This window comes from Kitasatospora sp. NPDC042419 (genome assembly GCF_056437345.1).
This window is the reverse complement of sequence record NZ_JBWKAW010000005.1, coordinates 341,505-398,033: the sequence shown is the minus strand read 5'-3', so window position 1 is coordinate 398,033 and position 56,529 is coordinate 341,505. Positions and strand designations below refer to the sequence as shown.

The 56,529-nt window shown below is 72.7% G+C and carries 52 protein-coding genes and 1 tRNA gene (2 of these 53 running past the window's edge); 15 read left to right on the top strand and 38 right to left on the bottom strand.

What is annotated here, in order from left to right; all coding sequences use genetic code 11:
* From AC067J_RS13920 to AC067J_RS13905, 4 genes are all read left to right on the top strand, one after another.
* Positions 1–557, top strand: the 3' portion of a protein-coding gene (locus AC067J_RS13920; RefSeq protein ID WP_478298781.1) for an AIM24 family protein. 82 nt of this gene lie to the left of the window's left edge; only the last 557 of its 639 coding nucleotides appear in the window; its start codon lies off the left edge, out of view; it ends in the stop codon at positions 555–557.
* The gene (locus AC067J_RS13915; RefSeq protein WP_478298780.1) at positions 557–1,207 is read left to right on the top strand and encodes an AIM24 family protein; all 651 of its coding nucleotides are present in this window, start codon (positions 557–559) and stop codon (positions 1,205–1,207) included. Before AC067J_RS13920 ends, AC067J_RS13915 begins: the two co-directional genes overlap by 1 nt.
* Positions 1,208–1,452: 245 nt before the next feature.
* A complete protein-coding gene (locus AC067J_RS13910) occupies positions 1,453–2,265 on the top strand; it encodes an AIM24 family protein (protein ID WP_478298978.1) in 813 nt (270 codons plus the stop codon).
* 85 nt (positions 2,266–2,350) lie between these two features.
* Positions 2,351–2,875, top strand: coding sequence for a MarR family winged helix-turn-helix transcriptional regulator (locus AC067J_RS13905; RefSeq protein ID WP_478298778.1), 525 nt, complete (start codon positions 2,351–2,353; stop codon positions 2,873–2,875).
* Positions 2,876–2,966: 91 nt separating this feature from the next.
* Here the strand turns inward: AC067J_RS13905 and meaB are convergent, their stop codons facing one another.
* Positions 2,967–3,923 carry a methylmalonyl Co-A mutase-associated GTPase MeaB gene (gene meaB, locus AC067J_RS13900; protein ID WP_478298776.1) on the bottom strand — a complete coding sequence of 319 codons (957 nt, stop codon included), beginning with the start codon at positions 3,921–3,923 and terminating at the stop codon, positions 2,967–2,969.
* Between the two features lie 76 nt (positions 3,924–3,999).
* A complete protein-coding gene (locus AC067J_RS13895) occupies positions 4,000–5,193 on the bottom strand; it encodes an acetyl-CoA C-acetyltransferase (RefSeq protein ID WP_478298774.1) in 1,194 nt (397 codons plus the stop codon).
* A 260-nt stretch (positions 5,194–5,453) separates the two neighbouring features.
* On the opposite strand from AC067J_RS13895, the gene mce reads away from it, so the two are divergent.
* From mce to AC067J_RS13880, 3 genes are all read left to right on the top strand, one after another.
* Positions 5,454–5,897: a methylmalonyl-CoA epimerase gene (gene mce, locus AC067J_RS13890; RefSeq protein WP_478298772.1), complete on the top strand. Its 444-nt coding sequence runs from the start codon at positions 5,454–5,456 to the stop codon at positions 5,895–5,897.
* A gap of 546 nt (positions 5,898–6,443) precedes the next feature.
* Positions 6,444–11,027, top strand: coding sequence for a hypothetical protein (locus AC067J_RS13885; RefSeq protein ID WP_478298770.1), 4,584 nt, complete (start codon positions 6,444–6,446; stop codon positions 11,025–11,027).
* 107 nt (positions 11,028–11,134) lie between these two features.
* Complete coding sequence (locus AC067J_RS13880; RefSeq protein ID WP_327680760.1) at positions 11,135–12,064, top strand: coiled-coil domain-containing protein; 930 nt, start codon at positions 11,135–11,137, stop codon at positions 12,062–12,064.
* A gap of 115 nt (positions 12,065–12,179) precedes the next feature.
* Here AC067J_RS13880 and AC067J_RS13875 read toward each other — a convergent pair whose 3' ends face one another.
* A complete protein-coding gene (locus tag AC067J_RS13875) occupies positions 12,180–12,506 on the bottom strand; it encodes a hypothetical protein (RefSeq protein ID WP_478298768.1) in 327 nt (108 codons plus the stop codon).
* The gene (locus tag AC067J_RS13870) at positions 12,503–13,300 is read right to left on the bottom strand and encodes an alpha/beta fold hydrolase (RefSeq protein ID WP_478298766.1); all 798 of its coding nucleotides are present in this window, start codon (positions 13,298–13,300) and stop codon (positions 12,503–12,505) included. The genes AC067J_RS13875 and AC067J_RS13870 overlap by 4 nt, the downstream gene beginning before the upstream one ends.
* Before the next feature lie 92 nt (positions 13,301–13,392).
* Here AC067J_RS13870 and AC067J_RS13865 point away from each other — a divergent pair, with 92 nt between their 5' ends.
* Together AC067J_RS13865 and AC067J_RS13860 are read left to right on the top strand one after the other, a co-directional pair.
* The gene (locus tag AC067J_RS13865) at positions 13,393–14,397 is read left to right on the top strand and encodes an ABC transporter ATP-binding protein (RefSeq protein ID WP_478298764.1); all 1,005 of its coding nucleotides are present in this window, start codon (positions 13,393–13,395) and stop codon (positions 14,395–14,397) included.
* A gap of 1 nt (position 14,398) precedes the next feature.
* Positions 14,399–15,163: an ABC transporter permease subunit gene (locus AC067J_RS13860; protein WP_478298762.1), complete on the top strand. Its 765-nt coding sequence runs from the start codon at positions 14,399–14,401 to the stop codon at positions 15,161–15,163.
* Between the two features lie 98 nt (positions 15,164–15,261).
* On the opposite strand, the gene AC067J_RS13855 is transcribed toward AC067J_RS13860, so the two are convergent.
* Positions 15,262–15,585, bottom strand: coding sequence for an ATP/GTP-binding protein (locus AC067J_RS13855; protein ID WP_478298760.1), 324 nt, complete (start codon positions 15,583–15,585; stop codon positions 15,262–15,264).
* A gap of 228 nt (positions 15,586–15,813) precedes the next feature.
* On the opposite strand from AC067J_RS13855, the gene AC067J_RS13850 reads away from it, so the two are divergent.
* A complete protein-coding gene (locus AC067J_RS13850; protein WP_478298759.1) occupies positions 15,814–17,124 on the top strand; it encodes an LLM class flavin-dependent oxidoreductase in 1,311 nt (436 codons plus the stop codon).
* Between the two features lie 350 nt (positions 17,125–17,474).
* On the opposite strand, the gene AC067J_RS13845 is transcribed toward AC067J_RS13850, so the two are convergent.
* Positions 17,475–17,867 (bottom strand): SCO5389 family protein, encoded by a 393-nt coding sequence (locus AC067J_RS13845; protein ID WP_478298757.1) that lies wholly within the window; start codon positions 17,865–17,867, stop codon positions 17,475–17,477.
* A gap of 509 nt (positions 17,868–18,376) precedes the next feature.
* Here AC067J_RS13845 and nucS point away from each other — a divergent pair.
* Positions 18,377–19,036, top strand: coding sequence for an endonuclease NucS (nucS, locus tag AC067J_RS13840; RefSeq protein ID WP_478298755.1), 660 nt, complete (start codon positions 18,377–18,379; stop codon positions 19,034–19,036).
* A gap of 18 nt (positions 19,037–19,054) precedes the next feature.
* On the opposite strand, the gene AC067J_RS13835 is transcribed toward nucS, so the two are convergent.
* From AC067J_RS13835 to AC067J_RS13815, 5 genes are all read right to left on the bottom strand, one after another.
* Positions 19,055–21,514 carry an ATP-binding protein gene (locus AC067J_RS13835; protein ID WP_478298753.1) on the bottom strand — a complete coding sequence of 820 codons (2,460 nt, stop codon included), beginning with the start codon at positions 21,512–21,514 and terminating at the stop codon, positions 19,055–19,057.
* 192 nt (positions 21,515–21,706) lie between these two features.
* Positions 21,707–22,039, bottom strand: coding sequence for an STAS domain-containing protein (locus tag AC067J_RS13830; RefSeq protein ID WP_478298751.1), 333 nt, complete (start codon positions 22,037–22,039; stop codon positions 21,707–21,709).
* Between the two features lie 487 nt (positions 22,040–22,526).
* On the bottom strand, positions 22,527–23,396 hold the full coding sequence (locus AC067J_RS13825) for a 3-hydroxyacyl-CoA dehydrogenase family protein (protein WP_478298749.1): 870 nt from the start codon (positions 23,394–23,396) through the stop codon (positions 22,527–22,529).
* A gap of 190 nt (positions 23,397–23,586) precedes the next feature.
* A complete protein-coding gene (locus tag AC067J_RS13820) occupies positions 23,587–24,237 on the bottom strand; it encodes a response regulator (protein WP_478298747.1) in 651 nt (216 codons plus the stop codon).
* Positions 24,234–25,445: a sensor histidine kinase gene (locus AC067J_RS13815; RefSeq protein WP_478298745.1), complete on the bottom strand. Its 1,212-nt coding sequence runs from the start codon at positions 25,443–25,445 to the stop codon at positions 24,234–24,236. Before AC067J_RS13815 ends, AC067J_RS13820 begins: the two co-directional genes overlap by 4 nt.
* Before the next feature lie 157 nt (positions 25,446–25,602).
* Here AC067J_RS13815 and AC067J_RS13810 point away from each other — a divergent pair, with 157 nt between their 5' ends.
* Positions 25,603–26,190 carry a hypothetical protein gene (locus tag AC067J_RS13810; protein WP_478298743.1) on the top strand — a complete coding sequence of 196 codons (588 nt, stop codon included), beginning with the start codon at positions 25,603–25,605 and terminating at the stop codon, positions 26,188–26,190.
* A gap of 25 nt (positions 26,191–26,215) precedes the next feature.
* Here AC067J_RS13810 and AC067J_RS13805 read toward each other — a convergent pair whose 3' ends face one another.
* The 26 genes from AC067J_RS13805 to AC067J_RS13680 all read right to left on the bottom strand — a co-directional run bounded on the left by AC067J_RS13805 (position 26,216) and on the right by AC067J_RS13680 (position 54,481).
* Positions 26,216–26,788 (bottom strand): cob(I)yrinic acid a,c-diamide adenosyltransferase, encoded by a 573-nt coding sequence (locus AC067J_RS13805; protein WP_478298741.1) that lies wholly within the window; start codon positions 26,786–26,788, stop codon positions 26,216–26,218.
* Between the two features lie 190 nt (positions 26,789–26,978).
* Positions 26,979–27,479, bottom strand: a complete 501-nt coding sequence (locus AC067J_RS13800; protein ID WP_030302766.1) for a DUF2550 domain-containing protein — start codon at positions 27,477–27,479, stop codon at positions 26,979–26,981.
* 148 nt (positions 27,480–27,627) lie between these two features.
* Positions 27,628–28,011, bottom strand: coding sequence for a F0F1 ATP synthase subunit epsilon (locus AC067J_RS13795; RefSeq protein WP_478298739.1), 384 nt, complete (start codon positions 28,009–28,011; stop codon positions 27,628–27,630).
* Between the two features lie 186 nt (positions 28,012–28,197).
* Positions 28,198–29,643: a F0F1 ATP synthase subunit beta gene (gene atpD, locus AC067J_RS13790; protein ID WP_478298737.1), complete on the bottom strand. Its 1,446-nt coding sequence runs from the start codon at positions 29,641–29,643 to the stop codon at positions 28,198–28,200.
* A 2-nt stretch (positions 29,644–29,645) separates the two neighbouring features.
* A complete protein-coding gene (locus tag AC067J_RS13785) occupies positions 29,646–30,560 on the bottom strand; it encodes a F0F1 ATP synthase subunit gamma (RefSeq protein ID WP_478298735.1) in 915 nt (304 codons plus the stop codon).
* Positions 30,561–30,592: 32 nt separating this feature from the next.
* On the bottom strand, positions 30,593–32,167 hold the full coding sequence (atpA, locus tag AC067J_RS13780; RefSeq protein ID WP_478298733.1) for a F0F1 ATP synthase subunit alpha: 1,575 nt from the start codon (positions 32,165–32,167) through the stop codon (positions 30,593–30,595).
* Positions 32,168–32,325: 158 nt separating this feature from the next.
* On the bottom strand, positions 32,326–33,141 hold the full coding sequence (locus AC067J_RS13775; RefSeq protein ID WP_478298731.1) for a F0F1 ATP synthase subunit delta: 816 nt from the start codon (positions 33,139–33,141) through the stop codon (positions 32,326–32,328).
* The gene (locus AC067J_RS13770; protein ID WP_478298729.1) at positions 33,138–33,698 is read right to left on the bottom strand and encodes a F0F1 ATP synthase subunit B; all 561 of its coding nucleotides are present in this window, start codon (positions 33,696–33,698) and stop codon (positions 33,138–33,140) included. The genes AC067J_RS13775 and AC067J_RS13770 overlap by 4 nt, the downstream gene beginning before the upstream one ends.
* 34 nt (positions 33,699–33,732) lie before the next feature.
* Positions 33,733–33,969: an ATP synthase F0 subunit C gene (gene atpE, locus AC067J_RS13765; protein ID WP_329883017.1), complete on the bottom strand. Its 237-nt coding sequence runs from the start codon at positions 33,967–33,969 to the stop codon at positions 33,733–33,735.
* A gap of 96 nt (positions 33,970–34,065) precedes the next feature.
* Positions 34,066–34,878 (bottom strand): F0F1 ATP synthase subunit A, encoded by an 813-nt coding sequence (gene atpB / locus AC067J_RS13760; RefSeq protein ID WP_478298727.1) that lies wholly within the window; start codon positions 34,876–34,878, stop codon positions 34,066–34,068.
* Between the two features lie 285 nt (positions 34,879–35,163).
* On the bottom strand, positions 35,164–35,607 hold the full coding sequence (locus AC067J_RS13755) for a hypothetical protein (RefSeq protein ID WP_478298725.1): 444 nt from the start codon (positions 35,605–35,607) through the stop codon (positions 35,164–35,166).
* A 292-nt stretch (positions 35,608–35,899) separates the two neighbouring features.
* Entirely contained in the window at positions 35,900–37,261 is a 1,362-nt protein-coding gene (locus AC067J_RS13750) for an MraY family glycosyltransferase (RefSeq protein WP_478298723.1), read from the bottom strand.
* A gap of 160 nt (positions 37,262–37,421) precedes the next feature.
* On the bottom strand, positions 37,422–38,714 hold the full coding sequence (locus AC067J_RS13745) for a serine hydroxymethyltransferase (RefSeq protein WP_478298721.1): 1,293 nt from the start codon (positions 38,712–38,714) through the stop codon (positions 37,422–37,424).
* A 177-nt stretch (positions 38,715–38,891) separates the two neighbouring features.
* Complete coding sequence (locus AC067J_RS13740; protein ID WP_478298976.1) at positions 38,892–39,533, bottom strand: arsenate reductase/protein-tyrosine-phosphatase family protein; 642 nt, start codon at positions 39,531–39,533, stop codon at positions 38,892–38,894.
* Between the two features lie 29 nt (positions 39,534–39,562).
* The gene (locus tag AC067J_RS13735; protein ID WP_478298720.1) at positions 39,563–40,210 is read right to left on the bottom strand and encodes an L-threonylcarbamoyladenylate synthase; all 648 of its coding nucleotides are present in this window, start codon (positions 40,208–40,210) and stop codon (positions 39,563–39,565) included.
* A gap of 46 nt (positions 40,211–40,256) precedes the next feature.
* Complete coding sequence (prmC, locus tag AC067J_RS13730; RefSeq protein ID WP_478298719.1) at positions 40,257–41,123, bottom strand: peptide chain release factor N(5)-glutamine methyltransferase; 867 nt, start codon at positions 41,121–41,123, stop codon at positions 40,257–40,259.
* Between the two features lie 58 nt (positions 41,124–41,181).
* The gene (prfA, locus tag AC067J_RS13725) at positions 41,182–42,258 is read right to left on the bottom strand and encodes a peptide chain release factor 1 (protein WP_478298717.1); all 1,077 of its coding nucleotides are present in this window, start codon (positions 42,256–42,258) and stop codon (positions 41,182–41,184) included.
* A gap of 127 nt (positions 42,259–42,385) precedes the next feature.
* The gene (gene rpmE, locus AC067J_RS13720) at positions 42,386–42,607 is read right to left on the bottom strand and encodes a 50S ribosomal protein L31 (RefSeq protein WP_030057539.1); all 222 of its coding nucleotides are present in this window, start codon (positions 42,605–42,607) and stop codon (positions 42,386–42,388) included.
* Positions 42,608–42,767: 160 nt separating this feature from the next.
* The gene (locus AC067J_RS13715; protein WP_478298714.1) at positions 42,768–44,036 is read right to left on the bottom strand and encodes an LCP family protein; all 1,269 of its coding nucleotides are present in this window, start codon (positions 44,034–44,036) and stop codon (positions 42,768–42,770) included.
* Between the two features lie 194 nt (positions 44,037–44,230).
* The gene (gene rho / locus AC067J_RS13710) at positions 44,231–46,324 is read right to left on the bottom strand and encodes a transcription termination factor Rho (RefSeq protein ID WP_478298712.1); all 2,094 of its coding nucleotides are present in this window, start codon (positions 46,322–46,324) and stop codon (positions 44,231–44,233) included.
* Positions 46,325–46,983: 659 nt separating this feature from the next.
* Positions 46,984–47,919, bottom strand: a complete 936-nt coding sequence (thrB, locus tag AC067J_RS13705; RefSeq protein WP_478298711.1) for a homoserine kinase — start codon at positions 47,917–47,919, stop codon at positions 46,984–46,986.
* Between the two features lie 376 nt (positions 47,920–48,295).
* The gene (thrC, locus tag AC067J_RS13700; protein WP_478298974.1) at positions 48,296–49,393 is read right to left on the bottom strand and encodes a threonine synthase; all 1,098 of its coding nucleotides are present in this window, start codon (positions 49,391–49,393) and stop codon (positions 48,296–48,298) included.
* Positions 49,394–49,402: 9 nt separating this feature from the next.
* A complete protein-coding gene (locus AC067J_RS13695; RefSeq protein ID WP_478298709.1) occupies positions 49,403–50,695 on the bottom strand; it encodes a homoserine dehydrogenase in 1,293 nt (430 codons plus the stop codon).
* 138 nt (positions 50,696–50,833) lie between these two features.
* Positions 50,834–52,228 (bottom strand): diaminopimelate decarboxylase, encoded by a 1,395-nt coding sequence (gene lysA, locus AC067J_RS13690; RefSeq protein WP_478298707.1) that lies wholly within the window; start codon positions 52,226–52,228, stop codon positions 50,834–50,836.
* An 89-nt stretch (positions 52,229–52,317) separates the two neighbouring features.
* The gene (gene argS, locus AC067J_RS13685; RefSeq protein ID WP_478298706.1) at positions 52,318–53,979 is read right to left on the bottom strand and encodes an arginine--tRNA ligase; all 1,662 of its coding nucleotides are present in this window, start codon (positions 53,977–53,979) and stop codon (positions 52,318–52,320) included.
* Positions 53,980–54,052: 73 nt separating this feature from the next.
* The gene (locus tag AC067J_RS13680; RefSeq protein ID WP_478298972.1) at positions 54,053–54,481 is read right to left on the bottom strand and encodes a response regulator; all 429 of its coding nucleotides are present in this window, start codon (positions 54,479–54,481) and stop codon (positions 54,053–54,055) included.
* Between the two features lie 234 nt (positions 54,482–54,715).
* On the opposite strand from AC067J_RS13680, the gene AC067J_RS13675 reads away from it, so the two are divergent.
* Positions 54,716–54,787: transfer RNA gene (locus AC067J_RS13675), tRNA-Arg, on the top strand.
* A gap of 96 nt (positions 54,788–54,883) precedes the next feature.
* Positions 54,884–55,072: a hypothetical protein gene (locus AC067J_RS13670; protein ID WP_478298704.1), complete on the top strand. Its 189-nt coding sequence runs from the start codon at positions 54,884–54,886 to the stop codon at positions 55,070–55,072.
* A 63-nt stretch (positions 55,073–55,135) separates the two neighbouring features.
* On the opposite strand, the gene AC067J_RS13665 is transcribed toward AC067J_RS13670, so the two are convergent.
* On the bottom strand, positions 55,136–55,582 hold the full coding sequence (locus AC067J_RS13665; protein WP_478298703.1) for a MarR family winged helix-turn-helix transcriptional regulator: 447 nt from the start codon (positions 55,580–55,582) through the stop codon (positions 55,136–55,138).
* An 88-nt stretch (positions 55,583–55,670) separates the two neighbouring features.
* On the opposite strand from AC067J_RS13665, the gene AC067J_RS13660 reads away from it, so the two are divergent.
* Positions 55,671–56,529, top strand: partial view of an FUSC family protein gene (locus AC067J_RS13660; protein ID WP_478298702.1) — the start only. 866 nt of this gene lie beyond the right edge of the window; 859 of the gene's 1,725 nt are visible here — the first part of the coding sequence; the start codon lies at positions 55,671–55,673; its stop codon lies off the right edge, out of view.

Sequence of the window (56,529 nt, the reverse complement as noted above, 5' to 3'; positions counted from 1 at the left end):
TGGTCGCGTACACCGGCCAGATGGGCTTCAAGAAGCTCAGCGGCGGCGGCGACGGCCTGCGGGGCATGGTGACCCGCCGGCTGACCGGCGAGCAGATGGTGGTCATGGAGGTGAAGGGACAGGGCACCTGCTACTTCGCCGACCGGGCGACCGAGGTCAACCTCGTGCGGCTGAACGGCGAGACGCTGTACGTCGAGTCCGACAACCTCCTCTGCACCGAGGGGACGCTGAAGACCGGCACCAGCTTCACCGGTCTGAACGGCGTCTCCTCCGGCAACGGCCTGTTCACCACCAAGGTCGAGGGCCACGGCTGGGCCGCGGTCACCTCCATGGGGCCGGCGATCATCCTCCGGGTCTCCCAGGGGATGCCGCTGCGGGTCGACCCGGGCGCGTACGTGGCGCACACCGGCAACCTCAGCCGCTCCCTCAAGTCGGGCGCCGGCTGGAGCACCTTCATCGGCGAGGGCGGCGGCGAGGCCGTCCAGGTGGAGTTCTCCGGAGAGGGCCTGGTCTACGTGCAGCCGTCCGAGAAGCTGACCGTCGGGGGCGACGTCTGATGGCGTTCACGAAGATCAACAACAAGATGATCGAGGCGATGGTCGTCCCCGGTCAGCGGCTGTTCAGCCAGCGCGGCGCGATGCTCGCGTACACCGGCGAGGTCCGGTTCACGCCGAACATCACCGGCGGGCAGGGCGGGGTCATGTCGATGATCGGCCGCCGGGTGGCCAACGAGGACACCCCGCTGATGAGCGTCGAGGGCCAGGGCAGCGTGATGTTCGGCCACGGCGGCCACCACGTCCACGTGATCGACCTCACCGGCGACACCCTGTACGTCGAGGCGGACCGGTTGCTGGCCTTCGAGGGCTCGCTCCAGCAGTCCACCATGTTCATGGGCTCGCAGGGCGGCGTGATGGGCATGGTCCGCGGCCAGGTGACCGGGCAGGGCCTGTTCACCACCAAGCTGGACGGCCACGGCGCGGTGGCGGTGATGGCCCACGGCGGCGTCTTCGAGCTGCCGATCACCCCGCACCAGCCGGTGCACGTCGACCCGCAGGCCTACGTCGCGCACCGCGGCCAGGTCCAGAACAAGCTGTCCACCGCGCTGGGGTGGCGCGACATGATCGGGCGCGGCTCCGGCGAGGCGTTCCAGCTGGAGCTGTCCGGGCACGGAACGGTGTACGTGCAGGCGAGCGAGGAGAAGCTCTGATGTCCTACCCGCCGCAGCCTCCGTACGGGCAGGACCCGTACGGCCAGCCCACCCAGCCCGGCTACCCGCAGCAGCCCCCGCCCGGCTACCCCCAGCCGGGCCAGCCGTACCCGCAGCAGCCCCCGCAGGGCTACCCGCAGCCCGGGTACCCGCAGCAGGGCTACCCGCCGCCCCCGCCGCAGGGCTACCCGGCCCAGCCGCCGCAGCAGTACGCCCAGGAACAGTTCGGCGGCGCGCAGGCCCCGCTGCCCAAGGCCCAGGACGGCTCGGGGCCGGTGGTGCACGACGCGCACAGCCTGCCGTCCGACGACAACGTCAACCCGTACGCCTTCTCGGTGGACCTCAACGGGTCGTACTTCCTGCAGAAGGGCAAGATGATCGCCTACTACGGCGACATCTCCTTCAAGGGCGTCGGCGCCGGGGCGATCGACCGGATGCTCGGGCAGCACTTCAACTCGCCGATGCACGCGGCGGACTGGGTGGTCGCCGAGGGCCGGGGCAAGCTGCTGCTCGCCGACCGCGCCTTCGACCTCAACTCCTACGACCTGGAGGAGGGGAACCTGACGGTCCGCTCGGGCAACCTCCTCGCGTACGAGCCCACGCTGCGGCTCAAGCAGTCGATCATCCCCGGGTTCCTCACCCTGATCGGCAGCGGCAAGTTCGTCGCGGCCTCCAACGGGCCGGTGCACTTCGTCGAGCCGCCGATCCGGGTGGACCCGCAGGCGCTGGTCGGCTGGGCGGACTGCCCGGCGCCGTGCCACCACTACGACCACGACTACATGCACGGCGTGATCGGCGGCATCCGCCGGCTCACCGGGATGGGCGGGGCGTCCGGCGAGGAGCACCAGTTCGAGTTCATCGGCGCCGGCCAGGTGCTGCTGCAGTCGACCGAGGTGCTGATGGCCGAGCGCGCGGTCGGCCAGGTGCACGCCGAGGCCGGCGTGCCGATGGGCGGGGTGCCGCCGCAGCACGCCTCCGGCCACGGCGGCCAGCTGCCGAACGTGAACGTGCCGGGCCTCGGTAACCTGGGCGACCTGGGACGGCGCTTCGGGCTCTGAGGGGCCGTGGCCGGATCCGTGCGGCCGGGGCCGTGAGCGCCGGTAAATTCGTACAACATTGAACTAATTGCGCTATGCTGGCCCCATGGACACGCACACGATCGCCCCGGCCGACGTCTCCTCCTCGCAGCCCGACGGGCCCGAGGAGGAGACGCCCTGGCTGACCGCCCGGGAGCAGCGGTTGTGGCGCGCCCACCTGGAGGTCGCCAAGCTGCTCGACTACCAGCTCGGACGCGAACTCCAGCCGCACAACCTGGCGATCAACGACTACGAGATCCTGGTCGTGCTCTCCGAGGCCCCCGAGCGGCGGATGCGGATGACCGACCTCGCCACCGCGACGCTCCAGTCCAAGAGCCGGCTCTCGCACCAGATCACCCGGATGGAGAACGCCGGCCTGGTGCTGCGCCAGGAGTGTCCGGGCGACCGCCGCGGGCTCTACGCCCACCTCACCGAGCAGGGCTGGGAGACCATGCAGCGGGTCGCCCCGGACCACGTCCGCAGCGTCCGGGCGCACTTCATCGACCGGTTCACGCCCGAGCAGCTGGACGCGATGTACGAGGCGCTGGCCCCGGTCGCCGAGCACCTGCGCGGGCTGCGCGGGCGCTCCTGACCCGCCCCGGCACCGCCCGCGCCGCTCCACCGGCCGCGCACCGCGAAGGCCGGCACCCCCGTGCGGGGTGCCGGCCTTCCGTGCGCTCCGGTCAGGCCGCGGTGAGCCCCGCGACCAGCCGGTCGGCCGCGCCGTACGGGTCCAGCTGGCCGGCCACCACCCGCTCGGCCAGGCTCGCCAGGTGCCGGTCGCCGTGCAGGTCGCCGATCCGGGCGCGGAGCGCGGCCAGCGCGATCGCCTCGATCTCCTCGGCGGCCCGGCGGCGGCGCCGGACGGCCAGCTCCCCGTGCTCGTCGAGCCAGGCGCGGTGCTTCTCCAGCGCCTCGACCACCTCGTCCACCCCCTCGCCCCGGGCCGCGACGGTCTTCACGATCGGCGGCCGCCAGGCCCCCGGCTCGCGCGCCTCGCCGAGTCCGAGCATGTGGTTCAGCTCCCGGGCGGTGGCGTCGGCGCCGTCCCGGTCGGCCTTGTTGACCACGAAGAGGTCGCCGATCTCCAGGATCCCGGCCTTGGCGGCCTGGATGCCGTCGCCCATCCCCGGGGCGAGCAGCACCACGGTGGTGTCGGCCTGGGCGGCGACCTCCACCTCGGACTGGCCGACGCCGACCGTCTCGACCAGGATGACGTCGCAGCCGGCCGCGTCCAGCACGCGCAGCGCCTGCGGGGCGGACCAGGAGAGGCCGCCCAGGTGGCCCCGGGTCGCCATCGAGCGGATGAACACCTCGGGGTCGGTCGCGTGGTCCTGCATCCGGACCCGGTCCCCGAGCAGCGCGCCGCCGGAGAACGGCGAGGACGGGTCGACCGCCAGCACCCCCACCCGCTTGCCCAGCCGCCGGTAGGCGGAGACCAGCGCCGAGGTGGAGGTGGACTTGCCCACGCCGGGCGAGCCGGTCAGCCCGACGGTGTAGGCGCGGCCGGTGTACGGCGCCAGCGCGGCCATCACCTCGCGCAGCTCGGGTGCGGCGTTCTCGACCAGCGAGATCAGTCGGGCCACCGCCCGCGGACGGCCCTGCCGGGCCTGCTCGACCAGGGTCGGCACATCGATCATGGGTAGCTGCTCCTTGCGCCGAAGGGCTGCGGCCCGCTCGTGGCGGTCCGCAGCCCCGGAGAGGGTTTCCGACGGATCAGGCCTTCGGCACCCGGACGATCAGCGCGTCGCCCTGGCCGCCGCCGCCGCAGAGCGCGGCCGCGCCGACGCCGCCGCCGCGCCGCTGGAGCTCCAGCGCGAGGTGCAGCACCACCCGGGCGCCGGACATGCCGATCGGGTGGCCGAGCGCGATCGCGCCGCCGTTGACGTTGACGATCTCCGGGGAGACGCCCAGGTCCTTGGTCGACTGGTAGGCGACGGCGGCGAAGGCCTCGTTGATCTCGATCAGGTCGAGGTCCTCGACGGCGATGCCCTCCTTGGCGACCGCGTGCCGGATCGCGTTGGACGGCTGCGACTGCAGCGAGTTGTCCGGGCCCGCGACGTTGCCGTGCGCGCCGATCTCGGCGATCCAGCTCAGGCCCAGCTCCTCGGCCTTGGCCTTGCTCATCACGACCACGGCGGCGGCGCCGTCCGAGATCTGCGAGGAGGTGCCGGCGGTGATGGTGCCGTCCTTGGTGAAGGCCGGGCGCAGCCGGGCCAGGCCCTCGACCGTGGTGTCGGCGCGGATGCCCTCGTCCTGGCCGAACAGGACCGGCTCGCCCTTGCGCTGCGGGACGGGCACCGGGACGATCTCGGCGTCGAAGACGCCGTCCGCCTGCGCCTTGGCGGCGCGCTGGTGCGAGGCCGCCGCGATCTCGTCCTGGACCTCGCGCGGGATGCCCAGCCGGGCGTTGTGCTTCTCGGTGGACTCGCCCATCGGGATGTTCTCGTAGGCGTCGGTCAGGCCGTCGTGGGCCATCGAGTCGAGCAGCTCGACCGCGCCGTACTTGTAGCCCTCGCGGGACTTCGGCAGCAGGTGCGGGGCGTTGGTCATCGACTCCTGGCCGCCGGCCACCACGATGTCGAACTCGCCGGCCCGGATCAGCTGGTCGGCCAGCGCGATGGCGTCCAGGCCGGAGAGGCACACCTTGTTGATGGTGAGCGCGGGGACGCTCAGCGGGATCCCGGCGGCGACGGCGGCCTGGCGGGCCGGGATCTGGCCGGCGCCGGCCTGCAGCACCTGGCCCATGATCACGTACTGGACCTGGTCGCCCGTGACACCGGCCCGCTCCAGCGCCGCCTTGATCGCGAAGCCGCCGAGTTCGGCGCCGGAGAAGCCCTTGAGCGAACCGAGCAGGCGACCCATCGGGGTCCGTGCACCGGCAACGATCACAGAGGTGGTGTTGGTCATGGGACGGGCCCCTTCGCACGTCGTGGCCAGGTGAGGATGCCGCTCAATGTACTGACCTGTTACCCGCCCGTCACCGGACCGACCATGTGATCGAGCGCACTGGCACCCTCCAGTCAACACCGTGTCAACCCGGTCCGGGTGAACCCTGGCCGCCGGGCCCTCCGTGTGAGCAGGCTCGCACCGGGATCGCTGGCGCCGCCGGGCGGCATGCGCTGCACTGTTGCCGTCCTGTCACCCGCCCCGCGTACCCGGAGGCCACCGTGCTGACCCGTATCGACCACATCGGCATCGCCTGCCGCGACCTCGACAAGACGGTCGAGTTCTACCGCGCCACCTACGGCTTCGAGGTGTTCCACAGCGAGGTCAACGAGGAGCAGGGCGTCCGCGAGGCCATGCTCAAGATCAACGACACCGGCGACGGCGGCGCCTCCTACCTCCAGCTGCTGGAGCCGATCCGGGAGGACTCCCCGGTCGGCAAGTGGCTGGCCAAGAACGGCGAGGGCGTCCACCACATCGCCTTCGGCACCGCCGACGTGGACACCGACTCCGAGGAGATCCGCGGCAAGGGCGTCCGGGTCCTCTACGAGGAGCCGCGGACCGGGTCGATGGGCTCCCGGATCACCTTCCTGCACCCGAAGGACTGCGGCGGCGTGCTGACCGAGCTGGTCACCGCCGCGAAGCCGGGCGAGCACGGGGAGCACTGAGCCGTTCCGGGTGCCGCCGCCGGGCGGCACCCGGCCCCGCGGGCCCGTCGCGGCCCTCCCCCGACGCCCGCCCGCCGCCTCCCCGCGGCCCCTCCACGCTCATGACCCGTCAGTAACCTCACCCGGCAACCCGGAAAACCCCCACGCGGCCATTCCCCCGCAAGGCGCTCCCACTACAATGCCCAGGTGCGCGGAGACTCCGGGGGACGGGGACGACGGGCACGGCCGAAGACAGGCCCGCCCGCCCCGGTGGGAGGCCCGTCGCAGGGGAGTCCATTTCGCGGGCACGGCTGAACAGTCGCAAGACGGATCTGTCACCATTCTCCACAAGGCAAGAGTTCGCCCAGGAGTCCACCCGGACGGGGGAACGCGGATCGACCGCGCTCCCGCGACCCGGACTCCCACCACCGCAGCGGGCACCCCCGGCATGACAGGGGACGTCCGCACGACTGCGGATGCAAGGACCAGTCGGACCAGCGCCCGGACAACGGGAGCACCGGACCGGCCGGGTCGAGGACGCGACCAGGAGATGGATGGGACCGCGGAGTGCGGGGCTACGACCGCTACGAGGTTGACGATCACCTCTCCCAGTTCGAGGCCGACATGGATCGGACTCGGAAGGAACGGGACAAGGCAGTCGAGCATGCCGAGGACCTCGCCTACCAGGTGGAGGTGCTCCGGGCCAAGCTGCACGAGTCCCGCCGCATGCTCGCCCAGCCGCGCGCCTTCGACGCCGTTTCCGGCCAGGCCGAGCAGATGCTCCGCACCGCCGAGATGCAGGCGCAGCAGCTGCGCGCCGACGCCGAGCGGCAGCTCCGCGACTCCCAGGCCGCCACTCAGCGGATCATGGCCGAGGCCGCCGAGCGCACCGCCCGGCTGGAGGCCGACCTGGCCGCCCGCCGCCGCCAGCTGGAGGACGAGCTCGCCGAGCTGCGGCGCAGTGCCGAGCAGCACGTCAACGAGAACGTCAGCTGGGCCGAGCAGACCAGGGCCGGCACCGAGCAGGAGGCCAAGCGCCTCCTCCAGGAGGCCCGCGCCGAGGCCGACCGGCTGATGGCGGGCGCGCGCGCCGAGGCCGCCGCCCTGTCCGACCAGGCCCGGGCGCAGACCGCCGCCGACGTCGACGCCGCCCGCGGCGAGGCCCAGGCCGCCGCCGAGGCCGCCCTCCAGCGCGCCCACAGCGACGCCGAGCGGATGCTCCGCGTCGCCTCCGAGCAGGCCCAGCAGGCCGGCGCCCAGGCCGCCGCGGACGTCGACGCCGCCCGCGGCGAGGCCCAGCAGCAGCTGGCCGCCGCTCACGTCGCCGCCGAACAGCAGCTCGCCGTCGCGCACGCCGAGATCGGCCGGCTCAAGGAGGAGGCCTCCGCCGAGCAGGCCCGCGCCGAGCAGGCCCTCGCCCACGCCCAGGCGGAGATAGCGCGGCTGCGCGCCGAGGCGATCGCCGAGGCCGAGCGGGCCCGCCAGGAGGCCGCCGAACTGCGCGCCCAGGCCGAGGTCGCCGCCGAGCAGCTGCAGGCCGACGCCGAGGCCGCCGCCGTGCGGAAGGCCGCCGACGGCGAGGCCGCCAACGAGCAGCGCTCGCAGACCGCCCGGGCCGAGGTGGCCCGGATGGTCGCCCAGGCCACCAAGGAAGCCGACGCGATCCGCGCCCAGGCCTCCACCAAGCAGGCCGAGGCGGACGCCGCCAAGGCCGCCGCCGCCGAGGAGAGCGAGCGGCTGCGCGCCACCGCCGAGTCGGTGGCCGGACAGCTGCGCGCCGAGGCCGAGGCCGCGATCGCCGAGATGCGCGCCCAGGCCGAGCGGGACGTCGCCGAGCTGCGGGCGCAGTCCGAGGCCGCCGCCGAGCGGCTGCGCGGCGAGGCCGAGGAGGCCGGCCGGGCGGCCGGTGCCAAGGACGCCGCCGTCCACCTCGCCAAGGCGGCCAAGACCGCCGAGGAGATGCTGGCCCGGGCCGGGCAGGACGCCGAGGCGGCCCGCAGCGGGGCCACCACCGAGGCCGAGCGGATCCGCACCGAGGCCGCCGCCGAGGCCGAGCGGCTGCGCGAGCAGGCCCAGGCCGCCGTCGAGGCAGCCCAGAACGCCGCCCTGGACGACGCCGCCGCCATCCGCGAGCGGATCCAGGAGATGCAGGACGAGGCCGCGCGGCTGCGCGCCGAGGCCGAGGAGCTGCGCGCCCAGGCCGCCGCCGAGGCCGACCGGGTGCGCGGCGAGGCCCGCCGGCAGGCCGTGCTGCAGATCGAGGAGTCGGCGAAGAACGCCGAGGAACTGCTCACCAAGGCCAAGTCCGACGCGGACGAGCTGCGCGCGGGCGCGGCCGGCGAGATCGAGCGGCTTCGCGAGCAGGCCAAGGAGCAGGCCGCCGAGACCCAGGGCCGGGCCGAGCAGACCCTGGAGCGGGCCCGCGCGGAGGCGGCGAAGATCACCGCCACGGCCGAGCAGCAGGGCCAGGACGCGCTCACCGCCGCCAAGGCCGCAGCAGCCGAGAACCGGGCGGCCGCCGAACGCGAGACGGCCGAACTGCGCCGCGACGCCAATGAGTTCGACCAGCGGGTACGCACCGAGGCGGGCACCGCCGCGGAGTCGCTGCGGGCCGACGCGCAGGCCGAGGCGACCGCCGTCCGGGACGCCGCCGTCGCCGACGCGGAGCGGCTGCGCACCGAGACCGACACCGAGCTGGCCCGCAGCCGGGCCGAGGCCGAGGCCGCCGCCGAGGCGCTGCGCGAGGAGAGCCGGCGCGAGCGCGAGGAGGCCTCCGCCGGGCTGCTCCGGGAGCGCGAGGAGACCGCCGAGCAGCTGGCCTCCGCCGCGGCCGCCCGCGAGCAGGCGGAGCAGGCCGCCGCCGAGCTGACCGAGCGCACCGCGGCGGAGACCACCGCACTGCGCGAGGCCGCCGACGCACACGCCACCCGCGTCCGCACCGAAGCCGAACAGGCCGCCGCCGAACTCACCGAACGCACCACCGCCGAGACCACCGCACTGCGCGAGGCCGCCGACGCACACGCCACCCGCGTCCGCACCGAAGCCGAGCAAGCCGCCGCCGAACTCACCGAACGCACCACCGCCGAGACCGCCCGGCTGCGGTCCGAGGCCGAGCAGGCGCTGGAGGCCGCCGAGGCCACCGCCGAACGGCGCCGGACCGAGGCCGAGAAGGCCGCCAAGGAGCTGCGCGAGCGGGCCGAGGCCGAGCTGGCGCTGGCCGACGAGCAGGCCGCCACGGTCCGCGCCGAGGCCGGCCGGGAGCTGTCCGAGGCCCGCGCCACCGCCGACGCGATCCGCGCCGAGGCCGGCGAGGCGCTGGAGCGGGCCCGCCTGGACGGCGAGGAGCTGATCGCCGCCGCCGGGCTGGAGGCCGCGGCGCTGGTCGAGACCGCCGAGGAGGCGGCCGCCGAGGTCCGCCAGTCGGTGGCCGGTCTGCACGAGACCGCCTCGCAGCAGATCGCCGAGCTGCGGGCCGCCGCCGAGCGGGAGGCCGCGGAGGTCCGCGAGCGGGCCGACCGGGCCGCCGCCGAGCTGCGTGACACGGCCGACCGGGAGACCACCGAGCTGCGGGCCCTCGCCGACCGCGAGACCGCCGAGCTGCGCGAGCGCACCGACCGTGCGGTGGCCGAGCTGCACGACGCCGCCGACCGGGAGACCACCGAGCAGCGGGCCCTCGCCGACCGCGAGACCGCCGACCTGCGCGCCCGGACCGCCGCCGAGACGGCCGCCCTGCGCGAGCAGACCGAGCGGGAACTGGCCGCCGAGCGGAACGCCACCGAGGCCGACCTGGCCCGTCGGCACGCCGAGGCGCAGGCCTACGACGAGCAGCTGCGCGCCGAGGCCGAGGCCGAGCTGCGCGCCGCCCAGGAGGCCGCCGAGCAGCAGCGCGCCGACGCCGAGGCGCTGGCCGCCCGGACGGTGGCCGCCGCCGAGGAGCGGTCGGCCGGTCTGGTCGCCGAGGCCGAGGACTTCGCCGCCCAGCTGCGCGCCGAGGCCGAGGAGTACGCGCTCGCCACCCGCACCCTCGCGGACGACTACGACACGGCGACCCACGCCCGCGCCGACGCCTTCGACGCCGAGATCCGCGAGGCCGCCGAGCAGTTCGACAAGGCCACCCGCGACCACGCCAAGTCGGTCCTGGAGAAGGCCTTCGCGGACGCCGAGGCGCTCGGCGAGGACGCCCAGACCACCGCGCTGGCCACCACCGCCGCCGCCGAGGAGCAGGCGGACGCGATGGTCGCGGCCGCCCGCAAGGAGGCCGACCGGCTGGTGGCGTCCGGCGAGGCGGCCGGCCAGGACGCGGTCGAGAAGGGCCGGGCCGACGCCGACGCACTGCTCTCCGAGGCCCGCCGGGACGCCACCGCGATCCGCGAGCGCGCCGAGGAGCTGCGCGAGCGCACCGACGCCGAGGTGGAGGCCCTGCACGAGCGTGCCCGCAAGGAGAACGCGCAGGCCATGAAGTCGGCCGGCGAGCGGGTGGACGCGCTGGTGACGGCCGCCCAGGAGCAGCTGACCGAGGCCGAGGAGCAGGCGGTGGCCACCGTCGCCGAGGCCGAGGAGCGGGCGGCGGCGCTGGTCGCGGCCGCCGACGACCGCGCCAACGAGCTGACCTCGGAGGCGTCCGCGGAGGCCAGCAAGGTCCGGATCTCGGCCGTCCGCAAGGCGGAGGGCCTGCTCAAGGAGGCCGAGACCAAGCTCGCCGACTCGACCGACCGTGCCGAGGCCCTGATCATCAAGGCCGAGGCGAAGCTGAAGTCCTCCCAGGACGAGGCGGAGGAGCGGCTCGACTCGGCGGCGTCCGAGGTGGAGAAGCGGCTGCGGGCCGCCGACGAGGCCGCGGACGAGCAGATCGAGCTGGCGAAGGCGGAGGCCGAGCGGCTGCTCGCCGACGCCCGGGCCGAGGCGAAGCGGGTCACCGACGAGGGCCGTCGCGAGCTGGACGAGCTGGTGCGCCGCCGCAAGGACATCAACACGGAGATCTCCCGGGTGCAGGACGTGCTGTCCGCCCTGGAGGCCTTCGAGGCACCGTCACCGGTCGCACAGACCAACGGGGGAAGCAACACCAAGAAGGACGGGGGTGCCAAGGCCGGTGCCGGAGTTGGCGCTCCCCGGTCGGGTGGCAATCGCTCCAAGAGCGCACCACCCGATTGAGCGGACATTGTCCGCGAGACAACGGCGTTTCGCCGTCGACACTCCGGTACCGTGTCAGGATTCCCTCAACCACCTCAGCGGTTTGACGACAGGAAGCCCAGAACCCCATGAGCGACAGTCACTCCCCTCACGGCTTCGACCTGGTGCGCCGTGGGTACGAGCGCGCCCAGGTCGACGAGCGGATCACCAAGCTGGTGGCCGACCGTGACAGTGCCTTGACCCGGATCAGCGCCCTTGAGAAGCGCATCGAGGAGCTCCACCTGGAGACCCAGACCGCTCAGGCGGCGGTCGCCGAGGCGGAGCCCTCGTACGCGGGTCTCGGCGCCCGGGTCGAGAAGATCCTGCGGCTCGCCGAGGAGGAGGCCAAGGACCTGCGCGACGAGGCGCACCGCGCCGCCGAGCAGCACCGCGAGCTGGCCGAGGCGGCCGCCCAGCAGGTCCGCACGGAGGCCGAGAACTACGCCAAGGACCGCAAGGCCAAGGCGGAGGACGAGGGTCTGCGGATCGTCGACAAGGCCAAGAGCGACAGCGCCCAGCTGCGCGCCGAGGCCAACAAGGACGCCCAGAACAAGCGCGAGGAGGCGGACGCCCTCTTCGAGGAGACCCGCACCAAGGCCGCCCAGGCCGCGCTGGAGTTCGAGACCAACCTGGCCAAGCGCCGCGAGCAGTCCGAGCGCGACCTCGCCGCCCGTCAGGCGAAGGCCGAGAAGCGCCTGGCCGAGATCGAGCACCGGGCCGAGCAGCTCCGCCTGGAGGCCGAGAAGCTGCGGACCGACGCCGAGCGCCGCGCCCGCCAGACCGTCGAGACGGCGCAGCGCCAGTCCGAGGACATCGTGGCCGACGCCAACGCCAAGGCCGACCGGATCCGCAGCGAGTCCGAGCGCGAGCTGGCGGCGCTCACCAACCGCCGCGACAGCATCAACGCCCAGCTGACCAACGTCCGCGAGATGCTGGCGACGCTGACCGGTGCCGCCGTGGCCGCGGCCTCGCTGCCGGGCGACGACTCCCTGGGCGTGCCCGCCCAGCAGTCGCGCTGACCGCGTAGCCGACGGGCCCTCACCCTCCGGGGCGGGGGCCCGTCGTGCTGCCCGGGGCCGGCCGCGGAGGCGGCGGCGTGCGAGGGGGAGGCCGGGCGCCTCCCCCTCGGCGTGTTCAGCGCGGGTAGGCGCCGTCCGGCCGCTGGTGCCCGCAGCTCAGCTGGTTGCCGTCGTCGTCCGACACGGTGCCGAACCACGAGGTGCACCAGACCGACACCGAGTCGGGCCAGTACTGCACCTCGAACGGGTGACCCGGGCCGTAGTCCCCGTACGAGGTGACGATGAACGTCTCCCCCGGGCGCATCCAGTAGTCCTCGCCCAGCGGCTCCAGGGTCAGTTCGAGCAGCCCCTCGCCCCGGTTGGTCACCGGCATCCGGCCGGTCACCTCCAGCGCCGAGAAGTCCCAGCCGCCGGCCTCCGCCCGCTCCTGCTCGTCCCTCATCCGGCGGCCACCCGTGCCAGCAGCCGGCGCACCGCCGCGTTGAACGCCTCCGGTGCCTCGATCGCGCTCAGGTGCCCCACCCCGGGGAGCACCGTCAGCTCCGCCTCCGGCCTGGCCCGCGCCATCAGCTCGGCCTCGGCGAGCGGCATCAGCCCGTCCTCCGCGCCCGCCACGACCGTGGTCGGCACCCGCACCCCGGCCAGCACGTCCAGCGTCTCCGGCCGGGACGCCATGGCCCGCTGGGCCCACGCGACGGCGGCCGGCGGCGCGGCGGCGATGAGCCCCTGCACCCGGTCGACCAGGTGCTGCGAGTCCGGGCCGAGCTGCCCGGCCGCCATCCGCTCGTCGAGCAGCAACTGGACGCTCTCGCGGGCCAGCACGGCGGCGGCGATCCGCTCCCGGTTGGTCCGGGCGGCCTCCGCGTCGGCGGTGGCCTTGGTGTTGGCGAGCAGCAGGCCGGCCAGCCGGTCCGGGTGGCGGCGGGCGAAGGCCAGTGCCACGTAGCCACCCATGGAGAGGCCGCCGAGCACCACCCGGTCGATCCCGGCCGCGTCCAGCAGCAGGGCGACGTCGTCGGCGACCGCGTCCAGCGAGGGCTCGTCGGTGCCCAGCACGGTGCCTCCGAAGCCGCGCTGGTCGGGGGCGATCACCCGGGCCTCGTCCCCGGTCGGTCCGGGCAGCTCGTCCAGTTGGGCGGACCACATGGCGGAGTTGAGCGGAAAGGCGTGCAGCAGCACGAGGGGTGTTCCGGTACCGCTCTCGCGGACCGACACTGCGGAGGGGAGCTGGGTCATGGGCACACCGTATTCCGGTGCGCCCGACGGGCCCACTCGGCAAGCCACTTTGTCCGCTTTGTCATAGCCTGACGGAGAGTAAGGGAGTGGGAATGATCGAGTTGCACGAGCTGACAAAACGTTACGGCAAGACCCTCGCCGTGGACCGCCTGAGCTTCGCGGTCCCCCAGGGCGTGGTCACCGGGTTCCTCGGCCCCAACGGCGCCGGCAAGTCCACCACCATGCGCATGATCCTCGACCTCGACCGGCCCACCGGCGGCAGGGTCACCATCGACGGCAGACGGTACGGGCAGCTCAGCGAGCCGCTCAAGTACATCGGCGCCCTGCTGGAGGCGAAGGCCGTCCACCCCGGTCGCACCGCCCGCGACCACCTGCTCTGGCTCGCCCAGAGCAACCGCATCCCCACCCGCCGGGTGGACGAGGTGCTCGCCCTGGTCGGCCTCACCGCGGTCGCCCGCAAGCGCGCCCGCGGCTTCTCGCTCGGCATGGGCCAGCGGCTCGGCATCGCCTCCGCGCTGCTCGGCGACCCGGAGATCGTCATGTTCGACGAACCGGTCAACGGACTCGACCCGGAGGGCATCCTCTGGATCCGCAACCTGATGAAGCGCCTCGCCGGCGAGGGCCGGACCGTCTTCGTCTCCTCCCACCTGATGAGCGAGATGGCCGTCACCGCCGACCACCTGGTGGTCATCGGCCGGGGCCGGCTCCTCGCCGACCTGCCGATGGCCGAGTTCATCCGCCGCAACTCCCGCTCCGCCGTCCGGCTGCGCACCCCCCAGCCCGAGCGGCTGCTCGACGCCCTGGCCGGCGCCGGACTGCGGCACGAACCCGGCCCGGACGGCTCGTTCGAGGTGGTCGACGGCGACCTCGCCGCACTCGGCGAACTGGCCGCCGCCCAGGGCCTGGTGCTGCACGAGCTCAGCGCGCAGCAGGCCTCGCTGGAGGAGGCGTTCATGCAGATGACGGCCGACTCGGTGGAGTACCACGCCGGGGACGGCCCGGGCCGCGACGCGGCCGGCGCACCCGGCGTCTGGGGCGCCGACTGGCAGGGCGGCAGGACGGCGCAGCCGGCGGCCCGCAGCACCGAGGAGAACTGAGATGGCGTCCTTCCCCGCGATCCTGCAGTCCGAGTGGACCAAGATCCGCAGCGTCCGCTCGACGGTCTGGACGCTCGCCCTGACCTTCGTGGTCACCCTCGGCGTCGGCGCCCTGCTGTCGCTGCTCACCAACAACAACTTCGAGGAGTTCCGCAGCGACGACAGCCCGTTCGACGCGACCGGAACCGCCTTCTCCGGCATCATCCTCGGCGAGCTGGCCATCATCGTCTTCGGCGTGCTGGCGATCGGCAACGAGTACAGCACCGGGATGATCCGGGTCACCCTGGCCGCCGTCCCGCAGCGCGGCACCCTGCTCACCGGCAAGGCGGTGGTGCTCGGCGGACTCGCCCTGGCCGTCTCGCTGGTGACGGCGTTCATCACCTTCTTCGTCGGCCAGGCGCTGCTCGGCGACCACTCCACCGACCTCGGCGAACCGAACGTGCTGCGCGCGGTGCTCGGCGCCGCGCTCTACCTGACGATGCTCTGCCTCTTCTCGGCCGGCGTCACCGCGATGCTGCACAACCAGACACTGGCGCTGGGCGTGCTGGTGCCGTTCTTCTTCCTGCTCTCGCCGATCCTGTCGGCGGTGCCGAAGGTCAAGACGCTGGCCCACTACTTCCCCGACTACGCGGGCTCCCGGATGCTGCTGGTCTACGAGCAGAACGGGCAGCCGTACGGGCCGTGGGCCGGCTTCGTGATCTGCCTCGCCTGGACGGTCGCCGCACTGGTCGGCGGCGCGCTGGTGCTGAAGCGGCGGGACGCCTGACGGCAGGGCCCCGCCCGCGCGCCCGCACCCCCCGGGTCCCGGTGCGCGCGGAAGGGGCCCGACAAGGGGCCTGAGGGGCTCTCCCGGGCCCCTCGGGCTCAGTACTTGGGGGCGCCGCGGCCGCGGAGCAGGTTCGAGGCCCGGCGCTCCCTGGCGCCCCAGCAGGCGCGGTGCCAGTGCCGGCGGTCGTCCACCCCCGCGCCGTGCGACGGCCAGGCCACCACGTGGCCGACGCCGGGCGGGATCTCCTGGTCGCAACCCGGGCAGCGGTAGTGCCGGCCCGCCGTGCCGGCCACCGTCTGCACCACCCACTCCTCGCCCTGGTAGTTCTCGGTGCGGCGTAGTGAACCCCCCAGCGGGGCGGCCGGCTCGGCCGGTTCGCGGTCGACTGCGATCTTGATCCGGTTGCGGCGGGGCGACACGGCGGGCTACCTCTCTACGGTGGTCGCGGAACCGTTCCAGCCTACGGCCGGAGACCACCGCCCGGGTCTCTATCACGGCATCGGGCAGTGCTCCGGTGTTTCTCGTGATATCCACCCGTTCTTCTGGGAAATTGGTGGTTCGGCGTGCCATTGGCACATGACATCGGCTACTCACGAGGGGACAGGCGGGGCCCGCAAACCCTGCGCGCACCCGAGGAGGCCCTCACCATGACCAGAACCAGCGCCCGCGCCGAGACCCGCCGACCCGTCGGGGTCCGCCCGCCGGCACCCGGCCCGGCCCTGACCACCGCCGCCACCGCGACGGCCACCGCCGGCACCCCGGCGCCGACCGACCAACGGGCCGGCGGCGCCCCCGCGGACACCGCACCGGTACGGGTCGGCGCCTTCCTGCTCTCCGCGCAGTTCCCCGGCCAGACCCACGGCGAGGCGCTGGACCGCACCGTCCGCGCCGCCGTCGAGGCCGAACGCGCGGGGCTGGACAGCGTCTGGCTCGCCGAACACCACTTCGTCCCGTACGGGGTCTGCCCGAACGCCGCCACCCTGGCCGCGCTGCTGCTCGGCCGCACCCGGCGGATCGGCATCGGCACCGCGGTCAGCGTGCTCTCCACCACCCACCCGGTGGCCCTCGGCGAACAGGCCGCCCTGCTCCACCTCACCTCCGGCGGGCGGTTCACGCTCGGGGTGGGACGCGGCGGGCCCTGGATCGACCTGGACGTCTTCGGCGGCGGCGTGGACGCCTTCGAGCAGGGGTTCCCCGAGCGGCTCGACCTGCTGCTGCGCTGGCTGCGCGGCTCCCGGGTGGGCGCCTCGGGCCCGCAGTTCGACTTCCCCGAGGTGGCCGTGGTGCCCCGGGCCGCCGAACCGCCCCGCCGCCCCGACCTGGGCGCCTGGCTCGGCCTCGACGACCGGAGCGGGCTGCTGCGGTTCCCCCGCCAGCGCCAGGACGCCGACGGTCCCGGCGAGGAGCTCACCAGTGCCGGCCGCCCGGTCGCCGGCCCGCCCGTGGTGGTCGCCTGCACCTCGCCGGGCGGGGTGCGGAACGCCGCCGAACGCGGCCTGCCGATGCTGCTCGGCATGCATTCCGGCGACGAGGACAAGCTGCACATGCTGGAGCTGTACCGTTCCGCCTGGCTGGCCGCCGGGCGGGGCGAGGAACAGCTCCGCCGGGTCGGCCGCCAGCACGTCGCGGCCGGCGTGGCCCAGGTCGACGACCGCACCTCGGCGGCCCGCGCCACCCTGCTGCGCGCGATGCCCGGCTGGTTCGAGTACGGGCTCGGCGCACACCGGACGGTGGACGGCCGGGAGCGCAAGATGCGCGACCCGCGCCAGTACACCGAACTCCTCTGCGACCTGCACGCGGTGGGCACGCCGAAGCAGTGCGCGGACCGGCTGCTGGCCACCGCCGAGCGGACCGGCATCCGCCGCTTCGCGCTGCTCGCCGAGGGCAGCGGCGACCACGAGGCCACCCTCCACAACATCGCCCGCCTGGGCTCCGAGGTGCTGCCGCAGCTCAGCTGACCCCCGCCTCCGGGCCGCCCCGCACAGGAGCGGCCCGGAGCCGCCCCCACCCCTCAGAGGCACACGCCCACCCCGCCCGAGCCGCACAGCACACGCCCACCCCGCCAAGCCCAGCCACGCACCCAACCCGCCCCGAGCCGAAGGGCCGCGCCGGTGCCGAAAGGAAGGAGCGAGGAGGCCGCGAGGAACGAGCGGCATTGGAGCGACGACCGTCGGCACCGGATCAAGCGGCCCGGAGGCGAGCGGGCGAGGACACAGAGGCGAGCGGGCGACAACACAGCCCGGGCCGCCCGTCCCCCTCCGTGGGGGCGGGCGGCCCGGTGGCGTGTCCGGCGCGAGCCGACCGGTGCTCAGCAGTCCCGCAGTTCCTCGGACTGGTTGAGCAGCTGCGCCCGAACGGAGGTGAACCGCTCGTACCGCTTCTTGTTGGAGGACGACGGCAGGAAGACCGCCACCCGGTGACAGTTCTGGAAGGCCAACTGGACCCCGAAGTGCCGCTGCAGGGCACCCCGGATGGCGTCGCTGGCGAGCGCGCGCAGGAGCTGGCCGCGGGCCTGCTCGCTGGGCGGGGGTACCTGGTTGTCGGCGAAGTCGGTGCCGTCGACCTTCGCCTGGGCGACCAGCGAGCTGATCAGGTCCCAGGCGTACGGCAGGGAGACGCGGACGCAATCGACGAACTCCCGCTCGTCGACCTCGTCCCGCTCGGCCTTCTCCAGCAGGGCCGGTGAGACGTCGAGCGACATGGATTCTCCTCTCGCGGTCCACCCGTGCGGCGCCCGGGTGGTGGTGCGTAGTCCAAGTCCAAGCTGAGGGTGAGGGTGGAAGCGCGTGATGTCCGGAACACCGTCGGACGGGTGTGACGCCGTCGGACGGCCGTGTTTCCGGCACCGCGCCGAGGCGGGGGCGCCGAGGACCCGTCGAGGGACGTGGTCGGGGGCGCCAACCGCTCAGAACAGCGTGGCAGTCAACGGCGGGCCTGACCGGCGATTCCGGTTGATTGCTCCGGGAATGAGCCCCGGTGCACCAGATTGGCCGGATCCCGTCGGATCGTTCATCTGAAGTCTCCATCCCCGTTGACAGCGATCCCGCAAGCAAGCCGTCACACACCGTAGCTGCCAATGGTGGTGGCCGCCAGGGTGCCGACAGGCTTTCGAGGGATCGCAGGGCATCCATGTTCGCGGGGTTCGCGGATTCTTCACCCGGTCGTCGCGGAATCGCATCAACTGGCCCCGGTGGGCTAGCGTGGTCGACCGTGCGTCTCGTAATTGCCCGCTGCTCAGTCGACTATGCCGGTCGGCTCTCCGCCCATCTGCCCTCCGCCACCAGGCTCATCCTGGTCAAGGCCGACGGCAGCGTCAGCATCCACGCCGACGACCGCGCCTACAAGCCGCTCAACTGGATGTCCCCGCCGTGCGTCCTCAAGGAGGCCGACGGGGTCTGGACAGTGGAGAACAAGGCCGGCGAGAAGCTCATCATCACCTTGGAGGAGGTGCTGCACGACTCCTCCCACGAGCTCGGGGTGGACCCCGGACTGATCAAGGACGGCGTCGAGGCGCACCTCCAGGAGCTGCTCGCGGACCGGATGGAGGTGCTCGGCGCCGGCTGGTCCCTGATCCGCCGCGAGTACCCGACCGCGATCGGCCCGGTCGACATCCTCTGCCGCGACTCCGACGGCGCGACCGTCGCCGTCGAGATCAAGCGGCGCGGCGAGATCGACGGTGTCGAACAGCTCACCCGCTACCTGGAGCTGCTCAACCGGGACCCTCTGCTGGCCCCGGTGAAGGGCATCTTCGCCGCGCAGGAGATCAAGCCGCAGGCCCGCGTCCTGGCCACCGACCGGGGCATCGGCTGCGTGGTGCTGGACTACGACGCGCTGCGCGGCATCGACGACGACAAGCTGAAGCTGTTCTGACCCGTCGTCGCCGACCCCTCAGGGGGTCGGCGACGACGGTGAGGTCGTGGACGCCGTCGGACTCGGCGGTTCCGTCGTCGGCGGCGGCGTGGTCGACGGCGCGGACGTCGGGGAGGTCGGCGGGGAGCTCGTCGTCCCCGTGCCGCCGGCGGCCTGACCCCCGCCGTCGGTACCCCCGCTGTTCGCACTCCCCCCGCCGGCGTTCCCGCCGTTGGTGCCGCCGCCGTTGGCCGCGCCACCCGCGCCGGTGCCGCCACCGCCGCCCGCCGCGCTGCCCGCCGGGGGCGGCGGGTTGCCGCCCGTACCGCCCGCTCCCCCGCCCGTACCGCCCGCCGGCGGCGACTGGCCCGGGGCCGACGACTGCGGGGCCGTACTGCTCGCACTCGCGCTCGGCGACCGGCTCGGCCGCTTCGACGCCGAGGGCGAGGCCGACCGCGAGGGCGAGCCGCTGCCGCCCGTGGAGGGCTCCTCCGCCTCCTCCTCCGCCGTCGTCGACGCATCGGCCGGGGAGGACCCCGGCACCTCGGACGCGGCCGCGGAGGAGGCCCCCGAGGCGGTCGGCCGGGGGCTGCCCTGGCGCGGCGACGGCTGGGTGCCGGTCAGCAGGGAGCCGTCGTCGCTGCTGCTGTGCGGATCGTTGCCCTTCGACTCGCCGGTCGTCATCGCGACCGCCGTGCCGAGCACGCCCAGGGCGAGCACGGCCGCCGAGGCGGCGATCACCGTACGCCTGGTCCGGCCGGGGCCGGCGGTGGCCTTGAGCCGCAGCGGAACCTGCCTGATGACCCGGATGACGGGCCGGCGGGCGGGTGCCGAACCGGCGGGCGCCGCGGCCGGCAGCTGCCGCCCGTCGGCGCGCAGCAGGTCGAGCATCCGGCGCGCGCCGGCCGCCCCGCGCGGCTCGCCGAGGGCGGCCCGCAGTGCGAGCGCGGCCTCCAACTCGACCGTCGCCCGCCCGGGTTCACGCGCACAGATCGCGTAGACGCCCAACTCGTGGTGGAACCAGGCCTCGTCGGCCCGCGCACCGGCCTTCCGGGCGGCTTCCAGGCCCAGTTCCAGGGCGCGCTCCCAGGCCCCCCAGCGCAGCGCCAGCGCGAGCGCCGGGGCGGCCGCCCTGGCCAGCCGCAGCACGGAGGCGTGCCGCCCGGCGGCGCGGTCGGCCAGCAGCACCCCGATCACCACCTCGGCCTCGGCGGCGATCTGCGCCAGCGAGACCGAGGAGTGCCCGACCCACCAGGCGAAGTGCTGGGCGGCACCGTCGACGCTGTCGCGGGCGGGCCAGTGCGGGGCGAGCAGTTCCAGCGCCCCGGCGGTGAGCCGGTGGTGGCCGCCGATGGAGACGGCGAGTCCGGCGTCGGCGAGTTCGGCGAGCGCGCTCTCGCCTTGGCCGACGTCGATCAGCGCGGGCAGGTGCGGGGCGGTCGGGCACTCGCCGCCGAGCGCCACGGCGAGCCGCAGCACGGCCTGGGCGGTCTCGCCGAGCCCTTCGGCGAGCCGGACGGCGGGCAGCGTGGACTCGGCGACCGAGGGCAGCGGGACGGTGCCGCGCAGCGCGGCCTCGCGGACCGCCGGGTCGGGGTCGTGAACCGGGCCCCGGACGGCTCCGAAGACGTCCAGCCGGTCGTCCTCGGCGGCCACCAGCGCGTCCACCGCGACGTCCCGCTGCCGCAGCAGCGCGGCGGCCTGGACGAACCGCAGCGGCAGGCCCTCGGACTCGAACCAGAGGTCCACCGCCCAGGCCTTCTCCGCCGCGTCCAGGGGTCGTCCGGCCAGCCGGGCGGCGAGCGTCAGGCAGGCGGGCCGGGAGAGGCCGGCGACCAGGTGGTCCCGGAGCCGGGAGTCCGGCGACAGCTGCGGGCTGTCGGGGGCGACGGAGATCAGGAAGGCGCAGTCCGGCGCGGCGGCGAGGAGCTGTTCCAGCTCGGGGCCGGAGGGCTCGACCTCGTCGACGACGACGATCGCGCCGACCTGGGCGAGGTGCTCGGCGAGCTGGCCCGGGTCGGGGCGGAAGCCGGGGGCGTGGTGGGTGGCGGCGAAGAGGTCCTGGAGCAGGTCGGCGGCGGTGCGGCGGTGGCCGCAGAGCTGGACGACGCCGCCGGGGGCGAGGTCGCCGGCCGCTTCGGCGACCGCCGAGAGCAGGGCGCTGCGGCCGGATCCGGCCTGGCCGACCAGGCGTATGGAACGGCCCTCGGCGAGCAGTCCGAGCAGTTGGGCGACGTCGGCCTCGCGGTCGAGCAGCGGCAGGTCCGCGGGCCCGGCGCCGAGGGCGAGCGGGCCGACCTGGCGGCCGGCGTCGCCGGCCGGGCCCCGGGCGGGTCCGCTGCGCCCGCTGCGGCGGGGGCTGGGCCGCCACTCGTCGGGGCAGGGGCGCACCTCGGATCCCTCCGGGGTGCCGACGGTCACCAGCAGCCCACCGGAGACCAGCTCACCGCCCCGGGTCCGTACGGCCTCCTGCCGGAACTCACCGGATGGCTGTCCCACGATCTGCTCCGCCCCACGCTCGCGCCGACGACTTCGTGCGGCCGCCTGCGGACCGGGGGCACCTCCCGGCCGAAGGCTGGGGGGCCGGGCGTGGCCCCGGCGGCCGTTTCCTGACGCCAGACTCTCGCACATCCGCGCCCGCCCGCGCAGCGTCGTGCCGGCTCCGGCCGCCCGGAGCGGCGCGCGCGCAGGTCAGAGGACGGGGAGGGTCGCGCCCCGGGGTTCGGCGACCATGCCCTCGACGGCGAGGATCCGGTGCAGCCGGGTGGCCACCAGGAGCCGCTGGAGCTGGGCCGGGACGGAGCGGAGCACCAGCCGGCGGCCGATCCGGCCGGCCCGGCGGTGGGTGCCCATGATCACGCCGAGGCCGGTGGCGTCCCAGGACTCCAGCCGGGCGAGGTCGAGCACGAGGTCGCCGAGGCCGCCGTCGACGGCCTGGTGCAGCCGGGACCGCGCGTCGGCGGCGGTGCGCACGTCGAGGCGGCCTTCGATGGCAAGCGCCACGTGGTTGCCGGTGATGCGCATGCTCTCCTCCTCCGCGTGGCGGGCCTGCGTGGCGGGCCTGGTCGGGGTCGTTCCGCTGCGTCCGCCCCGGCCGTGCCGGGTCCGGATGCGGGGGTGTCGGTCTCGGTGGGCGGTCGGTGGCGGTGTCGATGACGGTGTCGATTCGGGCGGGCCTGCGGCCCCACGCCCGGCCCCGGCCGGAATCCCGGGTTCCCCCTCATCTGACGGCGAACCAGCCCCGCGGGTTGCTGGTTCCGGCCAGATCTGAAGCAACTTCACTCGTCCGAGGGAATATACGCAGGAAGTCTCCACACCTACGCTCGATTACCGCCCAAATCACCCGTCTGCACACCCGGCGTGAGGAAACTCACCCACCCCGGCCCCCGCCCCGGCAGGGGCCGTGCGGTGCTCCGACCGCACGGCCCGCCGGCCCGCCGGCGCCACCGGCTCAGCGGCGCCGTCGACTCGACGGCGTCACCGGCTCGACGGCGTCACCGGCACCGGTCGGTCACTTGCCCGGGTACGGGTAGAAGCCGCGGCCGCTCTTGCGGCCCAGGTCGCCGGCGGTGACCATGCGCGCCATGATCTCCGGCGCGGCGAACTTCTCGTCCTGGGTCTCCTCGTAGATGTTCCGCGCGGCGTGCAGCAGGATGTCCACGCCGGTCAGGTCGGCGGTCTCCAGCGGGCCCATCGGGTGGCCGAAGCCGAGCCGGCAGGCCGTGTCGATGTCCTCGGCGGTGGCGACGCCCGACTCGTACAGCTTGGCGGCCTCGACGACCAGCGCGGTGATCAGGCGGGTGGTGACGAACCCGGCCACGTCGCGGTTGACGACCACGACGTCCTTGCCGACGCCCTCGGCGAAGGCCCGGGCGACGGCCAGCGTCTCGTCGCTGGTCTTGTAGCCGCGGACCAGCTCGACCAGCTTCATCAGCGGCACCGGCGAGAAGAAGTGCACGCCGACGACCGACTCCGGGCGGCCGGTGGCGGCGGCGATCCGGGTGATCGGGATGGCGGAGGTGTTGGAGGCGAGCACCGCGCCCGGCTTGGCGAGCTTGTCGAGCTCCTTGAAGACGCCCTCCTTGACGTCCAGCCGCTCGAAGACCGCCTCGACCACGATGTCGGCCTCGGAGACCGCGTCCAGGTCGGTGGTGGTGGTGATCCGGCCGAGCGCCGCCTCGGCCTCCTCGGCGGTCAGCCGGCCCTTGGAGACGAACTTGTCGTACGAGGCGCGGATGCCGGTGAGGCCGCGCTGGAGCGCCTCCTCGGTGACGTCGCGCAGGACCACGGGGTGTCCCGCCTGCGCGGAGACCTGGGCGATGCCGGCGCCCATCAGGCCGGCACCGATCACGGCGATCCGCTTACTGGACACATTGCTCATGGCTTGGTCTCCCGATGCCGTCGCCGCCCCTGCGGGCGGGCCCTGAAGGCGGCTCAGGGCAGGGATCACCGGCGCCGAGCCGCGTCGCTCTTGGGCCGGACTTTAGTGCCCGAACGGCCGGTGTGGGGCCATCCGAAGGTGTGATCTGCGCCGGACCGGAGCGGGCGGGGAGGTCGGTCGACCGGGTCGATCAGATCGTCAGCCCGAGATCCTGGGCGAGGATCGCCGCCTGCACCCGGCTCCGCAGCCCCAGCTTCGCCAGGATCCGGCTGACGTGCGTCTTGGTGGTCGCCTCCGCCATCTCCAGGCGCCGGGCGATCTCGCCGTTGGACAGTCCGGCCCCGATGTAGGTGAGCACCTCCCGCTCGCGCGGGGTCAGCCCCGACACCGCCTCCCGGACCGCCGGCCCCACCTGCCGCTCCGGGCGGGCGAAGGTGCCGATCAGCCGCCGGGTCACCGAGGGTGCCAGCATGCCGTCCCCGCGCGCCACCGTACGGATGCCCTCGACCAGGGTGTCCGCCTCCAGGTCCTTCAGCAGGAAGCCGGCCGCGCCGGCCCGCAGCGCCCCGTAGACGTACTCGTCGAGGTCGAAGGTGGTCAGCACCAGCACCTGGGCCGCCCCGGCGGCCACCACCTCGCGGGTCGCCGACACCCCGTCCAGCCGGGGCATCTGGACGTCCATCAGGACCACGTCCGGCCGCAGTTCCAGCGCCAGCCGGACCGCCTCCTCCCCGTCGGCGGCCTGCCCGACCACCTCCAGGTCCGGCTCGGCCCGCAGGATCATCACCAGCGCCGTGCGGACGGCCGCCTGGTCCTCCGCCACCAGCACCCGGATCGTCATGCCCGCCCCGCCTCTCCCTCGGTCGTCAGCGCCCGCGGCAGGACCGCCCGGACGTTCCAGCACCCATCCGCCGGACCGGCCTCGAAGCTGCCCCCCAGCAGCGAGGCCCGCTCCGCCATCCCGACCAGCCCGGCCCGGGCGCCCGGCAGCGCCTGCCCCGCACCGCTGCGGAACGGGCTCTCCACGGCGATCAGCAGCTCCTCCGGCCGGAACTCCAGCAGCACCCGGACCTCCCCCGGCCCGGCGTGCTTGAGCGCGTTGGTCAGCGACTCCTGGACGATCCGGTACGCGGCCAGTCCCACCGGGACCGGCAGCTCCCCGCGGTCGCCGCTCTCGGTGAGCTCGAAGCCCAGCCCGACGTCCTCCCCGGCCGCCCGGGCCTTGGCCAGCAGCGCGTCGACCGCTCCCAGGTCCGGCGCGGCGTACGACTCGTCGACCTCTCCCCCGCCGCTGTTCCGCAACAGGCCGATGATGCGGCGCATTTCGGTCAATCCCTGGACGCTGTTCTCCCGGATCACCGCCAGCACCTCCACCAGCGGGTCGTCCTCCGCCCGCCGCTGACGCCGGGCCACCGACTGCGCGCCGGTCGCGTGGATCGCGATGGCCGACAGGTGGTTGGCCACCACGTCGTGCAACTCCCGGGCCATCCTCGCCCGTTCGGCCACCACGGCCTGCCGCCGGTCCATCTCGGAGAGCAGCGCGGTCTGCTCGGCCCGCAGCCGCTGGGACTCCGCCTCCTGGCGGTGCTTGCGCACGATGTCGCCGGTCCAGACGGGCGCCAGGAAGACCAGCGCGGTCACCACCACGACGGCCACCGCCGTCGGGGCGTCGCTGTAGATCAGCACCAGCGTCGAGAGCACCAGCACCGAGGCCGCACCGGTCAGGTGCAGCACCCGCGACATCTTCGGGTTGCCGTAGAGCACCGCGGCGTAGAGCAGGTCGGTGTACATCAGGGTGGTCGCCAGGAGCGCGCCGTTGAAGATGCTGACCCCGAAGACGATCCCGCCGACCGACGCGATGAGGATCGGCCGGCTCCGGCGGACCAGCTCCAGCGAGGCCATCACCACCAGGGGCGGGACGACCATCCAGCGGGCGATGTGCCCGGAGCCGTCGTAGACCTTGACGGCGATCAGGAACAGGCCCCCGAGCAGCCCGAAGAGCGCGATCGCACGGTCTTCCTGCTGCGGGGTGAGTGTCGGTCTGCGCACGACCCCATCAGATCATCCCCGGCACGGCCCCCGACTCGGGTCCGGGGAGGAGTCCGGGTACATCGAAAGGTGCAGCCCGGACTCGGCTCCCGCGACGACGACGCGCGGACCCGCGCACGGAACGCTGGAAGCACCACCGAACATCCCGGAGCCCGCCATGATCGTCACCCTCATCCTCGCCGCCGAGGTCGCCTTCTGGGTGGTCCTCGGTCTGGCCCTCACCGCCCGCTACCTGCTGCGACTGCGCACGCTGAGCACCGCCCTGCTGATCGGCCTGCCGGTCCTGGACCTCACGCTGTTCACGCTCGCCGTGCTCGACCTGCGCGGCGGCGCCACCGCGAGCTGGACGCACGCGCTGGCCGCGAGCTACGCGGGCTTCTCGCTCGGGTTCGGGCCGTCCCTGGTCCGCTGGGCCGACCGGCACTTCGAGTACCGCTTCGCCGGCGGCCCCAAGCCCCCGCGCTCGCCCAAGTACGGAACGGCCCGGACCCGCTACGAGTGGCAGGTGGCCGGCCGCACCACGGTCTCGGCCGGCGTCACGCTCGCCCTGATCACCCTCATGGTGCCGCTCTCCGCCGGGGCCGCGCAGTTCTCCACCTTCGGCGGCTGGTACCTGCGGCTGGCCCTGGTGGCCGGGATCAACCTGGCCGTGGCCGCCGGCTACTCGATCTGGCCCAAGGAGGCGCCGGCCGGCGCGATCGTCGAGGACGGCCACGTGGTCGGCTGGAAGATCCCGCAGCAGTAGCAGTCGTCGGTCGGCGGTTCGTCGGTCAGCGGTTCTCGCCCGGCACCCAGAGCACGTCGCCGCGCTCCCCGTTGGCCGCCCGGGCCAGGATGAAGAGCAGGTCCGAGAGCCGGTTCAGGTACTTGGCGGTCAGCGGGTTGATGCTCTCCCCGTGCACCTCGACGGCCGCCCAGGTGGCCCGCTCGGCCCGGCGCACCACCGTGCAGGCCAGGTGCAGGTACGCGGCGCCGGCGGTGCCGCCGGGGAGGATGAAGCTCCGCAGCTTCTCCAGCGACTCCAGGTAGTGGTCGCAGTCCGTCTCCAGCCTGTCGATGTAGGACTGCAGCACCCGCAGCGGCGGGTACTTCGGGTCCTCCACCACCGGGGTGGCCAGGTCCGCGCCGACGTCGAAGAGGTCGTTCTGGACGCGGGTGAGCACCGCGACGACGTCCTCCGCCAACCCGCCCGCCGCGATCGCCACGCCGATCGCGGCGTTGGCCTCGTTGGCGTCCGCGTAGGCGACCAGGCGCGGGTCGGTCTTGCTCGTACGGCTCATGTCGCCCAGCGCGGTGGTGCCGTCGTCGCCGGTCCTGGTGTAGATGCGCGTCAGATTGACCATGCGGCCAAGACTAACCGCGAGGTTAGGCGACGTTAACCCTCTCCCACCCCGAGGGTCTCGTCGCTACGCGACGTTGACCTCCCCCAGCCTCCGGCCGGGGGGACCCCCACCCCGAGAGTGTCGTCGCTACGCGACATTCACCCTCCCCCAGCCTCCGGCCGGGGGGACCCCCACCCCGAGGGTCTCGTCGCTACGCGACGTTGACCCTCTGCCCGGGTGGGGCTGCTTCGAGCCAGGCGAGGAAGCCGGTGAGTGCGTCGTCGCTCATCGCGAGCTCCAGCGGGGCGCCGTTGTGCAGGCAGCGCAGCACGACCGAGCCGGAGAGCAGGGCCAGCTCCTCCTGCCCCTCGGGGTAGCGCCGGCCCAGGACCTCGATCTCCCGGCGCGGGAGCACCTTGCGCGGGCGCGGGGCGTACGAGAAGACCCGGAACCACTCGATGGAGTCGCCGCTGTACCGGCCGATACCAAAAACCCACCCCTTGCCGTCGGTCTGGGGAACCGGGGCCGAGGTGGGTTTGCCGTTCTCGTCGAGGTCGGGCTGCGTCGAGGCGTCGGCGGGCATTTTGAGCCGGTAGCTGCAGTCGAACGTGCCGCCGACCCGCTGGATCACACGGCGGCGTACCGCGAACGCGACCAACCCGATCACACCGAGCGCCACGACCGCCGCACACACCACAAGGGCGAGGACCATGCTCACCTACCTCCTCGCTACCCGCGTTCCCCGTTTCGGTCGTACCAGGCGACCGCGTTGACCTACCAACTGAGACGACAGTCCCGGGGTCACGCTCAGGCGTCCCCGGGACCGTCGGTCGACCCCGCTCAGGCGGGGTCCGGCGCACTCAGGCGTGGGCCTTGAGGCCACGCGCCGCGAACAGACGCACCTCGGCGCGCCGCTCGGCGTGCGCGTCGATGTCCGCCTTGGCCTTCTCCAGTGCGCGCTCGGCGCGCGCGACGTCGATCTCGTCCGCCAGCTCGGCGATCTCCGCGAGCAGAGAAAGCTTGTTGTCGGCGAAGGAGATGAAGCCGCCGTGCACCGCGGCGATCACGGTGCCGCCGTCCGTGGTGCGGATGGTGACCGGACCGGTCTCCAGCACGCTCAGCACCGGGGTGTGACCCGGCATGATGCCGGTGTCACCGGAGGCCGTACGGGCGACGACGATGGTGGCCGCACCGGACCACACCTTGCGGTCGGCTGCGACCAGCTCGACGTGCAGCTCAGCCAACGTGGGCTCCTAGGCTCATGCAACGCCCGATTACTCGGGAGTTTCGGTAAGAATAACGGGCCCGCGCCCCCGGCATGAAACCGGCGGCACGGATTTGACCGGAATCACAGCCGGTGCGACGTGAGGGGTGGGTCCCAGGGCTGGGGCCCACCCCTCACGGTCACACTCCGCTGCTACCGGCCGCGATTACTTCTTCGCGAGCTCGGCGGCGTTGCGCTCGAGGTCCTCGATGCCACCGCACATGAAGAACGCCTGCTCGGGGACGGAGTCGTACTTGCCGTCCGCGATCGAGTTGAAGGCCTCGATGGTCTCGGACAGCGGCACGGTCGAACCCTCGACGCCGGTGAACTGCTTCGCCACGTAGGTGTTCTGCGAGAGGAAGCGCTCGATGCGACGGGCACGGTGGACCGTGATCTTGTCCTCCTCCGACAGCTCGTCCATACCGAGGATGGCGATGATGTCCTGGAGGTCCTTGTACTTCTGCAGGATCCCCTTGATACGGATGGCCGTCTCGTAGTGGGTCTGCGCGATGTACCGCGGGTCGAGGATGCGGGACGTGGAGTCCAGCGGGTCGACGGCCGGGTAGATGCCCTTCTCCGAGATCGGGCGCGACAGAACGGTGGTCGCGTCCAGGTGGGCGAAGGTGGTGGCCGGGGCCGGGTCGGTCAGGTCGTCCGCGGGGACGTAGATCGCCTGCATCGAGGTGATCGAGTGACCGCGGGTCGAGGTGATGCGCTCCTGCAGGAGGCCCATCTCGTCGGCCAGGTTCGGCTGGTAGCCCACCGCGGAGGGCATGCGGCCGAGCAGGGTCGACACCTCGGAACCGGCCTGGGTGAACCGGAAGATGTTGTCGATGAAGAGGAGCACGTCCTGCTTCTCGACGTCACGGAAGTACTCCGCCATGGTCAGCGCGGAGAGCGCGACGCGCAGACGGGTGCCCGGCGGCTCGTCCATCTGGCCGAAGACCAGCGCGGTCTTGTCCAGAACGCCCGAGTCGACCATCTCGTCGATGAGGTCGTTGCCCTCACGGGTACGCTCGCCGACGCCGGCGAAGACCGACACACCACCGAAGTTCTCGGCGACGCGGTAGATCATCTCCTGGATCAGAACGGTCTTGCCGACACCGGCACCACCGAACAGACCGATCTTGCCACCGGTGACGTACGGGGTGAGGAGGTCGATGACCTTGATGCCGGTCTCGAACATCTCGGTCTTGGACTCGAGGTCCTTGAAGTCGGGGGCCTTGCGGTGGATCGGCCACCGGACCTGGACCTGCGACTCGAACTCGTCCTTGTCGACGTTCAGCACCTCACCGAGGGCGTTGAACACCTTGCCCTTGGTGATCTGGCCGACCGGCACCGAGATGGCGGCACCGGTGTCGGTGACCTGCGAGCCACGGACCAGGCCGTCGGTCGGCTGCATCGAGATGCCGCGGACCAGGCCGTCGCCGAGGTGCTGGGCGACCTCAAGGGTGAGGACCTTCTTGCCCGTGCCGTCGGGGTTGTCCACCTCGACGTGCAGGGCGTTGAACATGTCCGGAATCGCGTCGACGGGGAACTCCACGTCGACGACCGGGCCGATGACCCGCGCGACGCGGCCCGTCGCCGTGGTCGGCTCAACAGTGGTAGTCATACTCATTCGCTCCCGCGGCTCGCGTCAGCGAGCGCGTTGGCGCCACCGACGATCTCGCTGATTTCCTGGGTGATCTCGGCCTGACGGGCCGAGTTGGCAAGCCGCGTGAGCGACTTGATGAGCTCGCCGGCGTTGTCCGTCGCGCTCTTCATCGCGCGGCGGCGGGCGGCGTGCTCGGAGGCGGCCGACTGCAGCAGCGCGTTGTAGATCCGGCTCTCCACGTACCGCGGCAGCAGCGCGTCGAGGACGCCCTCCGCCGACGGCTCGAAGTCGTAGAGCGGGAAGATCTCCGTCTTGGCCGACGACTCGTCGCTGAGCTGGACCTCGTCGAGCTTCAGCGGCAGCAGCCGGGCCTCGACAGCGGTCTGCGTCAGCATCGACTCGAACTTGGTCGAGATCACGTGGACCTCGTCCACCCCGCCGGTCTCGGCCGTGAAGGCCTCGATCAGCGCGGCCGAGACCTCCTTGGCGTCGCCGTAGGTCGGCTTGTCCGAGAAGCCCGTCCACGAGTCCGCGACCGCGAGGTCGCGGAAGCCGTAGTACGAGACGCCCTTGCGGCCGACGGCGTACGTCACCACGTCCTTGCCCTCGGACCGCAGGCGCTCGGAGAGCGCCAGCGAGGCCTTGATGGCGTTGGACGAGTAGCCGCCCGCCAGGCCGCGGTCCGCCGTGATCAGCAGGACTGCGGCACGCGTGGCGTTCGGGTTCTCGCTGGTGAGCGGGTGCTTGGCGTTGGACCGGGTGGCCACCGCCGTCACCGCCCGGGTGAGCTCATCGGCGTACGGGGTGGAGGCGGCCACCGCGCGCTGCGCCTTACCGATGCGCGCCGCGGAGATCATCTCCATCGCCTTGGTGATCTTCTTCGTCGCGGTGACAGAGCGGATCCGGCGCTTGTAGACCCGAAGCTGTGCTCCCATGGGTCGTTACGTCCTTTCCCTCGCTACCGGACTCAGGCCTGCTCGGAGAGCAGCTTGCCGTCAGCGGTCTGGTAACCCTGCTTGAACTCGCCGATCGCGGCGGTCAGCGCGTCGACGGTGCCGTCGGCGAGCAGGCCGGTCTCGACGATGCCCGCGAGCAGGTCCTTGTGCTGCAGGCGCACGTGGTCCAGGAACTCGCGCTCGAAGCGGCGGATCTCGGCGACCGGGACGTCGTCCAGCTTGCCGGTGGTGCCGGCCCAGATGGAGACGACCTGCTCCTCGACCGGGAACGGCTGGTACTGGCCCTGCTTCAGCAGCTCGACCATGCGCGCACCGCGCTCCAGCTGGGCCTTGGAGGCCGCGTCCAGGTCGGAGCCGAAGCCGGCGAAGGCCTCCAGCTCACGGTACTGGGCGAGGTCCAGGCGCAGACGGCCGGCGACCGAGCGCATGGCCTTGATCTGGGCGGAGCCACCGACGCGGGAGACCGAGATACCGACGTTCACGGCCGGGCGGATGCCGGCGTTGAACAGGTCGGACTCCAGGAAGCACTGGCCGTCGGTGATCGAGATGACGTTGGTCGGGATGTACGCCGACACGTCGTTGGCCTTGGTCTCGATGATCGGGAGACCGGTCATCGAGCCGCCGCCCAGCTCGTCGTTCAGCTTCGCGCAGCGCTCCAGCAGGCGGGAGTGCAGGTAGAAGACGTCGCCCGGGTACGCCTCGCGGCCCGGCGGGCGGCGCAGCAGCAGGGAGACGGAACGGTAGGCCTCGGCCTGCTTCGACAGGTCGTCGAAGATGATCAGGACGTGCTTGCCGTCGTACATCCACTCCTGGCCGATGGCGGAGCCGGTGTACGGAGCGAGGTACTTGAAGCCGGCCGGGTCGGAGGCGGGAGCGGCCACGATGGTGGTGTACTCCAGCGCGCCGGCCTCCTCCAGGGCGCCGCGGACGGACGCGATGGTGGAGCCCTTCTGGCCCACGGCGACGTAGATGCAGCGGACCTGCTTCTCCGGGTCGCCCGAGCGCCAGTTGTCGCGCTGGTTGATGATCGTGTCGACGGCCACCGCGGTCTTGCCGGTCTGGCGGTCGCCGATGATCAGCTGGCGCTGGCCGCGGCCGATCGGGGTCATCGCGTCGATGGCCTTGATGCCGGTCTGCAGCGGCTGCTTGACCGACTTGCGGGCCATGACGCCCGGGGCCTGCAGCTCCAGGGCGCGGCGACCGGTGGAGGCGATGTCGCCCAGACCGTCGATCGGGTTGCCCAGCGGGTCCACGACGCGGCCGAGGTAGCCGTCGCCGACCGGCACGGAGAGGACCTCGCCGGTGCGGCGCACCGTCTGACCCTCCTCGATGCCGCCGAACTCACCGAGGATGACGACACCGATCTCGCGGGTGTCGAGGTTCAGCGCGAGGCCGAGCGTGCCGTCCTCGAACTTCAGCAGCTCGTTGGCCATGACCGAGGGCAGGCCCTCGACATGGGCGATACCGTCCGCTGCGTCAGTGACCGTGCCGACCTCTTCCACAGAGGCGGCGTCCGGCTGGTACGACTGGACAAAGTCGGCCAGCGCGTCCCGGATCTCCTCCGGACGGATCGTAAGCTCCGCCATCAGGCTTCCCTGCTCTCCTAGTTTGCGATCCTCGGCCCGCCATTGAGGGCCGCAAGTACTCGACTCTCGGCCGGGTCGTATGAACCGGCCGTACGATTTGCCGACTCCGGTGGAGCCGGTTCCCGACCGAGGGTCGGATGTGCTGCTTTTGGTGGGGTTCAGCCTTCGAGCGACTGGCGAGCGCCCTCAAGGCGGCTCGACACGGTGCCCTCGATGATCTCGTCACCGATCTGCACCCGGACACCGCCGACGACCTCGGGGTCGACGTCGATGTTCAGGTGGACCTGGCGGCCGTACAGCCGGCCGAGAGCACCCGACAGGCGCTCCTTCTGGCTGTCCGACAGCGGCACCGCGGTGGTGACCAGGGCCACCACCCGGCCGCGCCGCGTGGCGGCGAGCTTCGAGTAGGACTCCAGGCCCTGCTCCAGGCTACGTCCACGCGGGGTGTTGACCAGGCTGGTGACCAGCCGGACGGTGCCCGCGTTGGCGCGGCCGCCGAGCAGCTTCTTGATCAGCTCCGCCTTGGCGGCGGCACCGGCCTTCGGCTCGGTCAGCGCGGAGCGCAGCTCGTGCGAGCCGCTCACCACCCGGCCGAACCGGAACAGCTCGTCCTCGACGTCGTCCAGGACACCGGCCTTCTCGGCGGCGATGACCTCGGCGTACGAGGACAGCTCCTCGACCGAGTCGACCAGGTCGCGCGCACCCGACCAGCGGGAGCGGACCAGGCCGGAGACCAGGTCGACCGTCTCGCCGGAGACCTGGCCGGACAGCAGCGAGGAGACCAGCTGCGCCTTGTCCTGACCCGACCGGGACGGGTCGGTCAGCACGCGGCGGAGCGACACCTCACGGTCCAGCAGGGCCGTGACGGCGGTGAGCTCCTCGGCGAGCTTGACCGCGTCCACCGAGGTGGAGTCGGTCAGGCTCTCCAGGTTCTGCCGCCCGGCGGCGAGGGCCTCGCGGCTGGCGCCGATCACTTGGCCGCGCCCTGAGCAACGGCGGCCTTGGCCTCCAGCTCGTCCAGGAAGCGGTCGATGACACCGCTCTGCCGCGCGTGGTCCTCAAGGGACTCACCCACGATGCGGGACGCCAGCTGGGAGGCCAGCGAGCCCACGTCCTGGCGCAGGGCGGCGGTCGCCTGCTTCTTGTCGGCCTCGATCTGGGCGTGGCCGGCGGCGACGATGGCCTCGCGCTGGCGCTGGCCCTCCTCGCGCATCTCGGTGAGCTGGGCAGCGCCCTGCTCGCGAGCCTGCTCGACGATGCGGGCAGCCTCGTGACGCGCGTCGGCGAGCTCGGCGCGGTACTGCTCAAGCAGGGCCTGGGCCTCGGCCTGAGCGGCCTCGGCGCGCTCCATGCCGCCCTCGATGGCGTCCCGGCGCTCCGACAGCACCTTCTCGATGCTGGGGAGGAGCTTCTTGCCGAGCAGACCGAAGACGATGAAGAAGCAGATCAGGCCGATGATGACCTCGGGCCACGCGGGGAGAAGAGGATTCATGATCTCCTCCTCCTGCGCGATCTGAGCCGCGATGCTCATATCTGGACCTTCCTCGAATGGGTCTACGGCGGGATTACTTGTTGCCGAAGACGAACGGCATGACGATGCCGATCAGAGCGAGGGCCTCGGTGAGCGCGAAGCCGATGAACATGTTGGCGCGGATGAGACCGGCAGCCTCGGGCTGGCGGGCCATGGCCTGGACACCGTTACCGAAGATCAGACCGACGCCGATGCCGGGGCCGATGGCGGCGAGGCCGTAGCCGATCGAGGCGACGGAACCGTAGACAGTGCCCTCAGCGAGGAAGCTCATTGCAGTTGTCCTTTGCAGGGGTGGTGAACCGGTGGTGATTGGCCACCGGGCATTCCGGGAGGTGTGGTTCGGGGGTGGGGCCGGGGAGCCCCAGGCTCAGTGCGCCTCTTCGAGGGCACCGGCGATGTAGCTGCTGGCCAGCATCACGAAGATGTAGGCCTGCAGGAACTGGACCAGCAGCTCGAAGGCGGTCAGCGCGATGGTCACGACGAAGGACGCCGTGCCGTACAGCGCGCCCAGGGTCGGGCTGAGCAGGTACCAGGAGGCGATGGAGAACATCACGATCAGCAGGTGGCCGGCGAACATGTTCGCGAAGGCTCGGACCGCGAGCGTGAAGGGGCGCACGAAGATGTTCGAGAAGAACTCGATCGGCACCAGGATGAACATGACCCAGCCGGGGATGCCCGACGGCCAGCAGAGGTTCTTGAAGCCGCCCACGAAGCCGTGCTTCTTGAAGGTCAGCGTCATGTAGGTGATCCACACGACGGCTGCGAGGCCGGCCGGGAAGGCGATCGCCGCGGTCACCGGGAACTGGGCGAACGGGATGATCGACATGATGTTCATCAACCAGATGAAGAAGAACATCGAGACGAGCATCGGGACGTACTTCTCGCCCTTCTTGCCGATCGTCTCCAGAACGATGGAGCGCTTGACGAAGTCGTAGCCGATCTCACCGACCAGCTGCAGCTTGCCGGGGACGAGCCGCGGCTTCGCGAAGGCGGCCCAGAAGAACAGGACGACCAGCACCGCGACGATCATCGACAGCAGCATCGGCTTGTTGAACTCGAAGCTGCCGATCGTGAAAATCGGCTCGAACTGGAACTCGTTCAGACCCGGGGCCGGGAAGCCGCAGCCAGCGTCCCCGAAGTGGCAACTGCCTGAGGCGAGGGACGTGAGTTCAGCACTCACCACGGACTCCTTCGTCGTGACGCATGGTTACGGCAACCTCGGTGTGTCGGCGTGGCCTGCGACCACGGAGCGGCACTGGAACTTGATGGGTTTCTCGCCGACCCCGCCCGGCGGTGCGCTGCACCACCGCGGGATCATCGAAGACTGCGCGGATCCGGGGGGCGATCGGTCCGCCGTGCGGACAGACCTGGCCTCTTCCCGTACTCCGTTGTTGCGACGGACGATAGCAGTCCGTCAGCGCGGCATAAACACCGCCCCCCTCGTTGGGGGGACAGTGGGGCGTCGTCACTGTTGACGCCCCTTGTCGGACGGCTTGTCGCCCTTGTTTTCAGAGGCGTTGGGGTCGACGTAGAACATCTTGGCCTTCAGCGCGCCGCGCACCTGGAACCCCGTCCAGATGAGTGCGCAGCCCAGCAGCGTGAAGGCGAAGGCCTGTCGATTGAAGAGTTCGGTGTCCTTGAACACGGCCAGCACGATGCCGACCAGCAGGATCTGCGTCGTGTACACCAGGAGCGCCGCGGCCATCATGATGTGCGGGTTCGACCTGGTCAGCCGGTCGAGCGCGACCTGGCCGGACGTGAAGAAGGCCATCACCAGCAGCGTTCCGAAGAGGGCGCCGAGCAGCCCCTTGCCACCCGCGACTGCAAAGGAGATCGCCATGGCGATGACTCCGGCGACCGCAGTGGGGATCGCGGCGCCTCGGAGGATCCGGGCGTCGTTGGACGGCATGTCGGCAACTCCGGCGGCATGTCGATGTGGCGGGGGGACGGGCACAGAACGTGGTGGTGACACCGGACCGGGACCGCCGTGGACCGGCCGCTCTGCGGCGAGTCCGTCGAGGGAGACCGGCCAGGGACGGAAGTCATCCACCTGTGAGGTCTTTCGGCGTGTTCTCGGTACTCGTGAACGGTATCACAAACTATTTGATGAGAGCTTTACCATGAATGTGTGGCACCTGTCACACCGATGGCCCAGCAGTGCCGCCGAACGAGTGAGTCCACTTGACAGCGCGTCACTCCCCCTACCTGCCGCGGCCGTTGCCGTGACCACGGCCGCCGATCGCGGAGGACCCCTTCGTCACCCCCCCGAGCAGTCGCTTGTCCTCGGCGGACAGCTCGGCCATCGGCTCGGAGGCCGGGTCCGAGGCGGACGCGGCGGTCAGGACCTCGCCCTGCTCCTCACGCTCCGCGACCGCGGCGGCCCTGCGGGCCGCGGGACGGCGGCGGTAGCGCGGCGGGACGAAGGCCTGCACCGCGCGCGGGGCCCGCGGCCGGAACCGCGGGGTGAGCAGCACGACCAGGCCGACCAGGCAGAGCCCGGCCAGCGTCAGCACGACGGTGCGGCCGGTGTTGGTGACCGAGAAGGCGACGGTCCCGAAGGCGATCAGCGCGGCCCAGAAGTACATGATCAGTACGGCGCGGCTGTGCGAGTGGCCGACCTGGAGCAGTCGGTGGTGCAGGTGCCGCTTGTCGGCGGCGAACGGGGACTGGCCCGCCCAGGTGCGGCGGACCACCGCGAGCAGCAGGTCCGCCAGCGGCAGCGCGATGACCGTCAGCGGCAGCAGCAGCGGGATGTAGATCGGCACCAGGGCGTGCACGGTGGCGGTCTGCGAACCGGTCTCGCTGGTGATCAGGTCGGGGTCGACGCGGCCGGTGATGGAGATGGCGGCGACGGCCAGCATCAGGCCGAGCATCATCGAGCCGGAGTCGCCCATGAAGATCCGGGCCGGGTGCAGGTTGTGCACCAGGAAGCCCACGCACATGCCGATCAGCAGCACGCTGAACAGCACTGCGGGGGCGGCGTCGCTGATCGTGTAGCCGTACCAGAGCCGGTAGGAGTACAGGAAGAAGGCCATCGCGGCGATGCAGACCATGCCGGCGGCCAGGCCGTCGAGGCCGTCGATGAAGTTCACCGCGTTGACCATGACGACGACCAGGGTGACCGAGATGACCATGCCCTGGGTGGGGCTGACCGCGACCGGGCCGACGCCGGGCACCGGCAGGGTGATCACCGTGACGCCCTGCCAGACCATCACGCCGGCGGCGATCATCTGGCCGCCGAGCTTCACCAGGGCGTCCACGCCCCACTTGTCGTCCAGCACGCCGAGCAGCCACATGATCCCGGCGCCGGAGAGCAGCGCGCGGATGTCGGTGCCCTGGGAGAACACCTTGCTCAGGTTGTCCAGTTGGGAGGCGACCAGGATGCCGGCGCAGAGACCGCCGAACATGGCGATGCCGCCGAGCCGGGGGGTGGGTTCGCGGTGCACGTCACGGGCGCGGACCGGGGGCATCGCCCCCGCCGCGATGGCGAACTTCCGGACCGGGCCGGTCAGCAGGTAGGTGACGGCCGCGGTGCAGAACAGCACCAGCAGATACTCACGCACCACTGGCCTCCTGCTGCACTGTCCGACGGGTGGGTACCGAAGGTACTCCCGTGCCTGTCCGGGGTTCGAGGTGCGTCGCCACAGCACACACCTTATTGAGTCGGACGCCGGGGGTGTGCATCGCGGTTCGCCCTACCGGGTAGGAGAACCGGATAGCCGGTCAACGGCGGCCCGCGAAGGCCCCCGCGAGCTCCCGGACGCGCTCCCCCACCCGGACGTCCGTACCCCCGGCGAGCAGCCGTCCGATCAGCCCGGCGATCTCCGTCAGCTCGCTCTCGCCCATGCCCTGCGAGGTCACCGTGCCGGTTCCCAGCCGGATGCCGGAGGCCTCGGACGGCGGTGCGGGGTCGTACGGGAGCGCGCACTTGCCGAGCAGCAGCCCGGCGGCGGCGCAGCGGCGCTCCGCCTCGGCGCCGCTCACCCCGAGCGGGCCGACGTCGGCGGTCACCAGGTGGGTGTCGGTCCCGCCGGTCAGCGGGCGCGCCCCGGCCGCTTCGAGCCCCGCCGCGAGCACCCGCGCCCCCGCCACGGTGCGGTGGGCGTAGGCGCGGTACGCGGGGGTGGCGGCCTCGGCCAGCGCGACGGCCTTGCCGGCCACCTCGTTCATCGCGGCGCCGCCCTGGCTGAACGGGAAGACCGCCCGGTCGATCCGTTCGGCCAGCTCGGCGGTGCAGAGCAGCAGGCCGCCGCGCGGGCCGCGGAGCAGCTTGTGGGTCGCGGCCACGGTGACGTCCGCGTACGGCACCGGGGAGGGCGCCAGGCCGGCCGCGATCAGGCCGGTGGTCTGCGCGACGGTGGCGACCAGGTAGGCGTCCACCTCGTCGGCGATCTCCCGGAAGGCGGCCCAGTCCGGGTGCCGGGGGTGCGAGATGGAGCCGGCCATGATGGCCTTGGGACGGTGCCGGCGGGCCAGCTCGCGGACCTGGTCGAGGTCGACCAGCCCGTCCTCGCGGTGCACCCCGTAGCCGACGAACTCGAACCACCGGCCGGAGAAGTTGGACCGTGAGCCGCAGCTGAGGTGGCCGCCGTGCTCCAGCGACATCGCCAGCACCGTGTCCCCGGGCCGCAGCAGTGCCGCGTAGGCCGCCAGCACGGCCGAGGTGGCCGAGCGCGGCTGCACGTTGGCGTGCGGGGCCGCGAACAGCGCGCGGGCCCGGTCGACGGCCAGCAGCTCGGCGGCGTCGGCCAGCGCGCAACCGGTGTGGTGGCGCCGGCCCGGGTAGCCCTCGGCGTACTTGTCGATCAGCGGCCCGGTGAGCGCGGCCAGCACCGCCGGACTGGTCAGGTTCTCCCCCGCCAGCAGCTGGATCGTCTCGGCCCTCCGCTCGGCCTCGGCGGCCAGCAGGTCGGCGAGCTGCGGGTCGGCCCGGAGGAGGGCCTCGTCGGGGGCCTCGGACGCCCACCGGCGCCCCGTCGTGTCGGTGGAGCCGGTCGCGGCATCGGTGACGGTCATGGCGGGGCTCCCGGGCTGCATGGGGGCGCCTCCCGGCCGGAGACCGGGAGAGGGTGAGGGTTCCTCCAGCGTAGGACCGGCCCCCCGGAGCGGCACGGCGGCGCGGGCCGGGGTGCACCCGCCCGGGCGTGCGGTCGACACGGCCGGGGGCGTCACGCCCTGCGCGGGCGGCTCCGCTCAGAAGCGCGCGGGGACCCCGGTGAGCGCGGTCACCACCGGGTCGACGGCGTGGAATATCTCCTCGCCGCAGTTGCGGAACATGCCGATCGGCGCGCCGTACGGGTCGTGCACCTCGTCCGACTCCGGGTTCGCGGCGAGCAGCCAGCCGCGCAGCGAGGCGGCGGCCCGGACCAGGGCGCGGGCGCGCTCGGTGACGTCGGCGCCGCGCCGCGGGTCCGGGAGGGTGCCCGGGTCGATCGTCCGGACCAGGCGGGTGAACTCCTTCATGGTGAAGGTGCGCAGACCGGCCTCGTGGCCCATCGAGATGACCTGGGCCCGGTGGTCCAGGGTCGCGGTGAGCACCAGGTCGGCCTCGACCACGTGTTCGTCCAGCAGCTCGCGGCCGGTGAAGCCGCCGCTGTCGGCGCCGTACTCGTCCAGCACCGTGGCGGCGTGGTCCTCCATCGGTGCGCCCTCGTGGCCCCAGGTGCCGGCCGACTCGACCAGGATGCGGCCGGCCACCCGGGGGTTGAGCCGGGTGTCCAGCTCACGCCGGGTGAGCCGCTCGGCGATCGGCGAGCGGCAGATGTTGCCGGTGCACACGTACAGGATCCGGAAGTGGTCCAGCGGCCTGGGGCCCACGCTCAGGTACGGCGATATGCCGGGCCCGGCATGGAGGGAGGCGGCCGTCAACTGCCGGCCTCCAGGTCGGGGACGACCTCCCTCAGCTGCTCGGCGGTGATCGCGCCGGCCCGCAGCAGCACCGGGACCTTGCCGGTGACGTCGACGATCGACGACGCCTGCGCGTGGTCGGCCGTGCCGCCGTCCAGGTACACCGAGATGGCGTCGCCGAGCTGCTGCTCGGCCTCGTCGCAGGTGGACGGGGACGGGCCGCCGGTCCGGTTGGCGCTGGAGACGGCGAGCGGGCCGGTGGCGTTCAGCAGCTCGATCGCGACCGGGTGCAGCGGCATCCGGACGGCGACGGTGCCCCGGGTCTCGCCGAGGTCCCAGCGCAGCGACGGCTGGTGCTTGGCGACCAGGGTGAGCCCGCCCGGCCAGAACGCGTCGACCAGCTCCCAGGCCTGCTCGGAGAAGTCGGTGACCAGCCCGTGCAGGGTGGTCGGCGAGCCGACCAGCACCGGCGAGGGCATGTTGCGGCCGCGGCCCTTGGCGGCGAGCAGGGCGGCGACGGCCTCCGGGGAGAAGGCGTCCGCACCGACCCCGTAGAGGGTGTCGGTGGGCAGCACGACGAGTTCGCCCCGGCGGATGGCCGAGGCGGCCTCGCGCAGGCCCGTCGCGCGGTCCCCTGCGTCGGCACAGTCGTAGCGGCGGCTCATCGGTGCGGTCCCCTTCCGAGACAAGGCATCACGTGGACGGGCGCGGTCACAGCGACGCCTTGCGCGCCGTGGTGAATCGCGGCCGGTTGTTCAGGTCGCGGTGGTCGGCGGTGTCGGTCCAGCCGGCTTCCTCGTTGAAGATCCACGGGACCTGTCCGCCCTGGGTGTCGGCGTGCTCGATCACCACGGCGCCGCCCGGGCGCAGCAGCCGGGCCGCGACCCGCTGGATGCCCCGGATGGTGTCCAGGCCGTCCTCGCCGGAGAACAGCGACATCTGCGGGTCGTGGTCGCGGGCCTCCGGGGCGACGTACTCCCACTCGGTGAGCGGGATGTACGGCGGGTTGGAGATGACCAGGTCGAAGCGGCCGTCCCAGGCGCGGTCGTCCTCGAAGGCCCTGGTGGCGTCGCCCTCGTGCAGGCTGATCCGGGCGCGGTCGGGCGAGGCCTCGATGTTGCGCCGGGTGTACGGCAGCGCGCCCTCGTCGAGCTCGAAGGCGTGCACGGTGGAGCGCGGCAGTTCCTGGGCCAGGGCCAGCGCGATGGCGCCGGAGCCCGAGCAGAGGTCGACCACGAGCGGCTCGGCGACGTCCATGTCGCGGACCGCGTCTATGGCCCACTCGACCACCGACTCGGTCTCCGGCCGGGGCACGAAGACGCCGGGGCCGACCGCCAGCTCCAGGTAACGGAAGAACGCCCGCCCGGTGATGTGCTGGAGCGGCTCGCGCGCCTCCCGCCGGGAGACGGCCTCCCAGTAGCGGGCGTCGAAGTCCGCGTCCTTGACCGTGTGCAGCTGGCTGCGCTTGACGTTGTGGACGTGTGCGGCGAGCTCCTCCGCGTCGAAGCGCGGCGACGGCACGCCGGCCGCGGCCAACCGCTGGGTGGCCTGGGCCACCTCGGCGAGTAGCAGGTTCATCCGTACGACCTCTTGCTTCCGCTCTCCGGCCTCGACGTCGGTCTCGCTGCCGCCGGTCTCAGTTCTGGTGGGCCGCGGCCAGCTTGGCCGCCGCGTCCGCGTCGACGCAGGACTGGATCACCGCGTTCAGGTCGCCGTCCAGGACCTGGTCCAGGTTGTACGACTTGAAGCCCGTGCGGTGGTCCGAGATGCGGTTCTCCGGGTAGTTGTACGTCCGGATCCGCTCGGAGCGGTCCACCGTGCGGACCTGGCTGCGGCGGGCGTCGGAGGCCTCCCGCTCGGCCTCCTCCTGCGCGGCGGCCAGCAGCCGCGAACGCAGGATGCGCATCGCCTGCTCCTTGTTCTGCAGCTGGCTCTTCTCGTTCTGGCAGGAGGCCACGATACCGGTCGGCAGGTGGGTGATCCGGACCGCGGAGTCGGTGGTGTTGACCGACTGGCCGCCGGGGCCGGACGAACGGTAGACGTCGATCCGCAGGTCGTTGGCGACGATCTCGACCTCGACCTCCTCCGCCTCGGGGGTGACCAGCACGCCCGCCGCGGAGGTGTGGATGCGGCCCTGCGACTCGGTGGCCGGCACGCGCTGCACGCGGTGCACGCCGCCCTCGTACTTCAGCCGGGCCCAGACGCCCTGACCGGGCTCGGTGCCGCCCCTGGTCTTGACGGCGACGGAGACGTCCTTGTAGCCGCCGAGGTCGGACTCGTTGGAGTCGATGATCTCGGTCTTCCAGCCGATCCGCTCGGCGAAGCGCAGGTACATCCGGAGGAGGTCGCCGGCGAACAGCGCGGACTCCTCGCCGCCCTCGCCCGCCTTGATCTCCAGGATGACGTCCTTCTCGTCGCTCGGGTCGCGCGGGACCAGCAGCAGCCGCAGCTCCTCGGTCAGCTCGTCCCGGCGCGCCTCGGAGTCCTTCACCTCGGCCAGGAACTCGGGCTCCTCGGCTGCGAGTTCGCGGGCGGCCTCGATGTCCTCGCCGGCCTGCTTCCACTCCCGGAAGACCCGGGTGATCGGGGTCAGCTCGGCGTACCGCTTGGCCAGCTTGCGCGCGTTGGCCTGGTCGGCGTGGACGGACGGGTCGGCCAGCCTCGTTTCGAGGTCGGCGTGCTCGACGAGGAGCTCTTCGACTGCCTCGAACATGGGGTGGCCTTCTTCCCGGGGATTCGGTGGGTGGGATCGCGGATGGTGCGGGGGGACGCGAACGGCGCCGGTCCCCAGCGCCCCCGGAACGAGTACGGGGGCGCCGGGAACCGGCGCCGAGGGAGCGCTAGGCCTTCGCGCTGTGCTGCTTGCCGAAGCGGGCCTCGAAGCGGGCCACGCGGCCACCGGTGTCGAGGATCTTCTGCTTGCCGGTGTAGAACGGGTGGCACTGCGAGCAGACCTCGGCGCGGATCTCGCCACTGGTCTCGGTCGAGCGGGTGGTGAACTCGGCACCGCAGGTGCAGGTCACACGGGTGACCACGTACTCGGGGTGAACGTTGGGCTTCAAGGGGTTCTCCTAGTGTTCGGGAGGGCACCGGGTCGGCGGCTGGAATGCCGCACGTGAACCGGGACCGACGGACCAGTCTGCCAGGACCGGCCGCTTCTTCCCAAACCGGGGCGCGATCCGGGATATTCCGGGCCCGCGCCGGGGTACCCGGCGGGCGCGCTCAGTGCCGGGCGGGAGCCGTCGTGGGAGCCGTCGTGGGAGCGCCTGGGGGAGTCGTCGCGGCCGACCCGGTGGGGGCCTTGGCAGGGACACCGGAGGCCTTGGCGGGGGCGCTGGGGACCTTGGCGGGGGCACTGGGGACCTTCGCGGGGGCACTGGGGACCTTGGCGGGGGCATCGGGGGCCACCCGGGCCGGGGCCTTGGCGGGCGCCGTGGGGGTGGCCTGCGCCGGGTTCTCCGGCTGCGCCACGACCACCGCCGACGGCAGCGGCCGGTCGCCCTTCATCGCCGCCCAGACCTGGTCCGCCTGCGGCTGCTGCTGGACCACCCGGTCCGGGTCGCCGGGCGCGGTCACCACCGGCAGGGTCACCATGGTGAGCTGGTCCGGCCCTATCCCCTTGAGCTCCTCGGCCAGCCCGACCAGGGAGTTGACCGAGGCGAGCCCCGAGTCGGTGGTGATGCTGCGGGTCAGGGTGTCGCCCGCCGACCAGAGCTTGGCCGGGTTGGCGAACAGCCCCATCCCGCCGGCCTGCTTGAGCAGCGAGCGCACCATCTGCTTCTGCAGCTCGATCCGGCCGAGGTCGCTGCCGTCGCCGACGCCGTGCCGGGTGCGGACGAAGGCCAGCGCCTGCCGGCCGTCGAGGCGGTGCTCGCCGGGCTGGAGGTCCAGCCCGCTGTCCTTGTCGTTTATGGCCACCGTGGTGGTCACGGTGACCCCGCCCATCGCGTCCACGACCCGGGCGAAGCCCTCGAAGTCCACCTCGACGTAGTGGTCCATCCGCAGCCCGCTGAGCTGCTCCACGGTCTTGACCGCGCACGCCGCGCCGCCGGTCTCGTACGCGCTGTTGAACATCGCGCGCTTCGCGGCCGGGGTGGCCCTCCCCGCGGCGTCGGTGCACGCGGGGCGCGGCACCAGGGTGTCGCGGGGGATCGAGACCACGTCGGCGCGCGAGTGGTCCTGGTTGACGTGCACGACCATCGCGGTGTCCGAGCGGGAGGTGCCGTCGGTGTCCCCGCCGGCCAGGTCGCCGTTGCCGCCGGCTCGCGAATCCGAGCCCAGCACCAGGAGGTTGAACGACCCGTCGGCGGCCGTCGGCGGCCGTGAGGTGCCCAGCGTGGCGTCGATGTCGACGCTCTTGATGTTCCCGTTCAGCCGGTGGTACGCGTAGCCCGCCGCTCCGGCCCCGAGGATGACGAGGGCGGCCAGTGCGCACGCGACCGCACGCGTGATCCTGCGGCGGCGACTCGGAACCCTCTTGTGCTCGGCCATACCGTTCAGAATAAATCGGACAAGATGCTCCAAAGGCCCCAGGATGTCGCAACTCTGGAACAAACCTCCGGAACGCCCCTCCCCGCCAAACCTCCCGCAGGCCTCCGGCGGGTCTCCGCGGGTCTCCGGAAACGACGAACCCCGGCCCGCTCGCGCGGGCCGGGGTTCCGTGTAGCCGAACCGTCTCGCGACGGTCAGTCGCCGGACCCGGGGGTCGTCTTGGCGATCTGCATCAGGAACTCGGCGTTGGACTTGGTCTGCTTCATCTTGTCCAGCAGCAGCTCGATCGCCTGCTGCGAGTCGAGCGCGTGCAGCACCCGGCGCAGCTTCCAGACGATCGCCAACTCCTCGCTGCCGAGCAGGATCTCCTCCTTGCGGGTGCTGGAGGCGTCCACGTCGACGGCCGGGAAGATGCGCTTGTCCGAGAGCTTCCGGTCGAGCTTGAGCTCCATGTTGCCGGTGCCCTTGAACTCCTCGAAGATCACCTCGTCCATCCGCGAGCCGGTCTCGACCAGCGCGGTGGCCAGGATAGTCAGCGAGCCGCCGTTCTCGATGTTGCGCGCGGCACCGAAGAACTTCTTCGGCGGGTACAGCGCGGTCGAGTCGACACCACCGGACAGGATGCGGCCGGAGGCCGGCGCCGCCAGGTTGTAGGCGCGGCCGAGGCGGGTGATCGAGTCCAGCAGGATCACCACGTCGTGGCCCAGCTCCACCAGGCGCTTGGCGCGCTCGATGGCCAGCTCCGCGACGGTGGTGTGGTCCTCCGCCGGGCGGTCGAAGGTCGAGGAGATGACCTCGCCCTTCACCGACCGCTGCATGTCGGTGACCTCCTCCGGACGCTCGTCGACCAGGACGACCATCAGGTGGCACTCGGGGTTGTTGTGGGTGATCGCGTTGGCGACCGCCTGCAGCACCATGGTCTTGCCGGTCTTCGGCGGCGCGACGATCAGACCGCGCTGGCCCTTGCCGATCGGCGACACCAGGTCGATGATCCGGGTGGTCAGGACGCCCGGGTCGGTCTCCAGGCGCAGCCGCTCCTGCGGGTACAGCGGGGTCAGCTTGTTGAACTCGGGACGACCGCGGCCGCTCTCCGGGTCCATGCCGTTGACGGAGTCCAGCCGCACCATGGCGTTGAACTTCTCGCGGCGCTCGCCGTCGCGCGGCTGGCGCACCGCGCCGGTGATGGCGTCACCCTTGCGCAGGCCGTTCTTGCGGACCTGGGCGAGCGAGACGTAGACGTCGTTCTGGCCCGGCAGGTAGCCGGAGGTGCGCACGAACGCGTAGTTGTCGAGGATGTCGAGGATGCCCGCGACGGGGATCAGGACGTCGTCCTCGCCGACCTGCGGCTCGGCCACACCGGCCTCGAAGCCCTCGCGGCGGCCACGGCCACGGCGGTCGCGGTAGCGGCCGCGGCGGCCGCGGCGACCGTCGCCGAACTCGTCGTCGTCGAAGCCGCCCTGCTGCTGCTGCGCCTGCGGCTGGGCCTGCTGGCCACCGGACTGGCGGCTCGGCTGGCCCTCGCCCTGGGTGCCCTGCTGCTGGGTCTGGCGGTCGGCGCGGTCCCGGCGGTTGCGGCGGTCGCGGCGCGACTCGCGGCTGTCGCCGTCCTGGCCGGCCTGGGCGTCGCCGGCCTCCTGGCGGCCCTCGCGCTCGCCGCCCTCGCGGCCGCCGCGGCGGTCCCGGCGGTCACGGCGGGTCTCGGTGCGACCCTCCTCGCGGTTGTCGAAGGCGCGGGCGCCCTCGGGGCGGGCCTCGGCCTGCTTGGCCTCGGTCACCACGGCGGCGGGGGCCTCGGCGGCCTCGGCCACCGGGGCGCCGGCGGCCGAGGTGGCCCGGCGGCGGGTCCGCTCGGCCCGGGCGGGCGCGGCGGCGGTCTCGGCGGCGGCCTGGACCGGGATCTCGATCTGGGCCTGCGCCTCGGCGGCGGGGGCCTCGGCCGCGGCGGCGGCGGCCTTGGTGCGGCGGGCGGGCTTCTCGGCCGGCTCGGCGGTCTCGGCCTTCGCGGCGCGCTTGGCGGCCGGGGCGGCCGCCGGGGCGGACGCGGCGCCGGCGAGCAGCGGGTCGCCGCCGCTCTTCTCCTTGATGGTCTCGATCAGCTGGCTCTTGCGCATGCGTCCGGTACCGGTGATGCCCAGGTCCGCGGCGAGCTTCTGCAGCTCGGCCAGGACCATGCCGTCCAGGCCCGCGGCGGCGGTACGACGGCGCCGCGCCGGGGCCGCGGGGGCGGCGGCTGCGTCCGACGCCTCGGCGTCCGGGCGCGCGCCCATCAGATCGGTGGTGTCGCTCACTAAGGGTCCTTCCCTGGAGCGGACGTCGGCCTGTCTGGCTCGGCGACCGGTTGTGCTGTCCTGACCGACGCTCGTCTGCGTCGGTCCGAGGCGGTGATCCCCCGGATGGCGGTGTGCCGGTCGGGGGAGAGCTGCGAGGTGCGGTGCGTGAAGCACGGTGGTGCTGAGTGGTGTGGTGGAACGGTCGAATAGCCGACCCGCCCCCGGCCTTCGGCAGGGTGGTACCCCCACCCCAGCCTTCGGCCGGGAGATACCCCCACCCCGGCCTCGGCCGGGAGGTATCCCCACGCTGCCTGCGAATCCCGGGCCCCCGTCGCGTGACGGTGGCCCGCGCTCCGCCCGTCCTGGCCTCAAGGTGGGAGGCCGCGGGTGGGAGTCAGGTGCCGTCACGGCTTCGGGATGCGGCCGCAAGTCGCGCAGGCAGGCTGCGTACGCGCTGCGGTGGGCTCCCGGAGAATCGTCGCCCCGTATATCGCCGGGACTCCGCTGGTGCGGAGTGCTGGGATCGGAACGCGGCGCACCTAGCCCCGGAGGGCACCTGGTGCAGCAATGAGGTTAACACTACCGACCCCCTCAGACATTCCCCAGCCTTGCGCTTGCCAATCGTGTCCGGACGGCCCGACTCCGGCTCACCGGCGCGGGCCGCTCCGGACGGGTGCTCAGACGTCGAGCGGGAGCACCGTGGCCCCGGTCCGGTCGAGCTCCAGCCGGTGCGCGGCGAACACCGGGCCGCCGGCCCCGTGGTCCTCCGCGAAGGACAGGACCTTCTGCACGCCCGCCTCGTCGGTGAGCGCGAGCACGGTCGGGCCGGCGCCGGAGATCACCGCCGGGACGCCCTCCGCGCGGAGCGCGCCCACCAGGGCGGCGCTGTCCGGCATCGCGGAGGCCCGGTAGTCCTGGTGGATCCGGTCCTCGGTGGCGGCGAGCAGCAGCTCGGGCCGCCGGGTCAGGGCCTCGACCAGGAGCGCGGCGCGGCCGGCGTTGACGGCGGCGTCGGCCAGCGGGACGGTCTTCGGCAGCAGGCCCCGGGCGGTCTCGGTGAGCACTTCGGTGGCCGGTACGAAGACCACCGGGACGACCTGGTCGGAGGGCTCCAGGGCGACCGCCCGGGCGGTGTCCTCCTCGGTCCAGGCCACCGTGAAGTTGCCGCGCAGACAGGCCGCGACGTTGTCCGGGTGCCCCTCCAGCTCGGAGGCGAGCGCGAGCAGGGCGTCGTCGTCCAGGGCGGACGGGCCGCCGATGGTGACGGCGCGGGCGGCCACGATGCCCGCACAGATCGCGGCGGACGAGGAGCCCAGGCCGCGGCCGTGCGGTATGCGGTTGGCGCAGACCACTTCGAGGCCGCGCGGCTGGCCGCCGAGCCGGTCGAAGGCGGCGCGCATCGAGCGGACCACCAGGTGGCGCTCGTCGCGGGCCAGGCTGTCGGCGCCCTCACCGGCGATGTCGACGGAGAGCCCGGAGTCGGCGACCCGGACGACCACGTCGTCGTACAGACCCAGCGCGAGTCCGAAGGCGTCGAAGCCGGGGCCGAGGTTGGCGCTGGTCGCGGGGACCCGGACCCGGACGGCGGCGGCACGGAACGCAGGACCGGCCATGCGGTGGACTCTCCTGGGGAAATCGGGCGGCGCGAAGCGCGTCGGTGCGAGGGCGGGAGGGGGCTGCGGGCCCCGGCCGGGGCGGTCGGTCACAGTCGATGGTGCGGCCCGAAGCGGGGCCGGACCCGGGGCATGTGCCACACGGCCGAACCCAGAGTATCGAAGAGAGGTTCCACAGCGGTACACCCCGTGGGCCTTCGGTCTGGTGTGTTGCCGGTTCTGGCCGGAATTCATGCCGGATTCGGATCGGAATGCGCCGCTGAAATGACACAGAAGTGGCAGTCGGGAACGACAGCGGGCCGACCCCCGAAAGAGTCGGCCCGGTGTGCGACCGGCCCGGCCGGACGGGCGGCGGGCCCGTCCGGCCGGGGCCGGATCAGTCGAGCAGGCCGAGGCGCCGCGCGGCCGCCTCCGGGTCGATCGGGACCACCTGCGGCTGCGGCGCGCCGGCCACCGCCCAGTCCGGGTCCTTGAGGCCGTTGCCGGTCACCGTGCAGACGATCCGCTGGCCCGGGTCGACCAGTCCGGCCTCCGCCTTGGCGAGCAGGCCGGCCACCGAGGCGGCCGAGGCGGGCTCCACGAAGACGCCCTCCTGCGATGCCAGCAGCCGGTAGGCGGACAGGATCTGACGGTCGGTCACCTTGTCGATCAGGCCGCCCGACTCGTCCCGCGCGGCGAGCGCGTAGTCCCAGGAGGCCGGGTTGCCGATCCGGATCGCGGTGGCGATGGTCTGCGGCTTGAGCACCGGCGCGCCGTCCACGATCGGGGCCGAGCCGGAGGCCTGGAAGCCCCACATCCGCGGGGTGCGGGCGGCCATGCCGTCCGCCGCGTACTCGCGGTAGCCCTTCCAGTACGCGGTGATGTTGCCCGCGTTGCCGACCGGCAGGACGTGGATGTCCGGCGCGTCGCCGAGCATGTCGACGATCTCGAAGGCGGCGGTCTTCTGGCCCTCGATGCGAACCGGGTTCACCGAGTTGACCAGGGCAACCGGGTACTTCTCGGACAGTTCACGCGCAAGGGTGAGGCAGTCGTCGAAGTTCCCGTCCACCTGAAGGATCTTCGCGCCGTGCACCAGCGCCTGGCCCATCTTGCCGAGGGCGATCTTGCCCTGCGGGACCAGCACCGCCGACACCATCCCGGCCCGCACCGCGTAGGCGGCGGCGGAGGCCGAGGTGTTGCCGGTGGAGGCGCAGATGACGGCCTGGGCGCCGTCCTCCTTCGCCTTGGAGATGGCCATCGTCATGCCGCGGTCCTTGAAGGACCCGGTCGGGTTGGCGCCCTCGACCTTGAGGTAGACCTCGCAGCCGGTGCGCTCGGAGAGCACCTGGGCGGGGACCAGCGGGGTGCCGCCCTCCAGCAGGGTGACAACCGGGGTCGCCTCGCTGACCGGCAGACGGTCCCGGTACTCCTCGATCAGGCCTCGCCACTGGTGGGTGTGGGTGCCTCTGGCCGCGTTCTCGGCAACGCCGCTCATCATCTGTTCCTACTCCCCTTCGACCCGCATGATGCTGGCCACGTCGCGCACGCTGTCCAGTGCGCGGAGCTTGTCCACCGTCGCCGACAGGGCGGCGTCGGTGGCGCGGTGGGTGACCACGACGAGCGAGGCGTCGCCGTCGCGGCCCTGCTGGCGCACGGTGTCGATGGAGACCCCGTGCTCGGCGAAGACGGACGCGACCTGGGCGAGCACGCCCGCCCGGTCGTCCACGTCCAGGCTGACGTGGTAGCGGGTGATCACCTCGTCCATCGGCTTGGCCGGCAGCCGGGTGTACACCGAGTCGCCGGGGCCGGTGGCGCCGGCGAGCTTGTTGCGGCAGACCGCGACCAGGTCGCCGAGGACCGCCGAGGCGGTCGGCGCGCCGCCCGCGCCCGGGCCGTAGAACATCAGCCGCCCGGCCGCCTCCGCCTCGACGAAGACCGCGTTGTACGCCTCGCGGACGGACGCCAGCGGGTGCGACAGCGGGATCATCGCCGGGTGGACGCGCGCGGTGACCGACTCGCCGTCGGCCGCCCGCTCGCAGATCGCCAGCAGCTTGACCACGCAGCCCATCTGCTTGGCGGAGGCGATGTCGGCGGCGGTCACCTCGGTCAGGCCCTCGCGGTAGACGTCCGCCGCGGTCACCTTGGTGTGGAAGGCGATGCCGGCCAGGATCGCGGCCTTGGCGGCGGCGTCGAAGCCCTCCACGTCGGCGGTCGGGTCGGCCTCGGCGTAGCCGAGCGCGGTGGCCTCCTCCAGCGCCTCCGAGTACCCGGCGCCGGTGGTGTCCATCTTGTCGAGGATGAAGTTGGTGGTGCCGTTGACGATGCCCAGCACCCGGTTCACCCGGTCGCCGGCCAGCGACTCGCGCAGCGGGCGGATCAGCGGGATCGCGCCGGCCACCGCGGCCTCGTAGTAGAGGTCCACGCCGGCCTCGGCGGCCGCCGCGTGCAGCTCGGTGCCGTCCTTGGCGAGCAGCGCCTTGTTGGCGCTGACCACCGAGGCGCCCTGCCGGAACGCCGACAGGATGAGGTGTTTGGACGGCTCGATGCCGCCCACCACCTCGATCACCACGTCGATGTCGCCCCGGTTTACCAGGGACTCGGCATCGGTGGTGATCAGGTGCTCGGGCACGCCCGGCCGGGGGCGGCCCGCCCGGCGGACCGCGACACCGACGAGCTCGACCGGCGCGCCGATGCGCGCGGCGAGGTCGGCGGCGTCTGTCGTCATGATGCGCGCCACCTCGGAGCCCACCACACCACAGCCCAGCAACGCCACCTTCAGCGGCCGCGTACGCATCATCCGACTCCGCTCTGCATTCATCGTGCTTCGGTAATTCCGGCGGGATTTCACGAGCCCGCCGGAGCTTCGGTCCGTACCAGTCTCCGGGACTTTCCGTACGGATCTACGGTCGTTCCATGATCTGAGACAAGGATTTCGTCATCCGATATCCAGACGCAGGAGATCCTCCTCCGTCTCGCGCCGGACGATCACCCGGGCCGCACCGTCCTTGACGGCCAGCACCGGAGGCTTCAGGGCGTGGTTGTAGTTGCTCGCCATCGAACGGCAGTAGGCGCCGGTGGCGGGCACCGCGATCAGGTCGCCCGGGGCGAGGTCGGCAGGCAGGAAGGCGTCCCGGACGACGATGTCGCCGGACTCGCAGTGCTTGCCCACCACCCGGACCAGCATCGGCTCCGCGTCGCTGGTTCGCGACACCAGGGCCACCGAGTACTCGGCGTCGTACAGCGCGGTCCGGATGTTGTCGGACATCCCGCCGTCCACGCTGACGTACGTCCGCAGGCCCTCCAGCGGCTTGACGGTCCCCACCTCGTACAGCGTGAAGGCCGTCGGGCCGACGACCGCGCGCCCCGGCTCGACCGACAGCCGCGGCACCCGCAGGCCGGCGGCCGCGCACTCGCGGCGGACGATGTCGGCCAGCGCGGCCGCGATCTCGGCCGGCTCGCGCGGGTCGTCGTCGCTGGTGTACGCGATGCCGAGGCCGCCGCCGAGGTCGATCTCGGGCAGCTCGACCCCGTGCTCGTCGCGGACCTCCGCCAGCAGGCCGACCACCCGGCGGGCGGCCACCTCGAAGCCGGCGGTGTCGAAGATCTGCGAGCCGATGTGCGAGTGGATGCCGCGCAGCTCCAGGGCCGCGCCGTGGGCGAGGACCCGGCGGACCGCCTCGGCGGCCGCGCCGCCGGTCAGCGAGAGGCCGAACTTCTGGTCCTCGTGCGCGGTGGCGATGAACTCGTGGGTGTGCGCCTCGACTCCGACCGTGACCCGGATCAGCACCTGCTGGCGCACGCCCTGGCCGGCCGCGATCGCGGCGAGGCGTTCGATCTCCGCGTAGGAGTCGACCACGATGTGGCCGACGCCCGCCTTCACGGCCTGCTCCAGCTCGTGGACGGACTTGTTGTTGCCGTGCAGCGCGATCCGCTCGGCGGGCATCCCGGCGGCCAGCGCCACCGCCAGCTCGCCCGGGCTGCACACGTCGAGGTTCAGCCCCTCCTCGTGCAGCCAGCGCACGACCGCCTTGGAGAGGAACGCCTTGCCGGCGTAGTAGACGTCCGCGTCGCCGCCGAAGGCGTCCCGCCAGGCGCGCGCCCGGGAGCGGAAGTCGGCCTCGTCCATGACGTAGGCGGGGGTGCCGAACTCGGCGGCGATCCGCTTGACGTCGATGCCGCCGACGGTGACGACGCCGTCGGCGCCGCGGGCGACCGTCTCCGACCAGACCTTGGGGTCGAGCGCGTTCAGGTCGGCCGGCGGGGCCTGGTAGTGGCCCTCGGGGAGCACGTCGCCGTGGCGGGGACCTGCGGGGTGTGCGGAGCGACTCATCGGTGTCTCTCGTCCTTGACCTATGGCGAGGGGCGGCGACGGTCCCCGTTGACCGTCCGCCGCCCCCGCTGTGCGCTTCGGGGGTGGTGCTACATCCGCTCGGGCGCCGTCACGCCCAGGAGCGTGAGGCCGTTGGCCATGACCGTGCGGGTGGCCTCGACCAGCCAGAGCCGGGCCCGGTGCGTGTCGTTGAGCTCCTCGTCGCCCTTGGGCAGGAACATGCAGTTCTCGTACAGGCGGTGGTACTTGCCCGCGAGGTCCTCCAGGTAGCGCGCGACCCGGTGCGGCTCGCGCAGCTCGCCGGCCGTGGCCAGGACGCGCGGGAACTCGCCGAGGGCGCCGAGGATGTCGTTCTCCCACTGGGTGGCGAGCAGCTCGGGTTTGAAGTCGGCGGCCGCGCCCTTGTCGACGCCGAGCTCGGCGGCCTTGCGCGCCACGCCGCACATCCGGGTGTGCGCGTACTGCACGTAGTAGACCGGGTTCTCGTTGGTCTGGCTGGTCAGCACGTTGATGTCGAGCGTGATGGTGGAGTCGGTGGAGGAGCGCGCCAGGGTGTAGCGGGCCGCGTCCACGCCGATCCAGTCGACCACGTCGTCGATGGTGATGATGTTGCCGGCCCGCTTGGACATCCGGACCTCTTCGCCGTCGCGAAGCATCTTCACGAACTGGCCGATCCGGACCTCGATGTTGCGGTCCATGTCGTCGCCCGCGCAGGCCGCGATGGCCTTGAGCCGGTTGACGTAGCCGTGGTGGTCCGCGCCCAGCATGTAGACCGAGACCTCGGAGCCGCGGTCCCGCTTGGAGAGGTAGTACGCGGCGTCGGCGGCGAAGTAGGTGGTCTCGCCGTCGGCCTTGACCAGGACGCGGTCCTTGTCGTCGCCGAAGTCGGTGGTGCGCAGCCAGATCGCGCCGTCCCGGTCGAAGACGTGGCCCTGCTCGCGCAGCCGGTCGATGGCCTTCTCGACGGCGCCGGAGTCGTGCAGCGACTTCTCGGAGAACCAGACGTCGAAGTGGGTGCCGAACTCCTCCATGGAGCGCTGGATCTCGGCCACCATGAGCTTGAGGCCCTCGGTGCGGAAGGTCGCGAGCTGCTCGTCCTCGGGCAGGTCGAGCACGCCCGGGACGCCGTCCACGATCGCCTTGGCGATGTCCGCGATGTACTCGCCGACGTAGCCGTCGTCCGGCACCGGCTGCCCGTTGGCGGCGGCCTTCAGCGAGCCGGCGAACTTGGAGATCTGCACGCCGGCGTCGTTCAGGTAGTACTCGGTGGTGACGTCGGCGCCGGAGGCCCGCAGCACGCGCGCCAGCGAGTCGCCGACGGCCGCCCAGCGGACGCCGCCGATGTGGATCGGGCCGGTCGGGTTGGCGGAGACGAACTCCAGGTTGATCTTCAGGCCCTTGAGGGCCTCGTTGCGGCCGTAGGCCTGGCCCGCCTCGACGATGCCGCGCGCCAGCGCACCCTGGGTGGCGGCGTCGAGCGTGATGTTCAGGAAGCCCGGCCCGGCGATGTCGACCTTGGCGACCCCGGGCAGCTCTCGCAGGCGGGCGGCCACCAGGTCGGCCACGGCTCGCGGCGGCTTGCCGGCCGACTTCGCGAGCTGGAGGGCCACGTTGGTCGCGTAGTCGCCGTGGTCCCTGTTCTTGGGTCGCTCGACCGTCACGTGCTCGGGCACGGCGACGGCCAGCTCGCCCGCCTCGACGGCGGCGCTCACTGCGGCCTGGACTGCCTGGGAAAGCTCTGCGGGGGTCACGACGCCAAGCGTAGGCGAGGTGGGGAGGGCACCCGCCACTCGGTTTGCCGGTTGAGACGTCCGGGCGCCGTGCTCAGCCGCGATCGATCCCGTCTGTTCGCTGAGGGCGAAACCCGTTCGCCTCCCCTGCGTCGGCGGCCGGCACCATCAGCCGCCGCACCAGCGCCACCAGGTCCGCCGGGTCGAAGGGCTTGCCCAGGTAGCCGTCCACCCCGACCGACTCCCCCAGGTCCAGGTCGGCCGGCGTGCAGGCGCTCACGATCGCGATCGGCAGCCGCCGCGTCCCCGGCGCCGCCCGCAGCCGGGCCGCCGTCCGCAGACCGTCCAGCCTCGGCATCACCACGTCCAGCGTCACCACGTCGGGCTTCACCCGACGGACCACCTCCAGGCACTCGGCACCGTCGGCGGCGGTCACCACCTCGAAGCCTTCGAGCTCCAGGTTGACCCTGATCAGCTGACGGATCACCTCGCTGTCGTCCACCACGAGGACCCGCCCGGACACTCCCGACACCTCACCGAGGGTATCGGCGGGCCCGCCGCCCCGTCCGGCCTTTCCGCACTTCCGCTCCGGCCGGGTGGCGCACCGTCCGCCCGACCTCCGCCGGGCCTTCCCCGGGCCTCCCCCGGCGGCCGTCCGACCGCCCGTCCGGCCTCCCGCAAAACCCGTGCACGGACCACGCCCGGAGCCTGGTAATGTTCTCCACGTCGAAGCGAACGCGACGACAACACCAAGCAGGCCCCCGTAGCTCAGGGGATAGAGCACCGCCCTCCGGAGGCGGGTGCGCAGGTTCGAATCCTGCCGGGGGCACTTCGCAAGAAGTGCTGAACAGGCCCAGGCCAGCGGTAAGTTACCGCGGGACTGGGCCTGATTCGTTTTCAGGGCGCGTGGTGGGGCGGGGGCTTCATGGGCAAGCGTCGCTACGTGGCCAGGGGCGTGCCGGGCGGCTACCGGATCTGGGACGGCAAAGTGCGGCGCTGGTGGGGCGACCACTACGAGCTCTGCCCGGACGACCTGCTCACCGAGCTGAACGGCGCGGCGGACCCGGCCCGGCTCACCGCCCTGCTCAAGCGGTACCGGGCCCTGCGGCGATAGCTCTCCCGGTAGGGGGCGGGCCGGTTCCGGGTGCGCGGTCAGGTCCGGTCAGATCGGGTCCGGTCAGGCGTGTCGGTCGGGGGTGTCGGCCAGGCGGTCCATCAGGCGGGCCGCGAGGCGGAGCACCTCGCGCTCCGTCTCGGAGAGCGCGTCCAGCGCCTCCGCCAGCCAGGCGTCCCGCCCGGCCATGTCGCGGGCCAGCGCGGTGCGGCCGTCCGCGGTGAGGTGGAGGACGGACTGCCGGCGGTCCCGCTCGTCGGGGACGCGACGGAGCAGGCCGTCCCGCTCCAGTTCGGCGAACACCCGGGTGAGGGACTGCGGCTGCTGGCGGTCGGCGGCGGCCAGCGCCCCCGGGGACATCGGACCGTGCCGGAGCAGGTGCCCGAGCACGCTCAGCTTGTTCAGACTGAGGCCCTCCCCCGCGCGCTCGGCCCGCAGTCGGCGGGCCAGCCGGACGGTGCCCTGGCGGATCTCCGCCGCTTCCGGAAGCCATGGCTGCTCGATCTCCATATTGCTACGCTAACACTTACGATCTGGACGGCAGGACTTCGGCATTTCCTCGGTCAGCGTGAGCAGGAAAGGGAGAAATCCGTACGTGATGAGTAGGTATTTCTCCTGGCTCCGCCGGGCCGTGCGCTTCGACCCCGGGCTGCTGCTGCTCCGCGGGACCGCCGTCACCACGGCCGCCATGCTGGCCGCGTACGGCTCCGCGCTGCTGGTCGAGCACCTCGCGCACCTGCGGGTCGACGTCGTCGTCCAGGCCGTGGTGCTGGCGGCCACCGCCGCACAGGTCCAGCGCACCGCCGACCGGTACGACCGGCTGCTCGGGCTCGCCGTCCTCCCCGCGGCCGCCGCCGGCGCCGCCGAGGTCGGGCGGCTGATGACCCTCCACCCGAACGTCGCCGACGCCCTCTTCACCCTCGGAATGGCCCTGCCGATCTGGATCCGCCGGTTCGGCCCCCGGGCGGGCCGGGCCGGCGGGCTGCTGGTGCTGCCGCTGGTGGCGCTGCTGGTCATGCCGCCGGACGCCGGGCCGGTCCCCGGCCACGACCACAGCCTGTGGGTCGCGCTGATCGCCGTGGTCTCCGGCGCCTGGGTGGCCCTGGCCCAGGCCGCCGCCGTCCGGACCGGGCTGGTCCCCGCACCCGTCCGACCGCCCGAACCGGAGCCGGCCAAGCCGGGGTCGGCCGACCCGAAGCCGGCCGACCCGGCGCCGGAGGCCGCGGCGGAACCGGCAGCCCGGCGGCGGCCGCTCGTCCACACCCGGATGGCCCTCCAGATGGCGGGCGCGGTCGGCGGGGCGTTCCTCGCCGGGCGGGCCGTCTGGCCGGACCACTGGGCCTGGGTGGTGCTCACCGCGTTCATCGTCTGCAGCGGCGCCCGCGGCCGGGCCGACGTCCTGTTCAAGGGGCTGCTGCGGGCGCTCGGCGCGGCCGCGGGCACGGTCGTCGCGACGG

Excerpts from the sequence above, each read along its gene's own strand:
- AC067J_RS13665 (WP_478298703.1), bottom strand. The coding sequence starts at position 55,582 with ATGGAGATCGAGCAGCCATGGCTTCCGGAAGCGGCGGAGATCCGCCAG.
- AC067J_RS13870 (WP_478298766.1), bottom strand. The coding sequence starts at position 13,300 with ATGACCCAGCTCCCCTCCGCAGTGTCGGTCCGCGAGAGCGGTACCGGA.
- AC067J_RS13735 (WP_478298720.1), bottom strand. The coding sequence starts at position 40,210 with ATGAGCCGCCGCTACGACTGTGCCGACGCAGGGGACCGCGCGACGGGC.
- AC067J_RS13745 (WP_478298721.1), bottom strand. The coding sequence starts at position 38,714 with ATGACCGTCACCGATGCCGCGACCGGCTCCACCGACACGACGGGGCGC.
- AC067J_RS13695 (WP_478298709.1), bottom strand. The coding sequence starts at position 50,695 with ATGATGCGTACGCGGCCGCTGAAGGTGGCGTTGCTGGGCTGTGGTGTG.
- AC067J_RS13805 (WP_478298741.1), bottom strand. The coding sequence starts at position 26,788 with ATGGTCAATCTGACGCGCATCTACACCAGGACCGGCGACGACGGCACC.
- AC067J_RS13755 (WP_478298725.1), bottom strand. The coding sequence starts at position 35,607 with ATGCCGTCCAACGACGCCCGGATCCTCCGAGGCGCCGCGATCCCCACT.
- AC067J_RS13800 (WP_030302766.1), bottom strand. The coding sequence starts at position 27,479 with ATGGTCCTCGCCCTTGTGGTGTGTGCGGCGGTCGTGGCGCTCGGTGTG.
- AC067J_RS13880 (WP_327680760.1), top strand. The coding sequence starts at position 11,135 with ATGAGCGACAGTCACTCCCCTCACGGCTTCGACCTGGTGCGCCGTGGG.
- AC067J_RS13820 (WP_478298747.1), bottom strand. The coding sequence starts at position 24,237 with ATGACGATCCGGGTGCTGGTGGCGGAGGACCAGGCGGCCGTCCGCACG.
- AC067J_RS13845 (WP_478298757.1), bottom strand. The coding sequence starts at position 17,867 with ATGTCGCTCGACGTCTCACCGGCCCTGCTGGAGAAGGCCGAGCGGGAC.
- AC067J_RS13785 (WP_478298735.1), bottom strand. The coding sequence starts at position 30,560 with ATGGGAGCACAGCTTCGGGTCTACAAGCGCCGGATCCGCTCTGTCACC.
- AC067J_RS13860 (WP_478298762.1), top strand. The coding sequence starts at position 14,399 with ATGGCGTCCTTCCCCGCGATCCTGCAGTCCGAGTGGACCAAGATCCGC.
- atpA (WP_478298733.1), bottom strand. The coding sequence starts at position 32,167 with ATGGCGGAGCTTACGATCCGTCCGGAGGAGATCCGGGACGCGCTGGCC.
- AC067J_RS13905 (WP_478298778.1), top strand. The coding sequence starts at position 2,351 with ATGGACACGCACACGATCGCCCCGGCCGACGTCTCCTCCTCGCAGCCC.
- thrC (WP_478298974.1), bottom strand. The coding sequence starts at position 49,393 with ATGAGCGGCGTTGCCGAGAACGCGGCCAGAGGCACCCACACCCACCAG.
- lysA (WP_478298707.1), bottom strand. The coding sequence starts at position 52,228 with ATGAGTCGCTCCGCACACCCCGCAGGTCCCCGCCACGGCGACGTGCTC.
- AC067J_RS13770 (WP_478298729.1), bottom strand. The coding sequence starts at position 33,698 with ATGAGCATCGCGGCTCAGATCGCGCAGGAGGAGGAGATCATGAATCCT.
- AC067J_RS13915 (WP_478298780.1), top strand. The coding sequence starts at position 557 with ATGGCGTTCACGAAGATCAACAACAAGATGATCGAGGCGATGGTCGTC.
- thrB (WP_478298711.1), bottom strand. The coding sequence starts at position 47,919 with ATGGCCGGTCCTGCGTTCCGTGCCGCCGCCGTCCGGGTCCGGGTCCCC.
- meaB (WP_478298776.1), bottom strand. The coding sequence starts at position 3,923 with ATGATCGATGTGCCGACCCTGGTCGAGCAGGCCCGGCAGGGCCGTCCG.
- AC067J_RS13810 (WP_478298743.1), top strand. The coding sequence starts at position 25,603 with ATGATCGTCACCCTCATCCTCGCCGCCGAGGTCGCCTTCTGGGTGGTC.
- AC067J_RS13825 (WP_478298749.1), bottom strand. The coding sequence starts at position 23,396 with ATGAGCAATGTGTCCAGTAAGCGGATCGCCGTGATCGGTGCCGGCCTG.
- AC067J_RS13850 (WP_478298759.1), top strand. The coding sequence starts at position 15,814 with ATGACCAGAACCAGCGCCCGCGCCGAGACCCGCCGACCCGTCGGGGTC.
- atpE (WP_329883017.1), bottom strand. The coding sequence starts at position 33,969 with ATGAGCTTCCTCGCTGAGGGCACTGTCTACGGTTCCGTCGCCTCGATC.
- AC067J_RS13865 (WP_478298764.1), top strand. The coding sequence starts at position 13,393 with ATGATCGAGTTGCACGAGCTGACAAAACGTTACGGCAAGACCCTCGCC.
- AC067J_RS13895 (WP_478298774.1), bottom strand. The coding sequence starts at position 5,193 with ATGACCAACACCACCTCTGTGATCGTTGCCGGTGCACGGACCCCGATG.
- AC067J_RS13875 (WP_478298768.1), bottom strand. The coding sequence starts at position 12,506 with ATGAGGGACGAGCAGGAGCGGGCGGAGGCCGGCGGCTGGGACTTCTCG.
- prmC (WP_478298719.1), bottom strand. The coding sequence starts at position 41,123 with ATGAACCTGCTACTCGCCGAGGTGGCCCAGGCCACCCAGCGGTTGGCC.
- AC067J_RS13830 (WP_478298751.1), bottom strand. The coding sequence starts at position 22,039 with ATGCGCATCACCGGCAACCACGTGGCGCTTGCCATCGAAGGCCGCCTC.
- AC067J_RS13715 (WP_478298714.1), bottom strand. The coding sequence starts at position 44,036 with ATGGCCGAGCACAAGAGGGTTCCGAGTCGCCGCCGCAGGATCACGCGT.
- prfA (WP_478298717.1), bottom strand. The coding sequence starts at position 42,258 with ATGTTCGAGGCAGTCGAAGAGCTCCTCGTCGAGCACGCCGACCTCGAA.
- AC067J_RS13670 (WP_478298704.1), top strand. The coding sequence starts at position 54,884 with ATGGGCAAGCGTCGCTACGTGGCCAGGGGCGTGCCGGGCGGCTACCGG.
- atpD (WP_478298737.1), bottom strand. The coding sequence starts at position 29,643 with ATGACTACCACTGTTGAGCCGACCACGGCGACGGGCCGCGTCGCGCGG.